The 57,671-nt window shown below is 44.5% G+C and carries 54 protein-coding genes; 24 read left to right on the forward strand and 30 right to left on the reverse strand.

What is annotated here, in order from left to right:
• Positions 1-2,605 (reverse strand): hypothetical protein (locus tag F9K33_10070; GenBank protein KAB2879164.1); only part of this gene is annotated, 2,605 nt, incomplete at its 3' end.
• Between the two features lie 146 nt (positions 2,606-2,751).
• Here F9K33_10070 and F9K33_10075 point away from each other — a divergent pair.
• From F9K33_10075 to F9K33_10110, 8 genes are all read left to right on the forward strand, one after another.
• The gene (locus F9K33_10075) at positions 2,752-3,177 is read left to right on the forward strand and encodes a nucleoside-diphosphate kinase (GenBank protein KAB2879165.1); all 426 of its coding nucleotides are present in this window, start codon (positions 2,752-2,754) and stop codon (positions 3,175-3,177) included.
• 50 nt (positions 3,178-3,227) lie between these two features.
• On the forward strand, positions 3,228-4,511 hold the full coding sequence (locus F9K33_10080; GenBank protein KAB2879166.1) for a competence/damage-inducible protein A: 1,284 nt from the start codon (positions 3,228-3,230) through the stop codon (positions 4,509-4,511).
• 208 nt (positions 4,512-4,719) lie between these two features.
• A complete protein-coding gene (locus tag F9K33_10085; protein KAB2879167.1) occupies positions 4,720-4,995 on the forward strand; it encodes a hypothetical protein in 276 nt (91 codons plus the stop codon).
• Between the two features lie 37 nt (positions 4,996-5,032).
• Positions 5,033-6,316: a UDP-N-acetylglucosamine 1-carboxyvinyltransferase gene (gene murA, locus F9K33_10090; GenBank protein ID KAB2879168.1), complete on the forward strand. Its 1,284-nt coding sequence runs from the start codon at positions 5,033-5,035 to the stop codon at positions 6,314-6,316.
• A 242-nt stretch (positions 6,317-6,558) separates the two neighbouring features.
• Positions 6,559-7,395, forward strand: a complete 837-nt coding sequence (locus F9K33_10095; GenBank protein ID KAB2879169.1) for a hypothetical protein — start codon at positions 6,559-6,561, stop codon at positions 7,393-7,395.
• Entirely contained in the window at positions 7,392-8,576 is a 1,185-nt protein-coding gene (locus F9K33_10100; GenBank protein KAB2879170.1) for a DUF4129 domain-containing protein, read from the forward strand. Before F9K33_10095 ends, F9K33_10100 begins: the two co-directional genes overlap by 4 nt.
• Positions 8,573-9,817 carry a DUF4350 domain-containing protein gene (locus tag F9K33_10105; protein KAB2879171.1) on the forward strand — a complete coding sequence of 415 codons (1,245 nt, stop codon included), beginning with the start codon at positions 8,573-8,575 and terminating at the stop codon, positions 9,815-9,817. Before F9K33_10100 ends, F9K33_10105 begins: the two co-directional genes overlap by 4 nt.
• Positions 9,818-9,901: 84 nt before the next feature.
• Positions 9,902-10,852, forward strand: coding sequence for a MoxR family ATPase (locus F9K33_10110; GenBank protein ID KAB2879172.1), 951 nt, complete (start codon positions 9,902-9,904; stop codon positions 10,850-10,852).
• Between the two features lie 20 nt (positions 10,853-10,872).
• Here the strand turns inward: F9K33_10110 and F9K33_10115 are convergent, their stop codons facing one another.
• The 7 genes from F9K33_10115 to F9K33_10145 all read right to left on the reverse strand — a co-directional run bounded on the left by F9K33_10115 (position 10,873) and on the right by F9K33_10145 (position 19,495).
• The gene (locus F9K33_10115) at positions 10,873-11,304 is read right to left on the reverse strand and encodes a DUF3052 family protein (GenBank protein ID KAB2879173.1); all 432 of its coding nucleotides are present in this window, start codon (positions 11,302-11,304) and stop codon (positions 10,873-10,875) included.
• Positions 11,301-11,702: a DUF1801 domain-containing protein gene (locus F9K33_10120; GenBank protein ID KAB2879174.1), complete on the reverse strand. Its 402-nt coding sequence runs from the start codon at positions 11,700-11,702 to the stop codon at positions 11,301-11,303. Before F9K33_10120 ends, F9K33_10115 begins: the two co-directional genes overlap by 4 nt.
• 661 nt (positions 11,703-12,363) lie before the next feature.
• Positions 12,364-13,041 carry a DUF4386 domain-containing protein gene (locus F9K33_10125; GenBank protein KAB2879175.1) on the reverse strand — a complete coding sequence of 226 codons (678 nt, stop codon included), beginning with the start codon at positions 13,039-13,041 and terminating at the stop codon, positions 12,364-12,366.
• A gap of 259 nt (positions 13,042-13,300) precedes the next feature.
• Positions 13,301-13,855 carry a hypothetical protein gene (locus F9K33_10130; GenBank protein ID KAB2879176.1) on the reverse strand — a complete coding sequence of 185 codons (555 nt, stop codon included), beginning with the start codon at positions 13,853-13,855 and terminating at the stop codon, positions 13,301-13,303.
• A 509-nt stretch (positions 13,856-14,364) separates the two neighbouring features.
• Positions 14,365-16,491 carry a thioredoxin domain-containing protein gene (locus F9K33_10135; GenBank protein KAB2879177.1) on the reverse strand — a complete coding sequence of 709 codons (2,127 nt, stop codon included), beginning with the start codon at positions 16,489-16,491 and terminating at the stop codon, positions 14,365-14,367.
• Positions 16,492-16,768: 277 nt separating this feature from the next.
• Entirely contained in the window at positions 16,769-17,056 is a 288-nt protein-coding gene (locus tag F9K33_10140) for a GIY-YIG nuclease family protein (GenBank protein ID KAB2879178.1), read from the reverse strand.
• 393 nt (positions 17,057-17,449) lie between these two features.
• Positions 17,450-19,495, reverse strand: a complete 2,046-nt coding sequence (locus tag F9K33_10145) for a S9 family peptidase (protein ID KAB2879179.1) — start codon at positions 19,493-19,495, stop codon at positions 17,450-17,452.
• A 156-nt stretch (positions 19,496-19,651) separates the two neighbouring features.
• Between F9K33_10145 and F9K33_10150 the strand changes: the two genes are divergently transcribed.
• The 4 genes from F9K33_10150 to F9K33_10165 all read left to right on the forward strand — a co-directional run bounded on the left by F9K33_10150 (position 19,652) and on the right by F9K33_10165 (position 23,027).
• Positions 19,652-20,920: an insulinase family protein gene (locus F9K33_10150; GenBank protein ID KAB2879180.1), complete on the forward strand. Its 1,269-nt coding sequence runs from the start codon at positions 19,652-19,654 to the stop codon at positions 20,918-20,920.
• 128 nt (positions 20,921-21,048) lie between these two features.
• Positions 21,049-21,690, forward strand: coding sequence for a hemolysin III family protein (locus tag F9K33_10155; GenBank protein KAB2879181.1), 642 nt, complete (start codon positions 21,049-21,051; stop codon positions 21,688-21,690).
• Complete coding sequence (locus F9K33_10160) at positions 21,572-22,234, forward strand: DinB family protein (protein KAB2879182.1); 663 nt, start codon at positions 21,572-21,574, stop codon at positions 22,232-22,234. Before F9K33_10155 ends, F9K33_10160 begins: the two co-directional genes overlap by 119 nt.
• 13 nt (positions 22,235-22,247) lie before the next feature.
• Complete coding sequence (locus tag F9K33_10165; protein ID KAB2879183.1) at positions 22,248-23,027, forward strand: NRDE family protein; 780 nt, start codon at positions 22,248-22,250, stop codon at positions 23,025-23,027.
• On the opposite strand, the gene F9K33_10170 is transcribed toward F9K33_10165, so the two are convergent.
• From F9K33_10170 to mutS, 9 genes are all read right to left on the reverse strand, one after another.
• Positions 23,014-24,540, reverse strand: coding sequence for a tetratricopeptide repeat protein (locus tag F9K33_10170; GenBank protein ID KAB2879184.1), 1,527 nt, complete (start codon positions 24,538-24,540; stop codon positions 23,014-23,016). The genes F9K33_10165 and F9K33_10170 overlap by 14 nt on opposite strands.
• Before the next feature lie 12 nt (positions 24,541-24,552).
• The gene (locus tag F9K33_10175; GenBank protein ID KAB2879185.1) at positions 24,553-26,403 is read right to left on the reverse strand and encodes a BamA/TamA family outer membrane protein; all 1,851 of its coding nucleotides are present in this window, start codon (positions 26,401-26,403) and stop codon (positions 24,553-24,555) included.
• Between the two features lie 121 nt (positions 26,404-26,524).
• Complete coding sequence (locus tag F9K33_10180) at positions 26,525-27,139, reverse strand: YigZ family protein (protein ID KAB2879186.1); 615 nt, start codon at positions 27,137-27,139, stop codon at positions 26,525-26,527.
• A gap of 73 nt (positions 27,140-27,212) precedes the next feature.
• The gene (locus F9K33_10185) at positions 27,213-28,511 is read right to left on the reverse strand and encodes a dihydroorotase (GenBank protein KAB2879187.1); all 1,299 of its coding nucleotides are present in this window, start codon (positions 28,509-28,511) and stop codon (positions 27,213-27,215) included.
• Between the two features lie 27 nt (positions 28,512-28,538).
• Entirely contained in the window at positions 28,539-28,919 is a 381-nt protein-coding gene (locus tag F9K33_10190; protein KAB2879188.1) for a hypothetical protein, read from the reverse strand.
• Between the two features lie 56 nt (positions 28,920-28,975).
• The gene (locus tag F9K33_10195; protein KAB2879189.1) at positions 28,976-29,374 is read right to left on the reverse strand and encodes a group II truncated hemoglobin; all 399 of its coding nucleotides are present in this window, start codon (positions 29,372-29,374) and stop codon (positions 28,976-28,978) included.
• 5 nt (positions 29,375-29,379) lie between these two features.
• Positions 29,380-30,978 carry a hypothetical protein gene (locus tag F9K33_10200; protein KAB2879190.1) on the reverse strand — a complete coding sequence of 533 codons (1,599 nt, stop codon included), beginning with the start codon at positions 30,976-30,978 and terminating at the stop codon, positions 29,380-29,382.
• Positions 30,979-31,197: 219 nt separating this feature from the next.
• Positions 31,198-32,400 (reverse strand): class I SAM-dependent rRNA methyltransferase, encoded by a 1,203-nt coding sequence (locus F9K33_10205; GenBank protein KAB2879191.1) that lies wholly within the window; start codon positions 32,398-32,400, stop codon positions 31,198-31,200.
• Between the two features lie 5 nt (positions 32,401-32,405).
• Entirely contained in the window at positions 32,406-35,006 is a 2,601-nt protein-coding gene (gene mutS, locus F9K33_10210) for a DNA mismatch repair protein MutS (GenBank protein ID KAB2879221.1), read from the reverse strand.
• Positions 35,007-35,745: 739 nt separating this feature from the next.
• Here mutS and F9K33_10215 point away from each other — a divergent pair.
• The 6 genes from F9K33_10215 to F9K33_10240 all read left to right on the forward strand — a co-directional run bounded on the left by F9K33_10215 (position 35,746) and on the right by F9K33_10240 (position 40,518).
• Positions 35,746-36,696 (forward strand): response regulator, encoded by a 951-nt coding sequence (locus F9K33_10215; protein KAB2879192.1) that lies wholly within the window; start codon positions 35,746-35,748, stop codon positions 36,694-36,696.
• A 137-nt stretch (positions 36,697-36,833) separates the two neighbouring features.
• Positions 36,834-38,177: an acetyl-CoA carboxylase biotin carboxylase subunit gene (gene accC, locus F9K33_10220; protein KAB2879193.1), complete on the forward strand. Its 1,344-nt coding sequence runs from the start codon at positions 36,834-36,836 to the stop codon at positions 38,175-38,177.
• Positions 38,178-38,191: 14 nt separating this feature from the next.
• Positions 38,192-38,596: a hypothetical protein gene (locus tag F9K33_10225; GenBank protein KAB2879194.1), complete on the forward strand. Its 405-nt coding sequence runs from the start codon at positions 38,192-38,194 to the stop codon at positions 38,594-38,596.
• Between the two features lie 78 nt (positions 38,597-38,674).
• Positions 38,675-39,379 (forward strand): pyridoxine 5'-phosphate synthase, encoded by a 705-nt coding sequence (locus F9K33_10230; protein ID KAB2879195.1) that lies wholly within the window; start codon positions 38,675-38,677, stop codon positions 39,377-39,379.
• A 99-nt stretch (positions 39,380-39,478) separates the two neighbouring features.
• On the forward strand, positions 39,479-40,135 hold the full coding sequence (locus tag F9K33_10235; GenBank protein KAB2879222.1) for an ATP-dependent Clp protease proteolytic subunit: 657 nt from the start codon (positions 39,479-39,481) through the stop codon (positions 40,133-40,135).
• 23 nt (positions 40,136-40,158) lie between these two features.
• Positions 40,159-40,518, forward strand: coding sequence for a (2Fe-2S) ferredoxin domain-containing protein (locus tag F9K33_10240; GenBank protein KAB2879196.1), 360 nt, complete (start codon positions 40,159-40,161; stop codon positions 40,516-40,518).
• Here F9K33_10240 and F9K33_10245 read toward each other — a convergent pair.
• From F9K33_10245 to F9K33_10255, 3 genes are all read right to left on the reverse strand, one after another.
• A complete protein-coding gene (locus F9K33_10245; GenBank protein ID KAB2879197.1) occupies positions 40,502-41,797 on the reverse strand; it encodes a bifunctional folylpolyglutamate synthase/dihydrofolate synthase in 1,296 nt (431 codons plus the stop codon). The genes F9K33_10240 and F9K33_10245 overlap by 17 nt on opposite strands.
• A gap of 69 nt (positions 41,798-41,866) precedes the next feature.
• Entirely contained in the window at positions 41,867-42,442 is a 576-nt protein-coding gene (locus F9K33_10250) for an NADH-quinone oxidoreductase subunit B (GenBank protein ID KAB2879198.1), read from the reverse strand.
• A gap of 99 nt (positions 42,443-42,541) precedes the next feature.
• The gene (locus F9K33_10255) at positions 42,542-43,153 is read right to left on the reverse strand and encodes a superoxide dismutase (protein ID KAB2879199.1); all 612 of its coding nucleotides are present in this window, start codon (positions 43,151-43,153) and stop codon (positions 42,542-42,544) included.
• Positions 43,154-43,493: 340 nt separating this feature from the next.
• Between F9K33_10255 and F9K33_10260 the strand changes: the two genes are divergently transcribed.
• The 6 genes from F9K33_10260 (at position 43,494) to F9K33_10285 (ending at position 49,761) form a co-directional block, all read left to right on the forward strand.
• Positions 43,494-45,683: an ATP-binding cassette domain-containing protein gene (locus tag F9K33_10260; GenBank protein ID KAB2879200.1), complete on the forward strand. Its 2,190-nt coding sequence runs from the start codon at positions 43,494-43,496 to the stop codon at positions 45,681-45,683.
• A gap of 2 nt (positions 45,684-45,685) precedes the next feature.
• Entirely contained in the window at positions 45,686-46,348 is a 663-nt protein-coding gene (locus F9K33_10265; protein KAB2879201.1) for a hypothetical protein, read from the forward strand.
• Entirely contained in the window at positions 46,285-46,740 is a 456-nt protein-coding gene (locus tag F9K33_10270; protein ID KAB2879202.1) for a hypothetical protein, read from the forward strand. The genes F9K33_10265 and F9K33_10270 overlap by 64 nt, the downstream gene beginning before the upstream one ends.
• A 109-nt stretch (positions 46,741-46,849) precedes the next feature.
• Positions 46,850-47,236, forward strand: coding sequence for a hypothetical protein (locus tag F9K33_10275; GenBank protein KAB2879203.1), 387 nt, complete (start codon positions 46,850-46,852; stop codon positions 47,234-47,236).
• Between the two features lie 88 nt (positions 47,237-47,324).
• Complete coding sequence (locus F9K33_10280; GenBank protein KAB2879204.1) at positions 47,325-47,555, forward strand: bacteriocin; 231 nt, start codon at positions 47,325-47,327, stop codon at positions 47,553-47,555.
• A gap of 1,423 nt (positions 47,556-48,978) precedes the next feature.
• On the forward strand, positions 48,979-49,761 hold the full coding sequence (locus F9K33_10285; GenBank protein ID KAB2879205.1) for an ABC transporter ATP-binding protein: 783 nt from the start codon (positions 48,979-48,981) through the stop codon (positions 49,759-49,761).
• A 94-nt stretch (positions 49,762-49,855) separates the two neighbouring features.
• Here F9K33_10285 and F9K33_10290 read toward each other — a convergent pair whose 3' ends face one another.
• From F9K33_10290 to dnaJ, 10 genes are all read right to left on the reverse strand, one after another.
• A complete protein-coding gene (locus F9K33_10290; GenBank protein KAB2879206.1) occupies positions 49,856-50,290 on the reverse strand; it encodes a YjbQ family protein in 435 nt (144 codons plus the stop codon).
• Positions 50,291-50,319: 29 nt separating this feature from the next.
• On the reverse strand, positions 50,320-51,054 hold the full coding sequence (lepB, locus tag F9K33_10295) for a signal peptidase I (GenBank protein KAB2879223.1): 735 nt from the start codon (positions 51,052-51,054) through the stop codon (positions 50,320-50,322).
• A 47-nt stretch (positions 51,055-51,101) separates the two neighbouring features.
• The gene (gene lepB, locus F9K33_10300) at positions 51,102-52,061 is read right to left on the reverse strand and encodes a signal peptidase I (protein ID KAB2879207.1); all 960 of its coding nucleotides are present in this window, start codon (positions 52,059-52,061) and stop codon (positions 51,102-51,104) included.
• A gap of 70 nt (positions 52,062-52,131) precedes the next feature.
• On the reverse strand, positions 52,132-52,614 hold the full coding sequence (coaD, locus tag F9K33_10305; protein KAB2879208.1) for a pantetheine-phosphate adenylyltransferase: 483 nt from the start codon (positions 52,612-52,614) through the stop codon (positions 52,132-52,134).
• Between the two features lie 7 nt (positions 52,615-52,621).
• Positions 52,622-53,176, reverse strand: coding sequence for a 16S rRNA (guanine(966)-N(2))-methyltransferase RsmD (gene rsmD / locus F9K33_10310; GenBank protein KAB2879209.1), 555 nt, complete (start codon positions 53,174-53,176; stop codon positions 52,622-52,624).
• Between the two features lie 24 nt (positions 53,177-53,200).
• A complete protein-coding gene (locus tag F9K33_10315; protein KAB2879210.1) occupies positions 53,201-54,175 on the reverse strand; it encodes a hypothetical protein in 975 nt (324 codons plus the stop codon).
• Positions 54,176-54,179: 4 nt separating this feature from the next.
• Positions 54,180-55,253, reverse strand: coding sequence for a hypothetical protein (locus F9K33_10320; protein ID KAB2879211.1), 1,074 nt, complete (start codon positions 55,251-55,253; stop codon positions 54,180-54,182).
• A gap of 24 nt (positions 55,254-55,277) precedes the next feature.
• The gene (locus tag F9K33_10325; GenBank protein KAB2879212.1) at positions 55,278-55,850 is read right to left on the reverse strand and encodes a hypothetical protein; all 573 of its coding nucleotides are present in this window, start codon (positions 55,848-55,850) and stop codon (positions 55,278-55,280) included.
• A gap of 21 nt (positions 55,851-55,871) precedes the next feature.
• Positions 55,872-56,456 (reverse strand): helix-hairpin-helix domain-containing protein, encoded by a 585-nt coding sequence (locus tag F9K33_10330; protein KAB2879213.1) that lies wholly within the window; start codon positions 56,454-56,456, stop codon positions 55,872-55,874.
• A gap of 11 nt (positions 56,457-56,467) precedes the next feature.
• Entirely contained in the window at positions 56,468-57,598 is a 1,131-nt protein-coding gene (gene dnaJ, locus F9K33_10335) for a molecular chaperone DnaJ (GenBank protein KAB2879214.1), read from the reverse strand.
• Positions 57,599-57,671: the final 73 nt, after the last annotated feature.

The following is a 57,671-nucleotide window of genomic DNA, read 5'->3' on the forward strand; positions in this document are numbered from 1 at the left end:
CTATTACGAACTGGGTCACGTCCACTTCAAACCGATTGAACTTATTGAATGGGCGCGACGCGGACACCGTAACGCCGTAATTGCGGTAACGGATAAAACTGTCGGCAAGGCCGTCCCCGATACCCGGTATGGTCTGGGTTCCGTCCTCATACGCATAGTCCGTCGCAAATGAATAAGCGGTATGAAAAGCCGTAATGCCGTAATCGGTTCTGCGAGACAAATAATAATAGGCGCCGTAAAAGCTGCTGTTTTTCAGATCGAAGAGTAAACTCGTGCCGAATAACAACCGGTGATTTCCCAATATATCGCTGAATGCCATCTGCGTCGCGCCGACGAAACCGGTAAAGGTATTAAATCCGGCCGTTCCGTAAAACAGATCGGGCGTGAAGCGAACACGGTAATTACGAATCCGGTACTCTCCTTTATCGTTCTTGTAAACTTTTTCAGGGAGGGATACAATCTCAGGCAGTTCTTCTTCCTCCTCCTCTTCTTTCTTCTTTTCCTTGTCTTTCTTTTTATCATCCATTCCGGAAAAAATAAAATTACGATACGATATGTCTTTGGTCTGTTTTATAGTAGTATCCTGAACTGCCGCCGAATCCCCTGAGGAATACATCACGTCGATCACCGTGTCTTTAGAGACTTCCTGGGTCAGGCTGCGTTTATCTATGAATCCCAACTCGTCAGACAAAGTCTGAGGCAGGTCTTTGTCTTTGCGAAATTTCTTCATTGATATAGTTATCGGCAGTTCGATCGGTTTAATATCGAACGGGTTTTTTAAAGTGAAGATATCAAACCCGCTTTTGTTAAAACCGGAATAGGCGACCACTTTTCCGTCTTTGCTCAAGGAAGGCTGAAAAATTCCGCTTAGGTTATTGGTAATAGCATAAGTTTTTTTCGTGGTCAGATCGGCAACGTATAAATTGGTCACGCCGTTGCGGTTCGACGTATACAGCATTTTAGAATTATCCGGTCCCCATTCCGGCCACGTATCGTTCATCTCGTCCGTCGTGACGCGTTCCATTTCTGATCCGTCGGCATTCATGATATAGATGTCGGTTTGTTTGTAATCATAATTGACCATCTTGAAGTTCTTGTCCGGCGGACCGAGCTGATCTCTGCGATCGGAAACAAATGCAATTTTCTTGCCGTCGCGGCTGTATACGGCGCGCGTGTCGCTGAAAATATCGTTGGTCAATTTTTGTTTTTGTTTCTTATCCAGGTCAAAAACATAGATATCGCTTTGCCCGTGATATATGCCGGAAAAGATGATCTTGCGTCCGTCGGGGCTCCACGATCCGCCGAATACGCCTTCAAGGTCTTTCCATGAGTATTGCTCGATCTCTCCCGTCAAAACGTCGATGATCAGCAGCGCGTCGTTATCGCTTGCCTTGGCGGAGAAAACCAATTTTTTTGAATCCGGGCTCCAGCTCATGCCCGGGCTTAACCAATGCAGTTCCTCAAGATTAGGCGTTTTTTCGCCGGAGACAATTTTCTTGATGACCGTTCCGTCAATGGCCGAGATCAGCACAATGTCGGCATAACCGGACTTATCGGTTAGAAAGGCAATTTTGTCGCCGCTTGGAGCAAGCGCGGGCGTAATGTTATAAAAATTTCCATCGCGGTCATGAAACGTCAATTGTTTTCCGATTTCCTTCACCGACTGCATGTTCGTGATGTCGGGAAAGTAGATCTTGCGTTGATACGTGGCCCATTTTTCAGAGAATTCCTCTTCTTTCATTCCGAATGTGGATTCAAATGTGGAATTGGTCGTTCCTGCCACGCGCAGTTTCGTCATAAATTCGGCGACCTTTTCTTTGCCGTATTTTTCTTCCATATAACGAAAGATAGTCGGCCCTGCGGTGTATACTGCATAACCCGACATTTGCATCAGGTTGGGCAAATACGCTTCCATCACGGCGTCTCGAACAAACATATCCGATTGGGTGTTAAATTCTTTGTACCTGGAATCGTATTCCGCAAGGCCCTCCGAGACCCACAGGGGAATTTGAACCCGTATGCGCCCGCTGATCAGTCCCTGGATCGAACCTCCGTACATGTAATCGTTCATCACGCCGTGCACGAGTTCGTGATGCAAAACGTGGCGAAATTGTTCATACGATCCCTCGTACGGGATGACAATACGATTCTTAAATAACTCCGTGACGCCGCCGATGCCTTCCGACAAATACTCATCCAATACGTTAGTCTGCTGGAACTGATTATGCGAATTGTAGATGACGAAAGAGATACGGCTTTGAATTTCATAATTTTTGAAACTCTGTATGATGGAAACGTAAGAGCTTTCGGCTATGTCGGCTGCGAATTTCGCCAGTTCATCCCCGCCTTCATAAAAATAGAAGTCAAAATGCTGGGACTGTACAAAGCGCCAGTGATAATCTTTGTATTGAACCTTATTCTGGCCGAAATATTTTTGTTCCTCCTGGCTATGGAGATACGATACAGCGTGTATCAAGAAAACGAGAAACAATACAATGCGTGAAAGACGCATAAGAACTCCTCCTTTACCGCGTAAAAACATATATGAACTCACCATAAATTCCGATAGTCTGCCATGGGTATAACCAACAAATTTGCCGCTCATTCCTTTTTAAAAGACAATGTATTCAAAAAAGTGATTGATAGGAATAGCCATTTCAACTATATTAGCCCGCGTTCAACGTAGAAAAAAACAAACGTATATTCAAGCATAATTCATGATACATTCAACCTTCAAAAGGAGTCATTCACATGGGTAACGTCACTTTAGGTATTCTGAAACCGGACTGTGTAAAAAAAAATATACAAGGAAAAGTCATAACAAAAATTCAGGAGGCAGGTTTCAAAATATTAGCCATGAAACAAATCCGCATGACGAAACAACAGGCCGAAGGTTTTTATGCCGTTCATAAAGGGCGCCCGTTCTATGATGAGTTGACAAAATTTATGAGTTCAGGCCCTTGCGTCCCGATGGTTTTGCAGAAAGACGATGCGGTGGCTGCATTCAGAAAGACGATCGGCGCGACCGATCCTAAAGACGCCGATCCGGGAACCGTTCGCAAAGAATTTGCCGACAGCAAAGGCGAAAACATAATTCACGGTTCGGATTCGGATGAAAATGCCAAAGTCGAAATTGCCTATTTCTTTACCAATAGTTCACTCATCGCCAATCAGTAGGTTTATTACGGGCATGATTTGTGATAGTTCCAAATTATCCGGAGAAATGTATGACCGCAGAGATCGTGGTGATCGGCGATGAAATTCTCTCGGGGCTTATCGTCGACACCAACTCGGCTTTCCTAAGCCGCCGGTTGGCCGGATTTGGAATTACGGTAAACCGGGTAACCAAAGTTGGCGATAACGTTGAATCGATTGCGCAGGCCTTTGATAAGGCGGCAAGGGACGCAGAGTTGGTGATAAGCTGCGGCGGGCTTGGGCCGACCCACGATGACAAGACCAGGGATGCCGCCGCGAAGTTTCTTGGAACGGAACTCAAGCTTAATGAATCGGCGTTACAGGAAATCCGATCCATGTATCAAAAAGCCGGGCGGGTTATGAGCGAAACTAACCGCGTGCAGGCCATGATCCCTGAAGGAGCGACATATTTGTCCAATAGCCGTGGAACCGCCCCGGGGTTGAACTTCAAAAAAGGACACGCGACATTTTTTTGCCTGCAAGGCGTTCCGAGTGAAATGCAGTGGATGGCCGATATGCATTTGCTTCCGTTCGCGCAGAAAGTAAAACAGGATACAGTTCTCAAGTTCCGCACTATACGAACGGTGGGAATTCCGGAATCTACTTTGTATGAAAAAACGAAGGAAATTGTTCAGCAGTATCATGATAAGTTGGACATTGCTTACTTGCCGCACATGGCCCGCGGCGTCGATATACGTTTGACCTGTTCGAAACAATCCGCGGAAAAAGCGGCTGAACTGATCGCCGCTGCTGAAGGGCGATTCGTATCATGTATTGATCAATTCTTTAACAATGCGGTGTATGGTTATGACGATGAAACGCTGGAACAAAGCCTCGCCCATTTGTTTTTTGATACGCGTCAGACCATTGCTACCGCCGAGTCCTGCACGGGCGGGCTTGTCGCGCACCGGCTGACCAACGTATCAGGGAGTTCGTCTTATTTTTTGCAGGGTGTGACGACCTACAGTAACGATTCCAAAATGAAGTTGCTGAACGTGCCGGAGAAAGTATTGACAGTCCACGGCGCCGTCAGCGAAGAAGTTGCCAAATCCATGGCGGAAAATATTCGAAAAATTGCCGGCACGAACTTAGGGCTTTCTACCACAGGTATTGCCGGACCTACTGGGGCAACGGAGCATAAACCCGTCGGACTGGCCTACATCGGTTTTTCGACCGATGAAAAAACGATGGCAATAAAACTGACTCCCTTGCCGTACTCGGTTGAGCGGCTTGTTTTTAAGGAACGGTTATCGCAAATGGCGTTGGATGTGGTTCGCAAACATCTGATAAATCTGAAAGGGTTAGTGAAAAAATAAATTTTTTTATCGGTTGGCTCACAATCAGCCCGTCGAAGCATGAACGCGAGTAAATCCGATAAGCAATTAAGTAAATGAACTTGTTCTTATTTCCCACGAAACACACGGAAAAACACGAAAAAAACCTGAGCCTTGTATAGGTTTGATTTTCGTGTTCGTTTCGTGTATTCCGTGGGCATAGATTCTTTTAATATGAAATGAACACTTTATGATGATCTGCAAAGTGACGGGATCGATCGTCTCAACGCATAAGAATGAAAACTTGAACGGGCATAAGATCATGATCGTTCAGCCGGTTGATCTTAATCAAAAACCCACGGGCTCCGATCTGCTGGCCATTGATGAAGTCAGCGCCGGCGTGGGCGATCTCGTTTTGGTTATGAAAGAAGGCGTCGGCGCACGCATTATTCTTAAAAATAAAAAAATTCCCGTTCAGGCAGTTATCGTCGGCGTCATCGATGACTTTCACATTGCAACACCCTAACATCAGAGAGCTGTAAGTTCTCATCACCGAGGTTCACATGGAAAAATTTATTGTTGAAGGCGGCCACCCTTTAAAAGGGACATTTAATCCGGCGGGTAACAAAAACGAAGCGCTGCCCGTCATTGCGGCCTGTATGCTCACGGACGAACCGGTTATGCTCAGGAACATGCCGGACGTTATTGACGCGCGGAAAATGCTTGAGATTGCCGCCGCGATCGGAGCGGACGTTACTCAAATGGACGCGAAAACGTGGAAGGTTCAGGCCAAAAATATAAAGACGTTCGAGCCGGATCATAACCTGGCGTCGGAGATCCGCGGATCTTTTCTTTTTGCAGGCTCTATGATCGGACGGCATGGCAAAGTTAGTTTGCCGTCGCCGGGAGGCGATAAAATAGGGCGGCGGCGTTTAGATACGCATATTCTTGCGCTGGAAAAACTCGGCGCAAAGACGGAACTGGGTCACAAATTTTATAAAATGGAAGCCGCGAAACTGATCGGGCAGGATATATTTCTCGATGAAGCCAGCGTGATGGCAACAGAAAACGCTATTATGGCGGCCGTGCTTGCCGAAGGAACGACCATTCTCAATAACGCCGCATCAGAACCGCATGTACAGGGGCTTTGCAGAATGCTGGTCAGCATGGGCGCCCGTATATCCGGCATCGGAAGCAACCTCCTCACGATCGAAGGCGTCAAAAAATTACGTGGATGTGAGCATACTATTTCCAATGATCATATCGAGATCGGCAGTATCATCGGGCTGGCCGCGGCGACAAAAAGTGAAATTCTGATCAAAGACACGAATCCAAAAGATATGCGGATGATACTGCTCGTTTTTGAGCGGCTTGGTATCGAAGTTGAGATCAGGGGACGGGATTTATTCGTTCCGAAAGAGCAGTCGCTGGAAATTCATTCCGATATGGACGGCGCCATTCCGAAAATTGACGATGCGCCATGGCCGGGTTTTCCCGCCGATCTGACGAGCATCATCGTGATTGCGGCAACGCAGTGCAAAGGGATGGTGCTGATCTTTGAAAAAATGTTTGAAAGCAGGCTGTTTTTTACGGATAAACTGATCACAATGGGCGCGCGGATCATTTTGTGCGACCCGCACCGCGCGGTGATCCAGGGTCCGACCCCGCTGCACGGCGAGTTGATCACCAGCCCGGATATTCGTGCGGGTATGGCGCTCCTGATCGCGGCTTTGTGCGCGCAGGGGACGTCGACCATGCAGAACGTCAAACAACTGGACCGCGGGTACGAACATATCGACGAACGTCTCAGGGCTCTTGGCGCGCAGATTCGGCGCGTGAATGAATGAATTTTCGAAAAGGAACACGGATAACGCGGATTTAGCTGATTTGCTCGGATTTAAAAGGGAACTAATTCATCAAGATATTTCAGATAAAATCATTAAGGCTTTCTATAAGGTATATAACGAACTTGGTTTTGGTTTCTTATTTACCAATGACAAAAAGTGAATCAATTCTGTCTAGATCCGTCCGATCCGCGTCATCTGTGTCCTATTAATCAGCAGTTACAAATCTTAATCCTCGTACATTGATGAATCCCACACATCATCACCCTGACTTCATCGTGGCGCGAAGGCCGATGATCGATATGATCGATGCCGGCGTTGTTTTTTATCGCGCATCGTATCAAACGGTTACTCAGATCGTTTTGACGTTCTACCTGCCGTTGTTTCTTATCAAATATTTATTTTTCCGATTTGACCTGATCCCGATTGAACGGGTGTTTAATTCGTTCGGCTTTTTTCAAACGGGTTCCTATACTTTGGAAAACGTGGCGCTCATGGTGCTGGACGGAAGCGTAAATTCGGTCACGGGCGGAGCCACCTGCTTTTTTCTATTTGAAAAAGCGAAAGGCCATGAGATGGGTGCGTCTTTGCTGATAAAAAAAATGGCTGGAAAAACAGGGCCGCTTTTATGGATAACGGCCATCACAACAATGATCACGCTAATCGGACTTGGATTCTGTTTTATTCCCGGCTTGTGGATTGGGATCATTTTTTTATTTTCGACGCAACTGGTGGTTATTGAAAACGTATCGTCTTTCGATGCAATTTGGAAACGCTCCCGTTATCTCGTGTTGAGCGAATGGTGGAGAGTACTGGTTTATTTTGCTCTGACCACGCTGCTGCTGTTTGTTCTCGGCTTGTCGCTCACGTTTTTGATTTCAGGCGTGTATCAGATTTTACTAGAACAGTTGAGTTGGCTCACGGGTTTGATTCCGGATCTGAAGATGATTGAAATAGCCGGAGGAGCCGTTGCATCGCTTCTCTTGATTCCAATGCAGGTGATATTTATTACCATTTTATATTTTGACGTGCGTTCGCGAAAAGAAGGATTTGATCTGGAAATGATGCTGCAATCGATATGAATTCGCTTTTTAAAAAAATAAGCGAGACTTTCGTTGTCTTTATCGTTGGAGTGAACTCCCTCGTATTCGCCGCAGAGCCGGATGCCGTCACGCCTTCGCTTTTCGATTCAAGCCTCATCAAAAACACGGCGATCACACCGGCCGATTACGAAGGGTTGCTCAGGTTTGTACTGGAACAAACAGCCGAACTCCGGCTGAATAATGACGGCGAAGTCCGAGCGGGAATACAATCGAATTTTCAATCGCTTCGGCGGCAGATACCCGATTCATACGCATTCACCGTGTGGATCTCTTATGGCGATCCGGACAGCGTACGGGCTTTTGATACGACGGCGGTAACAAACAATAGTTGGCTCTTGAACGATCTGGATAAATTGAGCGGCGCACATTTGCAGGACAAGGGCGCTGAACAAATTCAGCATAACTTGGAATTAGCGTTGCGCTCGATTTCAACATTAAAAAGCTATATTCTGATTCGCGATACCGCAGACTATAAGAAACAATTGATGTCCATTCTCGAAAGGCCGGAATACAGGGAGAAAAAAAATAAAAATCTTTTGCTGGACGGGTTTAACTGGCTGATGGACCAACTCGCTTCCATCTTTAGCGGACTTTTTAAAAACAGCAGTTCACGTGAAACGCCGCAGGTCCCGGAGCCGCGCGATTATACCATGATCGGTCAAATGCTGGTTTATGCGGGTTACGTTATCGGCGCGATGACCTTATTGTGGCTGGCTGTGCATGTAATCCGGCATTTTCGGCAACGCAAAGAGAATTCTGCCGCTAAGAAAAAAAATTTCGAAAACCTGATCGAAGCGGGGGAATCGATGGAGCCGGACGACCATCTCCGGCATGCGCATCGCTGCGCGTTTACAGGCGAATACCGGAAAGCGATTCGTCACCTGTTCTTATCGATAATCCTGCATCTCGATGCACAAGATCATTTTCGTTATCAAAAATTTCAAACCAACGGCGAGTATCTGACGGCCTTATTGAATGAGAGTCAGTTGTTCTGCAGGATCGAACTGCACGGACATCTGAAAAAGATCAGCGATATGTTTGAAAAAACATGGTACGGCATTGAGAACGCAACGGAAGAAGATTTCACCGCCTGCAATTCCTACTACCATCTTTGTTTACATGCGCTGCAGCAAAAACAAACCGTGACCAGTGGAGTATGACGGGCGATACAAAAAAAATAGTTTGGGCCGGTGTTGCGTTCAGCGCGGTACTGATCCTCATTGTTTTTTCATCACAGGCCGGAGAAGCGCGGCGCGCAGAAAGCCTGGCTTCCACCTATAATGCAAAGCCCAACGGACTTAAGGCTTTTTATACGTTATTATCCGAAAGCGGATACGACGTTCTCCGATGGAGAAAAAGTATATTGTCGTTGGATTTTGAAGATCCTTTGGTTTTAATAGTTGCTTCGCCGCGAGAGCCGTTTTCGGAATCGGAGATGGATTCTGTGAAAGAACGGGTTAGAATGGGTTCCACGCTTTTAGTATTTGCTAACCGGCACACGGATAGATTATTAGAAAAATTCGGTATTCAGGCAGCGCGCGCGTCTTTTGAATCTTTGTCATACTTGCAGCAGCCCACAGCGCAAAATGTTCTGTTCGATACTTTGTACAGGCCGGACGAATCAGTAAGTGACATCCTATATTCAGAATGGACGAACTCATTACAACCGGATTCATCCGGATATATTTTACATTACGGGAAAACGAATTCAAATTCCGTCGTTGAAATGCCGTTTGGAAGCGGCAGTGTGATAGCGTTTAATTCAGCGGGTTATGTTGCCAATCAGAACGCAGGGCGATACGATAATCTGCAGGCGGTGATGGGCCTTCTGCGGTATAAAACCGACGGTGAAAAAAGATATTTCAGCCGGATAATGTTCGATGAATATCATCATGGTTTTAAAGAATACGAATCGGTTATTTTTCTGTTGGATCAAATGCCGGTGAAAGCCGGTCTGATGCTTGTTATTACAGCGGTGTTGCTTTGGGTTTATTCCAAGGCAAAAAGGTTTGGCAGGCCGGTGCCGGTCCGCAGGTCATCGCGGCGGTCATCCGACGAATATGTCAAATCGGTATCGGCGGTGTACCTGAATGCAAAAGCCCATACGCTCGCTTTGCGTCTGTGGCACCGCTGGGTCATGGCCTCTCTGTCGGCAAGGTTTCGTACCAACATGGAAAATAAACTTGCAGAAATAATGGAAACACGGTATGATATTAAAAAAGAAGAAACCCGGCGCACATTGTCCGTAGTTCGTCAAAAACTCAAAGATGCGGAAAGTTCGCAACTGAGCGGCGTAATAAACAAAAGAAGTATTCCAATCGATGAAGATGAACTGGTTGCTTTATCAAAAAAATTGGATACGTTGTATCGCGCTTCTAAGCGCAGAGGCCGTACAGATTAATTTAATTCGTTATTCATCGCTCAATTTCTAATAAGAAATTTATTAATTCAAAACACATACATCAGAAACAAGAACAAATCAGCTATGACACAGACCAAAGACATTGTTGACAAGATCAAAGCGGAACTGGACAAAGTAATCGTCGGCCAGCCGTTTGTAAAAGACCATCTGATCATCGCCCTTTTATCCGGCGGGCACGTTTTGCTGGAAGGCGTTCCGGGCACGGCAAAAACGCTGATGGTAAAAACGCTGGCGCTTATCATGTCCAGCCGGTTCCGCCGCATACAATTCACTTCCGACCTGATGCCGTCGGACGTGATCGGCACCAATGTATTCGACGCCAAGACCTCGTCGTTTATTCTCAAGAAAGGCCCGATATTCACCAATCTGGTACTAATTGATGAGGTCAACCGCGCGCCGGCAAAGACGCAGGCGGCTTTACTGGAAGTGATGGAAGAAAGACAGGTAACGATCGACGGCACGAGGTATGTGCTGGACGAACCTTTCATTGTGTTTGCTACGCAGAATCCGATCGAATACGAAGGAACGTACGCGCTGCCCGAAGCGCAGCTGGATCGATTCATGTTTAAGATCGTTATCGATTATCCGCAGGCAGAAGACGAAAATCAGATCCTGAGAAATTATCACAACGGGTTTGACATGCATCACCTGGAATCGGCGCATATTCAGAGCGCGGTGACTCCGGATGAAATTTTGTCGTGCCGCGCGGAGATAAAAGACATTAAAGTTGAGGAGGGCGTGATCAACTATATTACGCAGATCGTTCGCAGAACGCGCGATCACGGCCATATTCTTGTCGGCGCCAGTCCGCGCGCCAGCGTCGCGCTTTTGCTCGCGTCCAAAACCCGCGCCGCGATGAACGGTTCCGCCTACGTCACGCCGGACGATATCAAAGCCGTCGCCAAGCCGATCATGCGGCATCGGATCATACTTCAGCCTGAAACGGAGCTGGAAGGAATTCGCGCGGATGAGTTGATTGATGAAGTATTATATTCGGTTGTCGTGCCGAGGTAGGTTATTTATTTCCAAACAAGTTAAGAAAGGTGATTCTTCCTATCTTTGAGCGGGATCACTAACTTAAGCCCAGACCACTGTTCATCAATCGCGCAAACCTTCACATCCACCAAACCGATCTTCAGCGCCGCGCCGCGAATGATATCCTCAGTGATATCGGTCGGCATCTTCGCCGATTTTTTATACCAGGAAACCCAGATCATACCGTTTGGCGCCAATTCTTTCTTCAGAGCCGGTAACTCCGTCTTCAATCTTGCGGCCTCGGTAACAAAATAATGGATCAGGTCTTTTTTGTTTTTTGTTTCCTTCACAAATTCCACCGTCGGCGGGAAATCGGAAAAAAGATCACGATAATGTGCCGGCGCATCGATGAGCCGGATTTTAAAATGGTCTTTGATGCCCAGCTTTTTTGCCAGGGGCGTGCCGGAATAGCCGGAAGGATTATTACTCAACCCAACCCTTTCAAAGGCAATAATACGCCTTTTCGTTTGACGATATTCTTATAGTCCCACTGAATCGCTTGGGCTTTTTGGAGCCATCGCTTTAAATTTTTTTTATTTATTTCTTTGGACGAGGTATAAAATGCGGAAGCGTCTTTAAATTTGCCCGTACCGGGTTTTAATAATTCCTCATCAAAACTTGCTCCGCTCCAGAACATCAGGCGAATGCCGCTTTTCTGTTTACTATATCCGACAATGGGATTGCCGTCGATGAACCAAACCGGATGCGCATGCCAGACCTTGTTTTCCGCTTTAGGTAAATGTTTACCGATCTCTTCGTACAGCAAATCGCAGATCGACTTGTCTTCATGCGTTTGCCGCTTGTGGTAAGCTCCAATTTCTTTATTCATGTTACTCCTCTGCCGAAAGTTATTTTAAAACAAGCGTTGGTGAAATCCACTCGCGGTAATCACCAAAACACCAATCATGTCATTCTGGAAGAATCTTTTTGAACCATAGAACGCGCTTCTAAAGAAAGAAGATTCTTACAGAAAAACAACGGTGTTTTCTCAGCCGGAGGCTGATCCGCCTTTGGCGTGATTTGCCACTTTCTTTTCAAAAAGAAAGCGGATTCAAAGCAATTAGAGTTTGTAATAAACTATATGTAAGATTAACACACTCAGAAAACCATTCTTCTTTCTTTTGCTGGCACAAAAGAAAGAAGGAAAGAAAAGTGCCTGGGCTGTTGAAAAAACGCCTAAAATCTTCGCTTCAGCCCTAAACAAAACAAACTCGTGGCGCCTGATGCGCCACTCAGACAATGTTTTGTTTTTACGGGCTTCCGCTCCGATTTCTTAACGGCATTTTTTCAAAGGCCCGAAAATTCGCTTTATTTTTCCTATCGAAGACAATCACCAAAACACCAATCAGGTCATTCTGCAAGAATCTTTTTGAACCATAGAACGCGCTTCTAAAGAAAATAGATTCTTACAGAAAAACAACGGTGTTTTTAAATTTTGATCTCTTTATGGATTTCCGGCCGGGAATACCCATACACATTAGTATAAAACTTTACTTAGATACCGCTATCTCGCTCTTCCCCGCGACTCCCTTCACGATCAGCCAGACCGCAAGAACGAGCTCAAATACCAGCATCGGCATCCAGACGAACCAGTTCGCCGAAACGACTCTCGCCAACTGCATCGGAAGAAAACCTACCAACAGAACGGATGCCAGAATGCCAAGCCAGGCAAGCACTTGAGGAATCATCCGTCCGCGCAAAAACAGATACGAAAAAACCGTGCTTCCCACGGCGAAAAAGACCGCGCTGACGGTGGAACTGCCCACCGGCATCAGCAGATACGAACCGATCGCACTCACGCTCGCGGCGTCCGGGATTTTATCTCCGGCGGTCGCGAGCCAAAAAAGCGCCAGCGTTTTCGGCAGATTGGCCGCTCCGATCACGCCTTCACCCACACGGCAGGCCAAACCGAATATCGCCAGATCGTGTTCCTCGTCCCGCGTGATCGCGTACAACGACACGGCGAGTATCAGGGCGAAAAAACAGCAAAGCAGATCGAGGATGATCGCCCCGCCGAACTCAGACGTGTGCGCGGCAATATTCGCCAGCTTTGCGGCGGTTCCTTCGCCGGCGGTGGCCTGGCCATGGAGCATCATCTGGGAAATACCGGCCGCGATGTAGAATATAAACGTGAAGCCGGCGATCCTTGCGTAGGTCTTGCGGGTCATATTCTTTTCCTTCTGATTTGTTTAATGATCCTAACTAAACGGCGGCGGTGGGGTTTTGTTTCATGGCTTGCTCTAACACTCCAGTCTCCAAAACCCGCGTGGCGATAAAAACATTACCGCCAAAACTCAAGCATTCAAGGAGCGCCATGTACGAACGCACTAGCGATCGCGTGTAAACTGACTATCTAAGTACTCACGCTTCCGCTGGCGCGGAAGCGGATGTGAAAGCCTCATGTTAGCCGCGGTTCTATAGTTATGGTTACGGCGATTCTCCACCAATTCCGCCAATATTGACACCCGCCCAAATGAACTTTACCCATACAATAACTAGGCCGATAGATATCGCAGTTCCAAGTAGGATAGTCTTTCCAGCATCATGCTGACGTATTTCAGCCGATCGTATCTCGGTCATTGGAATTATTATGCTTGTTCCTTCACTAGTTAGTCCGCTGACGACTGATGAGTTATGGAGATTCTTTCCGCCAGCGGAGTCAAATACAATTTTTTTCTCATCGCGAGTTGTAATTTCTAATATCTCGTTCGGGTTAAGCGAGTTTTGTTCAACATGCAGTATTAAGATTGCAGGTATTGCCACTAGTTTTTGTTCTTTGTCATATCCGACCACAATGTCATCCAGTATCATTGATTGTCCACCCAAGTTATTGAATATGACTTTCTCCCCCGATAGTAGTGTAACAGCAGTAAATGAACCTGGAATTGTCGGCTGAAACTCATTTAGCTTATCACCAGTAAACGTCCTTCCTGTGTAGCATCCGATAACAGTTATGAGCAGCATAAAATATATTTGTTTCATCGCTATTCCTCCTTCTGTCGGATAGTGTCGTTGAAGAACTGAGAAGATAGACTTTAGCTTTAAATAGAGATCGCTCGTACGACTGTTTTACGCAATTGCGGTATTGACGGGATTCTGTATTTATTTCCGATATTGCACATATCAGATTTCAGTGCTGTTGAAAGTTTCTACGATAAGAAAGAACTACGATAAGCCGGGTTAAATGTACTCTGTGAAAAGGCGTTTGTCAATAACTTTGACCAAGTTTTTTTGTTCATGTGACACTGAAGTATTAAATTTGGTTGTCGAACCGAGGCAGGTTGAGATAAAAAAATATTAAAAAAATGATCGACTTTTATTGACAAACTCAGAGAGATTCATTAATTTAAAGTCCCCACAAAAGAAGTTACCCCCTAACTTCTTGGCTACGATAGAGCTCCGGAGTGTTTACACTCCGGAGTTTTTTATTTTAGGTAACAATTATTTAAAGGGATAGCGAACGGGGAATTTCGGGCAGCCTCAGCGGAAAGTCACTTCAGCAGATCCATCATTTCTGAAACATCATGGGTCGGAGCGCTGCAGGTAAAATTCCGACACACGTAAGCGGTGGCTTTGCCGTTTTTCATAGCCTGCGTTTTTGTAAACGGGGCGATCCCATCAAGGCCGGAAGACGATTTGGATGATCGAAATAAAATGACTTTGTTGGGTATGAAGCGCGACCGTAAGGCCGCAAGCATTTCCTTTGACAGCGCGTCATGCTCTTCGCCCGCGATGACGATCTCATACGAAGGGCCTGTTTGAAAATCATAGGCCATTAGAAATTGCGCGTACACCATCGGAACTTTGGATATGTTTTCCGAAAAACAGTTACCGATCGCTTCAGCCATTTCTGCAAACTCTTCCTTTCCCGTAATGCGGCTTAGCCGGATCAGGTTCAGCGCGGCGATGGAATTGCCGGACGGAATCGCTCCGTCGTAAATTTCTTTCGGGCGCGTAATGAGTTTTTCGGCGTCCGATCCGGTAAAGTAAAAGCCGCCGTTTTCTTTGTCCCAATAAAATTCCGTCATCGTTTTGTTCAGTTCCAGCGCGGACTCGAGATACTTCACATCGAAGGCCGTTTCGTACAGATCGAGTAAACCCCACACCATAAACGCATAATCATCGAGATGCGCGGGCAAACCGGCCGCTCCCTGGCGGTACCTTTTTAATAACCGTCCATTCGGATCGCGTAAAGTTGACAAGATGAAATCGGCCGCGCGCCGGGCGGCATCGGCGTATTCGGGTTTATCGAATACCTGCGCGCCTTTTGCAAGCGCCGCGATCATCAGCCCGTTCCAGTCGGTCAGAATTTTGTCGTCCTTCAGTGGGTGAATGCGTTTTTCTCGAACGTCAAAAAGTTTTTTCCGGATGGATTCTATTTTAGCTTTGAATTCATCTTCGCTAAAATTTGCTTCATGCGCCAATACATCGGTATCTTTGTTGAGGAAAGGGATATTGGTTCCTTTAAATTCACGCGTCGCTTCTTCGTAGTAATTGCCTTCCGCAGTCACATTAAATGTTTTGCAGAACAATTCCGCATCCGATGAGCCCAGGATAGTTTCCAGTTCCGCTTTTGTCCAGAGATAGAATTTTCCTTCTTCCCCTTCGCTGTCGGCATCTTCGGCGGAATAAAATCCTCCCGCGGGATCGGTCATATCGCGCAGAACATATTCAAATATTTCTTCGACGGTTTTCTTATACAAAGGATTTTGCGTTACCTGATATGCGTCGGTATAAGCCATGGCGATCAGGGCCTGATCGTAAAGCATTTTTTCGAAATGAGGAAGAAACCATTTGGCATCGGTTGAGTAGCGGTGAAATCCAAAACCGATCTGATCATACATTCCGCCGTTACGCATCGCCTTTAATGTTCTTTCCGCCATCCTAAGCGCGTCGGCGTTCTCTGTGCGTTTATAATAACGCAGAAGAAAAGAAAGATTATGCGCGGTAGGAAATTTCGGCGAACTGCCAAAGCCCGCGTACTGAGTATCGAATTGACTTCGGAACATTGCAAATGCCGAATCAAAAATAGACGGGCTCAGCGCGACAGGGTTACTGCTTGCGGCTCGATTTTGAATGGCCGCGGTGATGTCGTTGGCGGACTTTAGGACTTCGTCCTTGCGATTTGCCCATGCGTCGGCGATAGCCGGAACGAGTTCCATCATCCCGGGGCGTCCGCCCAGGCTATGTTTGGGAAAGTAGGTTCCTGTAAAAAACGGTTTTTTATCCCAGGTCATGATCACGGTCATAGGCCAGCCGCCGTGTCCGGTCATCGCCTGCGTTACCGCCATATAAATGTTGTCGATATCCGGGCGTTCCTCGCGGTCCACTTTGATGCAGACAAAAGTTTCGTTCATCATCGCGGCTACCGTCGAATCTTCGAAAGATTCATGTTCCATCACATGGCACCAATGGCAAGTGGCATAGCCGATGGATAAAAAAATAGGTTTATTTTCCGACCGTGCTTTTTCAAATGCTTCTTCGCCCCAAGGATACCAATCTACCGGATTCCGCGCATGCTGGAGCAGATACGGGCTTTTCTCGAAGACCAGGCGGTTGAATTCCGGCCCGCCGTCGGGCGGCAGTTGTTTTATTAATTCCGCAGAAGGAAAATTCATTGGCTGATCCTTATTTTGTTTGCATGCAGGCAGATTGAAAAACAAGATGAAGGCTGCTGTATAAAGAAAGAAGAAAAAGCGTATTCTACGTTTATTTGAGTTGGTAACATTCCGGAAAGTCATTCTGTAAGAATCCTTTTAATTACGAAGACTCTACTTTCTTCAAAAAAGATTCCTACAGAATGACAGCTCACCAACGTTTCACATTGTTTTATTTTTCGTGATATCCTGGCATATCATTCTGTAAGAATCCTTTCTAATTACGAAGATCTAACCTTCATACAGCGAGAAAATTCCATTTAGGGTTTTTCGCAGATATCAACGCCTCTTTCTTCGCTCTGGTCATATTCTTGATCTCCTTTTCCCAGGCTATGGCTTGCTTAATATCTGAAAAATGTTCATAGTAGACCAGTTTGTAACAATAGTATCTTCCTGCAAATGTTTTCTTTTTTCCTCGGTTTTCATAATGCTGCTGTAATCGAACTTTGAGATCGTTGGTTACGCCGACATAGAGAACGGTTTTTCCCGGATTGGTCGTAATGTATACGTAGTAATTTCCTTTCACGTCGTAGCCTTTACTTAATTCAAAAAAAGATTCCTACAGAATGGTAATGCACCAACGTTTATATTTTTTTTCTTGAGCATGGTCCCGGTGTGTCATTCCGCAAGAATCTTTTTGATTACGAAGGCTTTACTTTCTTCAAAAAAGATTCCTACAGAATGACAATTCACCAAGGGATTCACGATCGAGCCTGTCTCGGCATGTCATTCTGAAAGAATCTTTTTGATTATGAAGGCTTTACTTTCCTCAAACAAGATTCCTACAGAATGACATCGCTCCAGTGTCTCACATTCTGGTTTTTTCGACATTAGTCCCAGGAATGTCATTCTAAAAGAATCTTTTTAATTACGAAGACTTTACTTTCTTTAAAAAAGATTCCTACAGAATGACATGCTGCTATTTTAAATACCGCGCAAACCAGTTGTGAACTTCTTTGTACCAATAAATCGAGTTCTGCGGCTGGAGTATCCAGTGGTTCTCATTAGGGAAATAAACTAAACGGGATTCAACGCCTTTTCCCTTAAGCACGCCGTATAATTCCAGTCCCTGCGTCACGACCACACGGTAATCTTTTTCGCCATGCAGGATAAGCATCGGCGTATTAAAATGATTTGAGAAAAATGCGGGGCTGTATTTATTGATCTGTTCATAACGCCCTTCCCACGGCGCCCCGTCGTAATTTTTCACGCGTTCATACGTCATGTCGGACGCAAACTGGCCCATTAAATTATATACCCCTGCGTGGCTGATCAAACATTTGAAACGATCCGTGTGGCCTGCGATCCAGTTAACAAGATATCCTCCGTAAGAACCTCCGGCGGCGGCCATGCGCGCGCTGTCAATAAAGGAATAGTTGGCAAGAAGATAATCCGTTGCTTTCATGATGTCGGTGAAGGGTTTATCGCCATGCGCGCCGACGATCGATTTTCCAAAAGCATTTCCAAAACTTGTCGAACCGTGAAAATTAACCATCGCAACCACGTAACCCGGCGCGGCGAACATCTGCCCATTCCATCGGTAATGAAAATCATCATTAAACGTACCTGCAGGGCCGCCGTGAATCATATGTACCAAAGGATATTTTTTATTGGGATCAAAATTGGGCGGATAGAGGAGATACATCTGAACGGGGTCGCCATCGGCGCCGGTGAACGTCAGATTCTCGACTTTTCCGAAAGCAATAGAATCGGTGATCGGCTTATTGAAAAAACTGAGCTGGGATATTTTCTTGGTTTTTAGGTCAAAATCGAAAATTTCCGCAGGCTGCGACATATTCGTTTTGATGAACACAAGCCGGTTGCCGGAAACATTTAGCGCATTAACAACACTTTCGGTAAATAGCCTTTGAGTTTTATTTGACGCCAAATCGAGCATAAATGCCGACGTGCGCGCTTGGTCGCTCGCGAGCATAAACATGGTCTTGCCCGGATTCGATTCGTTGTAGTTATAATAGGAAAGGGACGTGTCGGTCAGAACTTTTTGTTCCTTAGTCGCGAGGTCGTATCGCACCAGGCGTTCGTTTTCTGCGGAATAATCCGGATCGGTTTGCCGCGTGTAATAGATATATTTTCCGTCTTTAGAGAAGAAGGGATCGTTATCACCTTCTTCATTATCTTTGGTCAGATTAACCCACTCGTCATTGGAGGAAAGCGGCGCGAGGTACACATCCTGATTCATTTTGGTATAAGGAGGAAGGGTTGTGTTGGCCGTCAGAACCATCCACTTGCCGTCGGGAGATAAATCATAATTTGCGTCAAGCCCGCCGAGGCTGATTGCGAGAATACGTTTCGATCCTTTGGTCAAATCGACGCGTTCTTTAGTGTCCATAGTATAAGCGTAAATATGAATCACATAGCCGTCGGTCAGCCAATTATCCCAGTAACGGTAAAATCGGTTTTCCGTGACCTTCGCAGTCATCTTATTGTCTTTTTTTTCCTTGAGCGCTTTTTTCATTCCCTCAAAGTCATTCTCATACTCCGGTATAATTGAAGACGAAAACGCGATGCGCTTTCCGTCAGCGAAGTACTTCGGATTCGAAATGCCCATAGGCATTTCCGTAATCAATGCGGCCTCGCCGCCGTCAATGTCGATTTGATACAACTGCGCATAGTCGCCTTCACGTTTTGAAATAAATGCGATCGTGCGGCTGTTGGGATGCCAGGCCGGGGAATTATCGGAACCGACATTTGTGGTCAATCGTTTTAGTTTGTTACTGCTCAGATCGATCAGCCAGAGATCGGAATTCCCTTTGTTATCCTTAACGCTATATTCCGAGACAACAAAACAGCCGAATTTACCGTCGGGGGAAACGGTGAGCGATGACACGCGTTTCATATTCCACAGGTCTTCAGCGGTGAGCGTGCGTTTGTTTTGCGCCGTCAGATTGCCGGCGGTTGTCAAGGCCAAGAAAACAATAAATAAATGTTTTAGGTGTGTGAACATGTCAGGTCTCCGTGTTTTAGATTTGATTTTATATTACAACGACAAAAACAACATATCCAATCTCATGTATATAATCAACAATTGATATTGAATCTCCTTGCCGAAATAGGTAACTTGGCGCAGTAAAAAAATATTACTCAGAAAAAACGAAAACGAATGAAGCTACCAAAAATAGAAATCTACAGAAAAATTTTAGATAACGGGTTAACGCTGCTTCTCAATGAAAATCATAAATTGCCTATTTGCACGGTTATGATCTGGCTGCGCGTGGGCGGCAGGAACGAAAGCCCGGGTATTACGGGCATGTCACACTATCTTGAGCATTGTTATTCCATGGGAACGCAACGGTTCGGGCCGCGTGAAAACAGTTGGCTTATTCAGCGCATTGGCGGAACTAAAAACGCATTTACGTCGCATGATTTTACTGCCTATTATTCCAATATTCCTTCCGCACATTTTGAAACGGTAATGGATATGGAGGCGGACCGCTTCACGCATCTTGCGCTTCCGGAAGAGCATGTTCTGTCTGAAAAAGAAGTTATCAAAGAAGAAAAACGTCTGCGGTATGAAGACTCTCCGTTTGGCAAGATGTACGAAACGATGTGCGGACTTGCTTACGAACGCCACCCGTATAAGAACACCGTGATCGGCAGTTGGGACGATCTGAATGTGATGACACGCCAGGATATGATGGCGTATTATAAGAAATGGTACGTTCCTGAAAATACCGTGATCGTACTATCCGGCGACGTTGCGCGTGATCGCGCGGTGCAAGCGGCGGAATCGTATTTCGGCGCAATTCCCAAAGGAAGTCTGGACGATTTAAAAACGGCTGATGAACCGGCGCAGCAATCGGAACGCAGAAAAAGAATACAAATGGAAGCAGAACATGCTTCGCTTCTGATTGCCTATCAGGCCGTCGCGATGGATGACGACGATTATATTCCTCTGGTTTTTTTGAGCCATATATTGTCCGCAGGGCATAGTTCAAGGCTTTATCAGGCGCTGGTGTATGAACAGCAGATCGCCACGTTTGCGTCGGCAGCATGCGAAGGTTCAAAAGACCCCGGGCTTTTTCAGATCATGGCGCAAGTTCAATCCGATCACACGATCGAGGAAGTGGAAGCGGCTTTGATGCAGGAAATTGAAAATGTTCAAAAAGAACCTGTTTCAGACCGTGAATACGAACGAATTAAAAACATGGTGGAATCGGGGTTTATCCATGCGCTGGAGACCAACGATAACCGGGCGGAAATGATCGGCCGGTATGAAATCGTTTCAAGAAAATACGGTTCGGAATACGTGAATATTTCGTTAGATCTGATTGAAAAAACAACGAAAGAGGATATTCAGCGGGTTGCAAAAAAGTATCTTATACCTGCGCATAAGAACATCGTCATACTGGATCCGATTAAAAGAAATTGATTTTACTATAGTTTGTCATGGTTCGACAAGCTTGTCCTGAGCCCCGCCGAAGGGCTCACCATGACGTATGTGAGTAAAGCGGATAAGCACTATATTTAATCCATTCATAGAAAGAGAGTTATAGGAAGATGGAACATCAGCAATATACCATAGGGGAAGAAATTGCAAACAGCATAACTCACGGAATCGGAGCGGCTTTGAGTATAGCCGGATTGGTTATTCTCGTGGTCATGGCGGCGCTGCACGGCGATGCGTGGCATATTGTCAGTTGTTCGATTTACGGCGCTTCCATGATCATGCTGTATACGGCATCCACGTTGTACCATACTTTTCAAAGCCCGAAAGTCAAACATGCCATGCGAATTCTGGATCATTCGTCGATCTATTTATTAATTGCCGGTACCTACACGCCATTTACGCTGATCAGTTTACGCGGGCCGTGGGGATGGTCGTTATTCGGCGTGATCTGGGGCCTTGCATTAACCGGCATTATATTTAAACTGTACTTTACCGGGCGATTTAATAAAGCGTCTACCATCATTTACGTTTTAATGGGATGGATTGCCGTCATTGCAATTAAACCAATGATAGACATAATTCCAATCGGAGGACTGGCGTTACTCTTCGGCGGCGGATTGTCCTATACGCTCGGTGTCATTTTTTACGTTTGGAAAAAATTACCCTACCATCATGCGGTATGGCATCTTTTTGTATTGGGAGGAACGATTTTGCATTTTTTCGCGATTCTCTTTTTCGTATTACCAAGTTGACAAAGGGCGCCGAATGATAAGTGAATTACAAAGCCGATTCGAAATGTTTGAATCGAAACGGATGTTTTTTTTGGATCGGATGAACAAGATGACTGCGGAACAACTTTCATTCAAGCCTCATGCAGACCACTGGAACATGCTGGATATAGTTCAGCATTTAATGTTATCCGAGCGCGCTTTTTTGCTGCAGGTAACTGAAAAAACGTTTAAACCGCGCAAACCAAGGTTTCATCCGCTTATCGGTTCGTTTATACTATGGTTGATTTTCAAAGTCGGCATTCACGTCAAAGTTCCTGTCAAATCGGCTCTTCCGAAAGATTCGATGAGTTTGCATGATTCCACGGCGCTGTGGCAGGAAAAACGGACAGGGTTGAAAGAATTTTTTGAAACCTTAGATCGAACTTCGGCTCGCCAAAAATTATTTTTTCATCCGATTAGGGGAGGAATAAGTTCCATTACGCTGGTCGAATTTCTCACCGTTCACTTTGATCATCACATGAAACAGGTGAAACGTATTCAGCGTTCACCGCATTATCCGAAGTAAAAACCACACACTTATGTGCCTCATCCTTCTAGCATACCGTGCTCATCCGGAATACCCGGTGATCATTGCCGCCAATCGCGATGAATTTTATGAACGACGAACAGCGCATGCGGCATATTGGGATGACAATCCTGAAATATTGGCCGGTAAAGATCTGCAGGGCGGGGGCACCTGGCTTGGCGTTTCAAAAAGTGGGCGGATCGCGATGATAACGAACTACCGTGAACCCGGCTCATTCAATCAAGACGCGCCTACGCGCGGAAAGCTGGTCAGCGATTTTTTATCCGGCAAAAAAAATGCGATGAATTACCTTCAACAAGTAAAACACGGCGCGCGATCGTACAATGGATTCAACCTGATCTTGGGAGATGATTCCGGATTTTATTATTTTTCCAATCGATCGGACAAAATAAATCAATTACCGTGCGGAGTATTTGGACTAAGCAATCATCTTTTGGACACGCCGTGGCCAAAAGTAGAAAAAAGTAAAAATAAATTAATGAAATCGCTCGAACAAACGCAGGTTAATGAAAACGAATTGTTTGCTATTTTATCTGACGTTACCCCGGCGAATGATGCGCAGCTTCCGGATACGGGCGTAGGAGTTGAATTGGAGAAAATGTTATCGCCGGTATTTATCAAAAGCCCGAAGTACGGCACGAGGTGTTCGACGATTATCCTGATTGACAAAAAGTTAAAAGTGAGTTTTGTTGAACGAACGTACGCGCCCGAGGACGGCCGGTGGACAGAACTTAGATATGAGCTGAATTGGCGTGCAACTATAGTTTCTTAAGCAGCTCGCGCGAAAGAAATTTGAATCTTGGCGCTTCAAGATATTGATCGTTGTCCACAACCTTATTCAACTCGTTCTTAGCCAACTCGTTCTTTCCAAGATGCGCATAACAAAACGCTAAATAATAGCGAGCCTGCGGTTCCCGCCACTTTTGATCGCCGTCATCCGTCTGGGTTCGAAGCGCTTCAAGGAAATAATCTTTTGCGCTCGGATAGTTAGAATGCGCCATTTCTGCGCGGCCAAGATAAAAATTGATTTGCGATAAAAATTTGACGTTTCCGTTGCGCGCTTCCGGTTTTAACTTCAACATCATGCCTCGGCCTTCCTCGGTTTTTCCGAACAAAATCAAATGCCGTGCACGAATCACTTCTATTTCGAATTCAGACAATCCGTATTGCAGGCGATTCTTGCTGGCCTGGGCGGTCGATTTACCTGAGTACTCATGATTCTTAGCAAGGTCATAAAGGCCCATGGCGGAGGCGCGGTTACCGGAGAGCTCCATCACTTCCCCGGATTGATAATATGCGGCGCCGACAATCCAGGCGTCAATGCTTTTGAATAATTTTCTATTTTTGCCGATCTCAGATGCTTCCGTCAAATACGGCAATGCCGTTTTATAATCATTTTTTAATTTGTTAATACGTCCCAGAAAATAGTCCGCGAACATTTTTGACGACATAAAAGATGCGTTCACCGCCTCTCTGGCTTTATAAAATGAAAGTTCCGCTTTTCCAAAATCTTCCATGGAATAATAGATGAGGCCTAACTGATTATACAAAAACGGGTTTCGGTTAAATCGTAAGGATAATTCCTGATGAAACCGAAGCGACTTTTCATAATTTCCTTCTTCGTAATAGACGTTCGCCAGGAAAAACTTAGCTTCCAGTTTGGCCAGCTTTCCTTTTTCAAAAGCCGTCTCAAGCTGGCGAATTCCCTGAGCCCTGTCACCCCCCAATCCGAATAATCCGGCTACGGCATCGATCCATCGCGGCATGGCGGCCGCATAATAATTATAAACGCCCGTGGTAAGATACGCATCGAAAATGTCCGGATTCCGGCGGATAATATCCTCATGCAGGCTTTTTGATTTTTTCGCATAATAGAATGCCTTGAAAAAATTACCAACCATTGCGTGATACCGTGCGATATTTCCATAGGAGGTGCCTCTGTAGAATTGTCCATCAACCTGATCAGTTCTTTCATACTCCTCGGCAACGGCGATGGCGTGGTCGTTCAGCTCCATAAATTGTTCTTCACTTGCGGTAGAGTCGTATCCTGAAATGATTTGATAAAAATGAGAGGACGATTTGAAATAATATCCTTGGGGGTGCTTCGGATTCATTTGTATGACCGAGTCAAAAAGCGCGTCGGCATGCGCAAAATCAAGGTTGTAAACCTTTTCCATACCCTGAAGCAATAAAGACGCGGCCGAATCCTGATTTTGCGATTGTGCAATAACGCGCGAATTCAGCATCAATAAAACAAAGTATATAAGACTGATTAAGTATTTCATGTATTAATTAAATTAAAACTGTCCGGCGATACCAAAGTGAATTTTACCGTTTCCAAAAGAATCTTTTTTTCCTAAACCGAAATCCAAAGCGAAAAGCCCTAATTGCGTTTCAAATCGAATACCAAACCCGTATCCGATCGGCCATCCGTCTTCCTTGATGATCCTATTTTGATCAACAGGGGATGAAGCGTTGCGATAATAATATCCGAGATCAACAAAAGTAAATATACGTGATCTCGGCGACGTCAGCCAGCGCAGTTCAAAATTATTCCACCCGACACGGGTGCCGTTGAAAAAATCTTCCGTGTAGCCCCGAAGGGTTTTGAGTCCGCCGAAGCGTAACTGCTCACTGTATGGCACGAGCGTTTGCGGCGATTTATATACTGCGCCGTGCAGAGCATTATAAAACACCAACTGTCTCGTGACGGAAATGATCGTTTCAAAATCTAAAGTAACTTTCTGGGTAGAGAGCGTGCGGCTGTTTTTTTCAACGATCACGGGAAGTCCGTTAACTATCAGTGTATCGGAAGCGCTATTGTTTGCAGTCAGTCGGTCTTCATTTTTTCTTCCGTATTCGATCTGCGCTTTGTAGAATGTGCCTTTCCTTGGGTTGTAAGGAGTATCACGGGTATCATAAGATAATCCGATATAGGCCGATGCAAATTGCGCCGTGGGAATATTATACAAAAAAGAAGTTACGGGATCGGCTGCGTCCACATATTTTAATTTAAGCCCGAACAGGCCGGCGCCGAACGTACCCAGCCAGACACTCCCGTCCAGAGTCATTTGTTGTTCCACATACGTTGTATCTTGAACCAACTGCTGAAATGATCCGCTTAGGTTTAAGGGAAAGTTAAATATCCACGGCTCGGTATATGCAATCAGGAATTCCTGGGAATACCTGTTCTTTTTCTGCCAACGCACGTCGAGACGCCTCGCGGTTCCATAAAGATTTAGAAAAGACAAATTGGCAATGCCGGTAAAATATCCTTTGGATGCGGTGGTTTTCGGAACATACCCAGCAACGCCGTCAATAATATTTGACGGGCCCTCGTTTATACTAATTTGCTGACGGTAACTGCTGTCGCTGTTTGCCGCAAGTTCACCGGCCCGCGCTTCGGTAATAAAAGGGAATCGGCGTATTCGCGCAAGGCCGGCTTCAATGTCGGTTCTGCGAAATAAGCGGGGTAGAGTGAGCCTCATTTCTCTTAGCAAAACATTACTTCTTGTTTGTTGCTGACCGCTCATTTCTAATTGAGTCAACATTGTTTTTTGATTTTCCGACACATGGAGACTAATGGCAAGTTTGGGCTGACCTTTTTCTTCATACAATTTTAGTTCAGCAACCGTGACCTTCGCAAACGGATATCCGGAGTCTTCATACAAACGAAGGATTTCCTCGATATCCATCTCAAGAGTTTTTGGATCGAAAGATTTATTCACATTCGAGTTCATCACGTTGAGCAGATCGGAAACGGTTAAAGAGGGGTTTCCTTTAAATTCGATATTTCCAATGGAAATTACTTTATTTTCTGTAACCAAGATTTGGATGCTAACTTCTGAAGAATCATCGGAAAAAATATAATGAACGGAATCAATTTGGATCAAATACAAATTTTTCAGGCTATACAGGCGGAGGATCTGTCGTAAGTCGCGGTCAAGCGCAGCTCGATCAAAAAAATTGTTTTTACGTGATCGGAGGTTTTCGAGAATATAACTCTCTGAAACCTGCGCGGCGCCCTCAACGCTGATCCTCTTGATTGTTGCCGGGGATTCAATTGAGTTTGACTCTGTTTGGCTGAATGCCGGCGTTGAAAAGATAAGAAAGGCGACGCAGGTAATTATAAATAATGCGGGTTTCATATCATGTTATCTTGTTGATATTCCGATATAATGCATCATACCGCAGCGGTACAGAGAACAAGTTTATGGAATTCCACACAAGCACTTATTCTATGATTCTCTGTGTCTCCGTGGTGAACGATTAATCCTGTCTAAGAATAACAATCTTGCCGCGCGTTAAGTCTACTAATTGGGAGCAAAACCGTTCAGTTTCGCCGGCTCGAATGGAGATCATCATTTCAGTTTGTATATCGTACTTGGTCTCAGTTATTTTCGCTTCGAACAAGTCAATCTGGCGCATGACCACGCTCGTTTCGTCATATGGAAACTGAACGCGGACGTTTTTATAAATTATTCGTTTGATAATATCGCAGTAAGTAATTACGTCAACGGCGCAGTCGGAATACGCGCGGGCAAGGCCGCCGGTGCCTAATTTTGTTCCTCCGTAATAACGTGTCGCCACAATAATGAGATTAGTCAACTTCCGGCCTGTGATGACTTGATAGATCGGCTTTCCGGCGGTGCCGGATGGTTCCCCGTCGTCGTGGTAACGAAAGGATAAATTAGATTCAATTCCGGCCCGATAGGCATAACAATGGTGAGTTGCATCAAAATATTTTTTTTGAATAGAGGCAAGAAATTGTTCCGCATGTTCACGGGATTCGATCGGGCAGGCGCTTCCGATAAAAGTGGAGCCTTTTACTTTGATTTCAGATTTTTTTTCATCTTTGATCGTATAAAATTCATCCGTAATCATGGGTATGGTTTTTGTGGAAAGAAAATCAAACGGCGTTCAAAGATACGGTATATTGCCTTCTTGGACTGGGAAATTATTCCATAAATATTTTGTTTTTATGAATGACGCCGATCGCTTTGCCGCGCATTTCGTAATTATGGTATGGCGTATTGACGGATTTGGAACAGGTTTGCGAGACGTCGTATTTCCATACTTTTTCTAAATCGAGAATGGTGAATGTTGCGGAAGCGCCTGCCGTAAATTCCGGTAGCGGCAGGTTAAGTAATTTCCTCGGCGCAATAGCAAGTTTATCTATCGCAGAATCGAGAGAAATAACTTTTTTGTGTACCAGATCGGAGAGCGTGATACCCACGCACGTTTCTAATCCGGTAATGCCAAAAGCCGCATGGTCAAATTCGCATTCTTTATCCTCAACGGTATGCGGTGCGTGATCCGTTGCAATAATATCGATCGTTCCGTCCTGCAAACCCTTTTTGATCTCGTCCACATCTTTTTGCTCACGCAGCGGCGGATTCATTTTTGCAAACGTATTATAGTTTTCCACGGCCAGATCGGTGAGCGTGAAATGGTGCGGACAGACTTCACACGTGACTTTGATCCCGCGTTTTTTTGCTTCGCGCACGAGCCGAACCGTTCCGCCGGATGAAATGTGCGCGATATGAACGCGGGAGTCCGTATATTCGGCTAACAAAATATCCCTCGCAACAATAGTTTCTTCCGCTATACTCGGGATGCCGCGTATGCCCAGTCGCGTGGATGTAAAGCCTTCGTGCATGGATCCGCGATTGGATAATTGTTTATCCTCTGCATGTTCAATTACCGGAATGTCGAACATTTTTACATATTCGAGAGCGCGGCGCATGATTTCTGCGTTGTAGACCGGATCGCCGTCGTCAGAAATACCCACCGCGCCCGCCTCGACAAGATTACCTATTTCCGCCAATTCCTTTCCCTCGCGATTTTTACTGACACAGCCCACGGGATATACGTCCACGAGGTGTTTTTCAGCGCGCGATTTTACAAAAAGCACGGTATCGGGAGAATCTATCGGAGGCGTAGTGTTCGGCATACAAGCGATTGCGGTAAAACCGCCCGCCATTGCGGCATTACATCCGGTCCAAACCGTTTCTTTATCCTCGCGGCCGGGTTCGCGCAGGTGCACGTGCATATCGATAAAACCGTGCGTAACTATTTTACCTGAAAGATCTATAGTGTCGGCGCCGGACTGACTGATTTTACCGATCTTTTCTATTTTCCCGTTCTTAATAAGAATGTCCGTAACTTCATCGCGGCGATTCAAAACGTCGATCAACCGCACATTTTTCAACAGAAGCTGCTGGGGTAGGGGTTTTGCTGATACTTCTCGTGCCATCAATGTCCTGCTCGGATTAAAGTGAAATTAGTGAGTAACTACAAAAGTTGTTATGATACCGGCTATGGTCGCGAACATGAGCGCCATCATGACTTTCTTCATCCGGTCTTGCGGCTTAAGCGCGATACCGCGAACGTCGCTTAATTCCGTATCTCGAAATGCATCGCCCATACGCAGTGAAACAATCCCATCTATATTGGAATAAAATGTTCCGTCATACGTCTCGCCGTTATACAAGACAAGCGTAACCGCGTCGCCCGGCTTGATGGTCTGGATAATCTGTTCCAATTCCGCATACCGGTTTTTTCTTTCGGATTCATCCAGTTCCTTTTTTTCGCTTAAATAATAATTACTGGCGCAGCCCGCGGTTAGCATTAAAAGAAAAGCAAGAAGAAGATATTTATACATGGCAAACCTATCGCATGAATTTTTGTAAATCTAATGTTTCAGAAAACCAATTTCAATCACTCAGTTTTATTTCTCATCGAATCGGCGACCATTACAAAAAAATCTTTCATAACCGGGATCAGTTCCTTGTCGCCTATGCAATCGTCCATTGCCCTCTGCATGCACGACAGCCACTGATCTCGTTCGGCCGTTCCGATCGAAAACGGCGCGTGTTTGGCGCGCAACATAGGATGCCCGTATTTTTCTACGTACAAGGGCGGCCCGCCGAATCGTCCGATTAAGAACTTAAACAGCTTTTCGCGCGACGCGTCAAGGTTTTTATGCATGGCGCGTATACCTGCCGCATTCGGGTCAGAATCCATTATATCATAAAACCGGTTTACCAGATTTTGAATGGCGTCTTCACCGAGTTTATGATAGAGCGCGCCGATTTGGTTTAATGCTATTTCGTTCATGCGCCTTATTTCATCGGATGACCAAGAAGAGAAACGTTAGTTATACTGAAAGGGATCTCGAGCTTTTGTACATCTTCATACATTTCGATCTTAACGGAACCTTTCGGAGGAAACTGGCCGTCGATATATAAACCAATCGTGCAGCCGTCACCGAAATCGGAACTGGAATATTTTTGGGTGTTGAGTACTTTGCCTGTGGCATCGAGAATTTGAATATCTTTGATCATAGTATAGGAAACGGCAAATTTCAGGCTGATTTCCTGAGACGATTCATTTTGCGTGATAGTTTCGATCGTGACATCAAACGAAGTGCCTCGCGAGCCTTCTTTCAATTCTTTTATTCCCGTGTCAACCCATTTGGCGCCCGATGCCGAACTGGCATAAACAAATCCTGACAGTTCTTTAATTCCTTTGACCGTTTGATCCGGAACCAACAGCGTCACGTCCCATAATATATGAGAAGCGCTTTGGGATACTTGCAAATACGTTGTTTCTCGGCTCCATTCGTCCGTTGGTAGAAGGTCGTCTCCGTTATCAGCTATGGCTCTGGTAACAACTGCCCTTTCTGCCGCTAATAAAGCGCCCGGTAATTCTCCCAAAAGAGACAAACGGTAACTTTGATCGTTCCCGAATAAATTATAATCCGGATCGGATAAATTGGATAAGGTGGTACGGACGATTTTCACGTTATTGAAATTCCCGCCTTGGTAGTTTTCAACTTTTTTTGCGGGTTGTGCCGATTCATCCACAAGACCCAGCGTCGTGATCATCGCATCGTATGCAGCCTGCGCTGCGGCCATCTCTGTGGCATAGTCAAAAAAGGCTTTAAATTTGCCCTTAGAAGAAGCGCGCACAGGTCCTTTTTCACCGAAAAGTTGTTCGTTCATTTCAAATCCCGACGGCGGGCCTTTCTGGAGATCCGATCCTGCAAGGGCTTGCGCGCGCCACCATTCCTCATTCGCCATAAGCTTATCAAGGGCATCCAGAAGTTTCTGTCCGTTAAACGAAACCCGCAACAGGCCGCTTTTATCCATTTTGAAATTATTTACTTTTTCTATTTTTCCCGGCAATTGAAAACTAATATCCGTCGTCATGGTTCCCAAGAAAGCGCCCATCATCGGCTTCATCTGAGCAAACTGTGATTTTTGTTCCGTAACAAATTTGTCTACCTCCTCGCTCGAGAGGTTCGTTTTTGTTGATGCCTTTTTTTCCGATTTGCTTTCACTATTCATCTCAAGTATCAGGTTATTTTGCGCGTCCTTGTAGAAATTAATAGAATCCAACATGCTGATATTTTTGAAACGAACTTTTGTAATATCAGTGAAATAGGCCGTTCCTTTAAAGAAATTTTTTCCGTCGTCAGTTTTTTTGTATTCAATATCTTTCCAAGTATCAATACCCGCGGAATTTTTCAGCACATCCTTTGCCAGCGAGGCGCCGGCGTTACCTTGATTCGTTTCCATCATAGGCGTAGCCTTGACCTCAACAAGCACTTTTCCCGATCCGTCGGGATTTACAGTATAATCCAATTTGGTTTCGTAACAGCCGAGATACCATAAGCTCATAACGGCGACGATCAAAGCGGCAATCCAATTTGTTTTCATAAGGTCTCCTCGATTAGGTGTTTCATTTTAACAAAGGTTAATTATTGATCATTTTGAGTCAGAGCAGAATATGCTATTCCGTAAGAAACTTTTTTGTTCTAAGAAAAACTTTCATACTGCGAGGAAATCCCATTTCGTATCATTAGTAGTTCCCTTTCAGGGCTGAGTTTCCTCTTTAATTCAAAAAATATTCTTACAGAATATCATTAAAAAATTACTTTAGAGCATTTGAAAGAAAATCGTTTTCAGATACAGCGTTTCCGGAATTTGCAGAATGTGCGGATGATCCGGTGGTTGGTACGAAGTATGAACCACACGCAGACGTACTCCCAAATCCGCTGAAGCATAACGGCCCGCTTCCCGCATCAGGTCCGTGGACATGTGATAGGCGCAGGACGATAAGACGATATGCCCGCCGGTATTGAGTAATTTAAGAGAATTAAGCAATAATTTCCAATAGGCCCACTTAAGTTTTTCCATTCCTTCTTTGCGCTTAGCGATGGCCGGCGGATCGATAACGATCAGATCGTATTTTTGTACTTTGCCCGCCTCTGTTTTTTGTAATTCGGTTTGCTCGTCTAAAAATTCGAAAACGTCGCACGTAAGGAATTCACATTTTTTTTCAACGCCGTTTAATTGTACGTTTTCTTTGGCAAAACCCACAACATCGGGATCAAGATCAATTGCCGTCACAATAGCGCCTGCTTTGGCAAGCGCGACCGTAAAAGCGCCGGTATATGAAAACAGATCGAGAGCCTTTTGATTGGGCTTTATCAACGAGCGTACGAAATCGCGATTATCACGCTGATCAAGATAAAAACCGGTTTTGTGCCCTTTGATCGCATCCACAAGAAATTTCATGTCATTTTCAAAAATCTCGATAGATGCCGGAACTTCGCCGTACACTGTACCCGCACATTTGTCTAACCCTTCTTCCGCGCGCGATTCCATATCGCTGCGCTCGTAAATTCCTTTAGGCTTTACGAGTTCAACCAGTATTTCAACGATCTCCTTTTTAAATTTTTCCATCCCGAGCGAGCGTATCTGCATCACGAGATAATCGCCAAATTGATCCACCATTAAACCGGGCAGCATATCGGCTTCGGCGTGAATGAGCCGCCTTGCATCCGAGTTGATTTTTTGGTTGTCCCGAAATTGAACGGCTTTCTTAATGCGATGTAAAAAAAAGCTTTTATCTACGGCAATGTTTTGTTTAGATAGAATTCGAACCAGAATATGCGATTGGGAATTGTACGTGCCGATAGCAAGAAATTTATTCTCCGAATCGTAAACTTCCACGATGGACCCGTTCTCGATAGTATCCCGATCCTTGAACTGTGTGGACACATCGTCACGAAAAATCCAGAGGTAATTGTTACGGATCTTTTTATCTTTTTTTTCTTTGAGCCTAACCTTGTTCAATCAGCCTAACTCTCTTTCTCCAGTTTATTTTTTAATTCACTCAGCGCATTCAGCGCTTCGAGCGGCGTCAGCGCATCCACGTCAATTTGCGCCAATGCTTCTTTGATTTTTTGCCCTAGCGTATCTTCAAATAAGGTGATTTGCATGGGCGAATCGGCGCCTTTTGTAAGTTCGTTTTTATCTTTATGTGCGGAAATATTGTGTGACTCCAGATTTTTCATGACTTCTTTGGCGCGCTGGATCACGTCCTTTGGCAGTCCGGCTAATTGCGCGACTTCGATGCCGAAACTGTGATCGCATCCGCCCGGAGCGATTTTGCGAATGAAGATAATTTTGTCGCCGTATTTTTTGACCTGCATATTATAATTTTTAACGCGGGGAAGCAGTTCCTCAAGTTCCACGAGCTCGTGGTAATGTGTGGCAAACAAAGTTTTCGGTTTTTGATCCGTGTGATTGTGTAAATATTCCGTTACCGCCCAGGCGATGGAAAGCCCATCGAACGTACTCGTGCCGCGGCCGATCTCGTCCAACAAGATCAGGCTTCGTGACGTCGCATTATTGAGAATGTTTGCCGTCTCATTCATTTCAATAAGAAATGTGCTTTCGCCGGCCGCGAGATTATCCGATGCGCCTACGCGGGTAAAAATTTTATCCACCAATCCGATCTCCGCAGAAGCGGCCGGAACAAAACTTCCCACTTGAGCCAAGAGGACGATGAGTCCGACCTGACGAAGATAACAGCTTTTTCCCGCCATATTCGGCCCGGTAATAAGATGGATCTGGCTATCAGCGTTCATCGTAAGATCGTTCGGAATAAACGGCTCATCCGGCGGCAGTATTTTTTCAACAACCGGATGTCGCCCTTCACGGATCAGCAGCGAATCGGAATCGGTCACAGCCGGCTTGACGTATTTGTTTAGCGTCGCGGTTTCAGCAAATGAGAAATAACAATCCATTTCCGCGATTAGCGATGCGTTTTTTTGGATATCGGCAGTATAATCCGTAATCGTTTTTCGCAATTGATCAAAGAGCTCCATTTCCAGGCGGTTGATCTTCTCTTCCGCTGTCAGCACTCTTTCCTCATACTCCTTGAGTTCCGGCGTGATAAATCGTTCCGCATTGACCATGGTCTGCTTACGGATATAGTCGGCCGGTACTTTGTCTTTGTGCGTGTGCGTAATTTCGATATAATATCCGAACACGTTATTGAATTGGACTTTGAGCGAACCGATGCCCGTTCGTTCACGCTCACGGCTCTGAATATTCGCGATATAATTTTTTCCGTCAAACGCCGTGCTGCGCAGCGTATCGAGTTCTTCGTTGAAGCCCGCCCGAATTACATTGCCGTCTTTGATCTGCAGGGACGGTTCATCCACGAGCGCGCGATTAATCTCCTGCGTCAGCGTTTCCAGGCTAACAAGGGAATCCCTGATTAGCGCCAAGGCGGGGCTTTTTGCTAATTCCATTTCTGTTTTGATCGAGGGGATGATCTCCAGCGATGAACAGAGCGCGCGAATTTCACGCGGATTAATACGATTGGCGCAAGCTTTGGATATCAGCCTTTCCAGATCGCCGATATCTTTGAGCAGGGTCATGAGCTGATCGCGCAGTTTTCCGGAGTGCACCAGTTCGCCCACGGCATCCAGGCGGGATTGAATTTTTTCTATATTCTTTAGCGGCCGTGTGATCCATTGTTTAAGCATGCGTCCGCCCATGGCTGTAACCGTCTGATCCAAAATAGAGATCAAACTTCCATGAGCATAACCGTCGTGGGTCGAACTCATGATCTCCAGGTTTCGCAGGGTAACGGTATCGAGCATCATAAAATCAGTTTGATCGAGTTTACCCATCCGATTGATGTGCGCCACGTCGGTTCGCTGGGTTTCTTTTAAATAATGCAGGCCGGCGCCCGCCGCGCATAATCCCGGATGGAGATCCTGCACGCCGTAGCCTTTAAGAGAATGGGTTTTGAAATGCGCGATGAGAATGTCGTAGGCGTACTGGTAAGAAAAAAGCCAATCTTCCTGCCGCGTGACAACATGCGGCCATTTGGCCGATTGGAACATGTTCTTAAGCGCCTCATGGAGGGAAACGGGAACAACAATCTCCGACGGCATGAATACGTTCATCTGATCCAAAAAATCTTTTTCCGAAAATTCGCCGACGAGAAATTCTCCCGTGGACGCGTCCATGATGGATAATCCAAAAACCGTTTCAGGCCCGGTTTTGTCCGTGATAACGCAGGCAAGGAAATTATTCGATTTTTGATTGAGAATTTTGTCCGAGAGCGTCGTGCCCGGCGTGACAATTTCGATCACATCCCGTTTGACAATGCCCTTGGCCATTTTGGGGTCTTCGAGCTGCTCACACACCGCAACGCGGAACCCGGCTCGGATCAGTTTTGGGAGATAATTGTCCAGCGCATGATGCGGGAAACCGGCAAGAGCAACTTCCGCCGCTTTGCCGTTGGCGCGTTTGGTCAGTGTGATACCGAGGATCTTGTGAACCGTTCGCGCATCGTCGTCAAACGTTTCATAAAAATCGCCCATGCGGTAGAGTAAAACCGTATCCGTGTATTTTGATTTGATCTCAAAATACTGGCGCATCAATGGCGTGGAATCTTTTAATTCTATTTTAGGAGTGATCGACATAATTTATATTTGTCCAGTTCCCCTCCTTCGAGGCCGTTGCAGAATGAGTTATTTTTGCGCCATTGTGTCAATAGTAATGAGAAAGGTAATATGATCGTTACAGCCCAAGGCACTTTTCTCAGCCGGAGGCTGATGCGCCTCTGGAGCATTTCCTTCTTTCTTTTGTGCCAGCAAAAGAAAGAAGAATGGTTTTTCCAAACGGTGTTCATCTTACATATAGTTTATTGCAAACTCTAATGACTTTGAATCCGCTTTCTTTTTAAAAAGAAAGCGGCAAAGAAAACTTCGGCTGTGATAAAAATGCCTAAACCCTCGTTCGCAGAGTGGGTTGCGAAAAACGATTCTCAATCTTCACGATACGTTAAATTAGAACGTTAGTGATAGCCGTTTTTCGCAGAAGTTATACTGCGAACTCGGGTTTCACCGGCATTTTTATCAAGGCCGGGAATACCAAAGCATGACTCAAGTAAAATATTTGAAGACAACATGTCATATTGCAACAACCTCTAAGGAGGTGAAAATGCGATGCGATTTCTTCGTTTGTGAGATAATGGATTTGATTATAGGCATAATAGCCTACTTTTTCAAAGGCTTTTTGTCACTGAATCCACGATTGACTTTTGGGAATAGTTTTGATATTTTTTTGACGACTTTAATAAAACGCCATTGATGTCAATGGCGGCAGGAAAGGCGCATGTCCCGGGAAAAAATACTGATGATCGACGACGAGCCGGATAAAATTTTCATTTTCTCGACGATTTTGCAGAATAAAGGTTTTGAAGTCCTAACGGCGGCAAGCGGCAATGAGGGAATTGAGTTAATTCAAACTGCGCATCCCGATCTCATCCTGCTCGATATTAATATGCCGGACATTAGCGGTCATGTTGTGCGTGAAAAACTAAAGGAACGTCCGTTCACGCGCAACGTGCCGGTCGTCATGTTCAGTTCCAGCGATCAGGTGACCGACAAGATCCGGTCGTTAAAAACAGGTGCGGACGATTATATTACTAAAGATGTAGACCATGAGGAATTGGTTGCGCGGCTGGAAGCGCTGATCCGGCGCTACAAGGACAGCCTTGGCGCGAATCCGCTTACCAAGTTACCGGGGAACTATGCGATCGAGGACGATATCAATTTCCGCATCAAAGCGGGATTTGAATTTGCGGTATGCTATGCCGATCTGGATAATTTTAAAGCGTACAACGATAAATACGGTTTTAAATCAGGCGATGAAGTTATTAAAAAAACTGCGGAGGTTATTACGCAGGCGGTCAGCGAACTCGGAACGAAAGACGATTTTATCGGGCATGTCGGCGGAGACGATTTCGCCTTTGTTATATCGCAGAGAGACAAGATCGATTCTATTTGCAAAAATATTATCGATACATTGAATGAAATTTACCCTGAATTATACAACGAGGAAGACCGTAAAAAGGGATTTATTATTACAAAAAACCGAAAAGATGAGACCGATCAATTTCCGCTGATGTCGATTTCGATTGCCGTGGTGAGTAACGAGAACAACAAGTTGACCAACGTCGGCCAAATCGCGCAGATCGCCAGCGAAGTTAAGAAAATGCTAAAGTCAAAGCCTGGAAGCAATTACTGGATTGACCGGAGAAGTGCCGTTGCGGGTGTAAATTAAAAATGGAACACGGATAACGCGGATTTGACTGATTTCCACTGATTAATAGATTAAAAACAAATCCGTTTGAATCCGTATTATCAGTGTCATCCGTGTTCTATAGACATATGAAATCTGACGAAAAATGAAAGGAACCTATGTTCAAAAAGGTCATGATCGCCAACCGCGGTGAAATAGCGCTTCGCGTAATACGCGCTTGCAGGGAGCTCGGCATTAAAACCGTAGCGGTATATTCCGAAGCGGATGCTAATTCACTCCATGTCCGTTTTGCCGACGAGGCTATATGTATCGGACCGCCGCCCAGCGCGCAGAGTTATCTGAATATTCCCCAGATCATGAGCGCGGCGGAAATTTCCGGCGCGGACGGAATTCACCCGGGATACGGTTTTCTTTCAGAAAATATCAAGTTCGCGGAAATTTGTGAATCGGTAGGAATTAAATTCATCGGCCCGAGATCCGACATGATCCAGAAAATGGGAGATAAAGCGTTTGCCAAGGATACCATGAAAAAAGCCGGTGTGCCGGTTGTGCCGGGCAGTGATGGAATTGTAAGGGACATGGCTCATGCCAGAGAGATTATAGAGCAGGCCGGGTTACCGGTAATAGTCAAAGCAACTGCCGGCGGCGGCGGGCGCGGCATGCGTATCGTGAGAGAAGAATCGGAATTTGAAAATGCGTTTAACACGGCACGGAGTGAAGCCCAGACGGCATTTGGAAATCCGGAAGTGTACATAGAAAAATTCATCGAACGTCCCCGCCACGTGGAAATTCAGTTGATCGGCGATCAGCACGGCAATGTATTTCATCTCGGCGAACGCGACTGTTCCATGCAGCGGCGCCATCAGAAGTTAATCGAAGAATCGCCGTCTCCGGCCGTGGACGAAGCTTTACGGGAACGTATGGGCGAAGCCGCCGTTCGCGGCGCCAAAAGCGTCGAGTATGAAGGCGTCGGTACGATTGAATTTCTGCTTGATAAGGATAAGAATTTTTATTTCATGGAAATGAATACCCGCATCCAGGTGGAGCATTGCGTCACGGAAATGGTGTACAGCATCGATCTTATTAAATGGCAGATTCGCGTCGCGGCGGGTGACAAACTTCCTTTCATTCAGTCTGAGCTGAAACCCAAGGGTCATGCGATCGAATGCCGGATAAACGCCGAAGATCCTGAACATAATTTTCGTCCTTCCGCAGGTAAGATACACGCGTTTCATATCCCAAACGGATACGGCATCCGCGTGGATTCCCATGCCTATGCCGAATACCAGATTCCTTCGAACTACGATTCCATGATCGGAAAGCTGATTGTGCTCGGTGAGGACAGGGCGGAAGCTATCGAAAAAATGTACGGGGCTTTGGATGAATTTATTATCGAGGGCGTCAAAACGACTATTCCGTTTCATAAACAGATGATGCGTAATGAGAATTTTGTCAGCGGCGATGTGGATACAAAATTCGTTGAACGCCTGCTGGGAATATAACGAAATATAAAATTATGGTAATAGATAACGAGATCATACAGGCACTCGACGAAATCATTTTGGGGCGAATCGTAAAACGCAGCAAGCATGAACTGACTTGGGACGAGCAGAATATTAGGGAAGAATTTATTCAGCGGCTCCTGCACAATCATTTCGAGTTCAAGACTATAAAAAATGTAGACGTACCGATCGGATTTCGTTGTCCGGCATTTTTGCTGCGTGAACAATGGGCTTATTTCGGATGGGTGAAATGGATGAAATACGATGAGGGTATTTACTGGAAATATTTCGCATCCGAAGTGCGCCGCCCGTCGGGAAGCCCGGTGATCATTATTACATCGGACGATATAAAGGAAATTTACGTGAATGATCTGTCACACGAAGAGCACGACCCCGATTTGCCGCCGCTGTATGAATAAAGGTTTTCAGTTGAATTTCATGGATTATTTAGCGAATATAGAAACAACAAAAAAACGAAACACAAACGGAGTACGACCTTGAAACGACTTGGAATTATCGTGGACGCGATCACGGCGCTGCGTACCCTGGGCGGACAAAATTTACCTGATCCGGTGCATGCGATTGCTATGATCGAGATGGCAGGAGCGGACAGTATTGTGTATACCTTACAGGGAATTGCTTCGTCCAAAGAACCGCGCGACGTAAAAATATTGAAAGACTGCATTCATACCCATTTTAATCTCCGTATCACGCCGAACCATGAGATGGTCCAATTGGCAATCAATGCCAGGGCAGAAATGGTGACGTTGATCCGCATGGAAGTAAACGAAATCAAAAGTATTGCGGTGCAACAGAATGAAAATCAATTAATGTCCTTAATCAGCGTCCTTCGCGCCGGTGGAATCGTGGTTAGTGCCCTGATTGAGCCCGATGCAAACGAAATCAAGTCAGCGGTTAAAATCGGATGCGACTATATTGAACTGAATACTGAAAAGTATGTTAAATCGGACACTTTGACGCTTATGGAACAGGAACTTGAAAACATCAAAGCCATGGCGATGGCGGCCGCAAAACTTAATTTAGGCGTGACGGCGTCCGGTCATTTGAATTATACCAATGTGCGCGACCTAATCAAAATCGACGAGATCGAAGAAATTAATGTCGGCCATTCCGTGGTATCGCGGGCCTTGTTCGTAGGATTGGATCAGGCAGTCAGAGATTTTGTTACTATTGTCAAATGACGTGTTTGCGTCAGGAGTCCAAACGCTGTATAAAGCACCAAACTGAAATCTGAAAAAAATAATATTCAAATAATAAAACAGGAGTTTTCAATGTCTGACATGACCAATGATACTGAACTTTGGGCTAAGGATAAGCATCTTATTGCACGGCTGGATGAAGAAGAGGAGCAAGAAGAAGAAACAAAAAAAGATGACGAAAAAGAGGATCCGCTTGGAAAGAAAATGATGGAATTCTTTCTCAAGTCGCGCACCGTGCTGCTTTTTGAACAAATCGAACCGAAAGTGACGCGCCGTCTGATCTCCCAACTGCTGTTCTTGAACGAACAGGATTCGAAAAAAGAAATTAAACTGTTTATCAATTCTCCCGGAGGCGTCGCAGATGACGGACTTGCCATTTATGATCTGATTAAACTAATTGATGCGCCTGTAAAAACCATTGTCTGCGGATTAGCGGCCAGCGCGGCGGCAATCGTTTTAGCGGCCGCGAAAAAAGAAAACCGATTGGCTCTCCCGCATTCACGTATCATGATACATCAGCCTCTTGGCGGCGTTCGTGGAAGCACCAAAGACATTCAGATCAGCGCGCAGCAGATCGTCCGCCTGCGTGAACAATTAAATGAGATCTTAGCATTCGAAACGGGTCAACCGATAACAAAAGTGGCCGAAGATACTAATCGTGATTACTGGTTCACTACCGAAGAAGCCATTGCTTACGGCATGATTTCACGCAGCGTTGAAAAGATCAGCGCTATTTAAATTGAATCATAACATAAGTTCATATGGCAAAATTTGAACACCATATCTTCATCTGTCAGAACACAAGAGAAACCGGACACCCGCGCGGGTCGTGTAATTCAGACGGGAAAAGCGAATTACTGAAACTGTTCAAAGAATCAGTAAAAAAATACGGATTGGATGGGAAAGTCAGATCAAATAAGGCAGGCTGTCTGGATCACTGTGAGCACGGGCCAACGGTTGTTATCTATCCGGAGGCCGTATGGTACGGCGGAGTAAAAGCGGAAGACGCGGATGAAATTATAAAATCACTTGTTGAAAGCAAAACCGTCGAAAGACTGAAACTTAAAGAATCCTGCATTAATACATCCGCCTGCGAACATAAACCTAAGAAGTCATCCTGATATTCTTAAGTTCGGACAAAAGGAAGTGTGATCCTGTAATCACCAACAGGTCATTAGAATTCATCTTAGATTGAATATCCAGAAAAGCATTTCCAAAAGACTCTGCCGCTTTGACTTGAGAATAAAATTGCCGGATGTTCTCTGCCAAAACCTCTGCCTTTAATGCACGTTCATTTCGAGGCGTTACAGCATATATTTCCTTAAAATGAGGTGCGATAATTCTTACAGCCTCCGCATAATCTTTATCTGCCAGCATCCCGATGATCAGAAATAATTTATTGAAATGCGGCTTGTAGATGGACTCTACGGCTTCGGCTAAAACCTTCATACCTGCAGGATTGTGCGCAGCATCCACAATAATCCACGGATCCTTTCGAATTACTTCCAAACGCGCAGGCCACATGACGTTTTCTAAACCCAGCCGAATCGCATCTTCTGAAACTGAAAATTGTTTTTGGATAACAACCGAACTGACCGCCAGTGCGGCGTTAGTCAGCTGATGCTTTCCCGCAAGGTTCACATTCATGTTTTTAAAAAAATAATTTTCGTCATGTATGTTTACATTAAGGTCTATCTGTGACCGGTCAATTTCTAACCGAACATTCGAAAATGTTGTTGCATTACCGAGATAGAAGGCAGTGGAATTTACTAAACGCGCCTTTTCGGCAAAAACGTGTTTCACCTTATCGTCAACAAAACCGATCAGGCATGGCCTGTAGGGTTTAATAATTCCTGCCTTTTCAACTGCAATGGATTCCATCGTTTTGCCGAGGTGTCCCGTGTGTTCCAGATCAATATTCGTAATAACTGAAATCAGCGGATCGACAACATTTGTCGCATCGAGGCGCCCGCCAAGGCCGGTTTCAATAATGCCGATCTCTATCTCATTTTCTTTGAAGTAATCAAACGCCATCGCCGTTGTTGCTTCAAAAAAAGTACATTTTAGTTCATCGATCTTAATTCTCATTTTGTTGGTCAGCCGAACGATGTCCGCCTCTGAAATGCACGCACCGTTAATTCGGAGTCGTTCACTAAAATGGAAGAGATGAGGCGAACTGTACAATCCTGTTTTATATCCGGCCGCGCGAAAGATGGAATCAAGCATGGCACAGGTCGATCCTTTACCGTTGGTCCCGGCCACGTGAATGACAGGAAACGAACGCTGCGGGTTTTCTAAGTATTCTAGTAAACTCCGGGTATTATCCAAACCCAATTTCATTCCAAAAAATTGGAGGTCGTAGAGATATTTGAGCGTTGCTTCGAATGGACTAGTCATCATGCTGTGCGGTTAAAAAAAAAGCTGTATTTAAAAATACAGCTTTTAAGAATACAAAAATAAAAATAGATGTCATTCATAAATTCCGGTGATGACTTCGGGTACGAAATCGCCTTTTCGTCCTTCAATACCAACATGCTCATCTCCGTACATCCCCTCGTCTTTAATGTCGCGGGCGTAGACCGATTCTTTTTTAGTGATCAGGCGCTGAATTTTCATAACCGCTTCAATAAGTCCCTCGGGGCGCGGCGGACAGCCCGGTATATAAACGTCCACCGGAATAAACTGATCGACGCCTTGAATGAGCGTGTACGTATTGAAAAAACCGCCGGTCGAAGCGCATGCGCCCATGGAGATACACCATTTCGGATCGGGCATTTGATCCCATATCCGTTTAAGCACCGGCATCATCTTGATCGAGACGCGCCCGGAAACGATCATCAGGTCGGCCTGGCGCGGCGAAAAGCGGATAGCTTCTGCCCCGAATCGCGCCATATCATAACGCGGGCCTAGCGCCGCCATCATCTCGATCGCACAGCACGCAGTGCCGAACGGCATCGGCCAAAGAGAGTTCTTGCGTCCCCAATTCCATATAGCTTCCACCGACGTGGTTAATACGCTGTCTTTGATTTCTTTAGTTAGATCCATCTTGATTCTCTATTAGCTGAACGTCATGGTGAGCTTGTCGAACCATGACCCATTAAAATTGCCATCCTTTGACAAGCTCAGGATGACAAAGCAGATATATTATTTAGCCTTTTTGTAATAATCAGCGACTTTATCCCAATTCACCACGCTCCAGAAAGCCGTCACATAATCCGGCCGGCGATTCTGGTACTTCAAGTAATAAGCGTGTTCCCAAACGTCCAAACCAAGTATGGGCTTTAATTTATCCGAAAGGGGGCTGTCCTGGTTAGCTGTGCTTGTCACGACCAAGTTGCCTTTGCCGTCCACGCATAACCAAGCCCATCCGCTTCCGAAACGCGTCGCGGCAGCTTTTGCAAATTCCGCTTTAAAATTATCAAAACTGCTGAACTTCATATTGATCGCATCTGCCAAATCGCCTTTGGGCGTTCCGCCTGCGTTGGGGCCCATAACCGTCCAGAAAAAACTATGATTCGCATGTCCGCCCGCATTATTGCGGATGGCGGTGCGAATGTCTTCCGGAACGGCATTCAGATCTGCAACAAGTTCTTCAGCGGTTTTAGACTGTAAGTTGGCATATTTTTCCAGCGCCGCATTGGCGTTATTTATGTAGGCCTGATGATGCTTGCCGTGATGGATTTCCATAGTTTGTTTATCAATATGTGGTTCTAACGCATCGTGCGGATAAGGCAATGGGGGCAAGGTGAAAGCCATAATGAACTCCTTCTATTTAGAAAATCAGAATTGTCATACAATAAACCAAACCACATTAACAAAAAAAAATGTTCTACGCAACGATTTTTTGACCCAAAATCAATATTCTGAATTTTTCAACTCTTACTTTATACAATAGCGTCAGTAAGTCGAGATGGGCAGTTACTAATCTGCTATATTCCAATTCGGATAAAAGCCATGGTATTTTCCATAGATAAATAGGAAGAATAAAATTTTTACTTGACAATAAGAAAAGGAAATAATATTATTAAACCACGTAGCGGTTTCTTTTTAGCCATAATATCTCAAATACTTTTTGCCTATTGTTTAGAATTGAGAAATGAAAAAACTTTTTCGACAAAAGTATCCCGTCGTCAGACAATATGATCAAACTGATTGTGGGCCGGCTGCTCTTTTGAGTGTTCTAAGGTTCTATCGAGGTGACTCTAGTCTTGTTCGTTTAAGAAGACTGTGCAAGACAACGTCCGTAGGTACGTCAATGGCTAACATAGTGGAAGCCGCAAACGTGTTGGGTTTTGATGCCCGTGCTGTCCGAGGGGAGTTTGAAGAACTTTGTGATGAAATCATGCCGTGCATTGCTCATATTGTTACTTCAGAAGGGCTGTCACATTTTGCTGTAGTTTATACTGCAACCCCAGATATAGTTTTAGTGGGTGATCCAGGACGGGGACTGCTAAGACTATCTTCCGAAGAATTTATGAATTTATGGAAATCAAAAACGGCCGTTTTGTTTAAACCGGGTTCTAAATTGCATTATGATAAGCCCCCCAGCTGGCTTTACTGGATTAGTCAATATGCGAAAAAATATGAAACGTGGATATACCAATCGACTTTTCTCGGAGTTCTTTATACCGTTTTGGGTCTTGCCAATGCCATTTTCATTCAGTTGATTGTGGACAAAATTATTCCTACTGGTCAAACCGAAAAAATAGTATTGCTTACCCTTGCCTTATTTTTAGTATTAGTTCTGCGTTCTGGTTTTGGCTATTTCAGGCAGCGCTTTTTGGTTGTCGCCAACAAGAGGCTGAGCAATGATATTTGTGCCGATTTTTTACGCCATCTATTCAGATTGCCAAAATCTTTTTTTGATTCGAGAAAAACAGGCGATATTCTCACAAGATTCGCCGATACCCATCGGGTTCGGCAACTTATTCTCACACTGTCAACTGTGACAACTATAGACATCCTCATTGTATGCGGCTCATTGTCTTTCTTATTTTTTATTACCCCTGGAATTGCATTGTCAATAGCTCTTTTGCTTCTCATATATTCATACTTATTGTTTACCAGAGCTAAGAGCTTGACGGATCAACAAAGATCAGTTATGAAGAATAATGCGGAGGTTGAGTCCTCCTATATTGACAGTATTGAGGGTATTGATCATCTGATAAGTTTTAATTCTCAAGAAGTTTTCTCAGAGTTAAACATTGTCTTATTTAGGCGGCATCAGGATGGTATAGAGAGATTCGGTATGACCCAAGCGAGGTTGTCACTTTTTGCTGAATTTTTTCTTGGATTGGTTATGTTGTCAACGCTGGGAGTTGGCTCTTCGTGGGTATTAGGTGGCAGTCTATCATTAGGTCAATTGATAGCCGCCTATAGTCTTCTTGCGCTACTCATCCCAAGTGTCAATCGATTAGTTGATGTTAAGGTTGCCACGGCAGGTGCTTCAGTTGCATTCCATCGTATGATGGACATATTACTGATCGAACCCGAAAAACTTGACGTAGGAGGATGTACGTGTATAGACAAATCAGTTTCCATTGACAAAGGGTCTTTTGGTTGGTCTGGCCAAGGGTTGCTTTTTAAAAACATAAGCCTTACAATTTGCAAGGGCAAGTTATCTTCATTGTGGGGGCCAAGTGGTTCCGGTAAAAGCACTATAGTCAATATCTTGCAGCGAGTGTTGGACTTGTCCTCTGGTACACTCTTAGTCGATAACGTCCATGCGAATTTATTGTCTATTCGAGAATACAGAAAGAAAATATGCACCGTTCCTCAATCGATCAAAATCTTCAACGCTTCACTCCTTGACAACATTCTTCTTGGACGACCATTTTCTGGAATTGAAAAAGTTACGGAGTGGATAAACGAAATTGGTTTCAGTTTTTTCCCTTCCAGATTTGAAAATGGTTTACTTACACTAATTGGAAAAGATGGTCAGCAGCTATCGGGAGGAGAGAAACAGCTTCTTGGTTTTTTGCGCGCTCTTTGGAACAGACCTGAGGTTTTGGTTATCGATGAAGCCCTAACCGGAATTGATATGTTTATTGAAAACGAATTATGGAAGTTTTTGAAAAGGTATTCAGAAACAAATGCGGTATTAATTGTTTCGCATGACTTACGAACAATATTAAAAACCGATTACGCTTTTATACTCAATTCCGGCACCATTGTCAAAAGCGGACCACCAGTAGGACTTTTTGATGCAGATCAGTTGAGAACAACGTATGGAGTAACTATGAATTTTGACGTCATGAATAATAATCCTCTCGTCGTGAAGGCATAGCAGTGGTACAGAGTGTTTCAATAGACAATGCGCCTGTTTTTAAAACTTGGCACATCTATATTGCCTTGGTTGTCGTGAATATGTTGTTAATTTACGCAGACAGCCAGTTGGTTATGACGAGAGACGTATACTACAACATACTTTCAGACCAAATGGAATATTCTCGGATCGACCAAGTCTACGAGGCAGTAAAAGGTTATTCCATATGGGGATATTTGTTCGTCCCGCTGATATTGTGGCTCAGAATTGCCTTTGTGGTTTTGATGACACAGTTTCCATTCATTCTTCGAGATATCGATATCCCATTTAAGCAAGTATTTAGAGCAGGATGCTTTGGATTGCTTTTCCTCGCAGTTGGATCGATGTTGAGGATCATCTATCTTTCTTCTTTGCCTAGCGATCAAGTAGATAAAACGATATTGACTTTTGTTCCATTTTCCATTGCACAGTTTCTGGATGCAGAAGCTTATGGAACGACAGCATTTGCGGTCTTAAGTAGCTTCAACATTTTTGAGTTATTGTGGATTTTAATGATTTCAAAAGGTGTAGCTTCGAGTGGAAAGGTGAACAAAGGCGATGCTATATTGGTAACGAGTTTCATTTGGGTAATAATATTGGTATTTCAATGGGGATTAGGAATTTCTTTAGAAAAGATCAATGGATAGCAAGGCTCACCATCTCCTTTGTTTTCATGGCCTCTGCCATAATGAAGTTGGCAGATTTTGAGGATTCCATTGATTTGATTCAGGAGATGTTTGATTTGCAACATCATAATGCACGCTTGTTGTTGGCCATTAGTATTTTATTTGAAATCATGATGGCTATGCTTGTTGTAGTAAGACATTTCCAGAGTTCAGAAACTTACTTGATTCTAATCTTGGCAATAAGTTTATTTATTGTTATTAATGGATGGCAAATTTATACACAGCAAGAAAACTGCGGTTGCTTTGGCACGATGGTTCAAATGAGTCCAGTCGTGACGTTAGCAAAAAATTGTTTTCTCCTTTTCCTAGCAGTAAGCATCAGAAAAAAAATGTCCGGGAGGAATAGTGCTTAAGAATTTATTAACATTATCCGTTGGTTGTGTTTTCGCCATCTTGTTGATATGGCTGATAGTCAGATTGCTAACTTCCGAAGTGATGGCTGTCGGGTCGGAGCTTCCGAACATGAAGTACGTGAACGAAATGGGCCAGTTGGATTCACTGAAAAAGGATGAAAAGGTCAATACTATTGTGTGCCTTTTTAGGAGCGATTGTGAGCATTGCGAATATCAGCTCGACGTTTTTAACAAGTGTATTGATTCACTAAAGAACACTCGCATGATTCTCATGACTGGTGAATCGGATGAGGTTCTTGCCCGAATTAGAGCTAAATACGGAAATTTATCACAGGTAAACAAGGTGAGTTGGGGTAGTGTTCGTTTAGAAGAATTTATAAAACTTTTTGGACGAAAAAACACGCCAGCCATTTTTGTATTTAACTTAAAGTCAAAATTAGTTGCTAAGTTTCTAGGAGAAGTGAAAATCGTAACATTGATCAAATATTGTCAATAAAAATTTGTGTTCCGGAACACAAGGCGCAGTTTAATTAAAGCTCTTACTGCGGGGGCGTATTTTTAGTACTTTAGTTGGAGGATGAAAAATGAAAGAGTTATCGATTGAAGAAATGGAGCAAATTTCAGGCGGCGAAACCAATATCAATTGGGATGGAGTAGCGTGTGTTGGATTTGGTGTTGGTTTGAGCGCTGCGGCAGGTGCAGTTGCTGGACCTTGGGGTGCAGCCCTTATGGGCTTTGCATATGGCTCCCTAGCTTATTGCCCTCCAGTTACTTATGACAATACCAGATGTGCTACAATCGGCGGTTATTGTTAAGATACATTCAATTCCATGTGACTAGGGAAGGCAAAATTGGCTTGCCCTAGCCATTATATATGATCTATGAATTTTTTTATATATTTGATATCTAGAAAAATTGTGGCTTCGAATAGGTCCATAAGTAGGATAATAATAAACGTTTTCCTATTTGTGATATTTTTTGTTGTAGCTACATTTCTATACAAATTCTTTGCTCAACTTAATGACATTCAGTTGCAACTTACAAATGCGAAAGATTTCTTTTTTTTATTGTCATTGTTATCTTATTTTCCATTTTTCAAATTTGGACTTGATGATCATAGGGTACTTTTTTTATTTCCCATCAATAGGACATGGATTGCTATATTGTCCATTATTTCGGAGTTTTTCAAACTTAGAATTTTAATCCAATCAATCTTTTCGCTATTTTTACTGTTAACCTATTCTGAAGCTATTCATACACAACCACAGTCTTTTCTTTTGTTTTCGATATTTCTCTTCGTCCTGACTACATTTTTTATTGTTACCAAGCTGTCCATGTCTCGAGGTCAGATGAAGTGGTCTGGAATTTTCAATATCGTTTTGATTTGCGGTGTCGTGTTCCTGAATTATGTGATTCTGTCATATTCTGTTATTGTTTTATACATCATATTAAGCCTTTGGATCCTTATTAATGTGTTTATTTTGAGAAAACAAATTAGAGACCAACGCATCATTCGTGATCAGTCAGCAAACATTTTGCTGATAAGCAGTTTGTTTTGGAGGATTTTTAAAAAGAACATGTTAGTTAGCAAGGAACTGCTCCTTCTTTTAAGAAGTGTTCGTGGATTTGAACTAGTTGTTCATAGTACGATTCTTTTCATGTTGATTTTTGCAATTTCTTTTTATTTTCCGAAGCTCACACCCGTACATTGGTTTTTTGGATTTTTGTCTACAGGAATAATCATGGCGGAATATTTTCAATATTGCTTTTCATGGGATTACGACGCGCTGGGAAAAGTTCGTCTATTACCAATCTCAAACATGGTTATTGTGTATTCAAAATTAGTTACGGCACGTCTCATATACGTCTATATTAATTGCATGGCAATCCCTTTTAGTATCGGACACTACAACTTAATAGCAACTATTACGGTTGTGATTTTTAATATCACAATTCTGCCTCATGTTAACTTGTTATTTTCTTACGTTTCATATCAAAAGGTGTGGGTCAATAAGAGTACCTACAACCTTAAATACTATAAAAGACCGATTAAACTTCTTATTGTTTTATTTTTTCTTCTTTTTACAGAGTTTCTGTTTCTTATTTTTTCAACTATATCTTCAGAATTTCAATTGTGGGGCTGCTTGTTTGTTGGTGGAATTGCGATTCTAGTCTTGATTGGGGACAACATCCTTGTGAGATGGCACTCTAGTTATTATCAATTGTGGCTTAAGAACAATGAAAGGTGGAGCAATGCCGAAATTAGATTCTGATGTTTTAGTGATAAATGACCTTGTTGTTGACAGAGGTGCCGTATTTGAGTTACAAATTGCGAGTCTAAAACTAAAAGGCGGTGAAATTCTCGGTGTTGTGGGCAACAATGGTGCTGGCAAAACCACACTTCTCTTGTCCATTCTCGAATTTCTTGACCGGGAGAAAGGTGAATTGAGGTTGTTTGACAAAACTTGGAATGAAGATGAGATTTTCATTAAAAGGAATCTCGGCGCTTACTTGGATACATCATTTCTCATTGATTATATGCAAGTGGAAGAATACTATAGTTTTATCGCATCGGTTTATGGATTGGATATGATTGCTACAAAAACCCGAATTTCTGAATTTCTAGATTCACTACCTATCGAGTTTCTGTCAAAGCAACTCATCCGCGAATTATCGGCAGGAAATTTTACTAAGGTGGGTTTGATTGGTTCGCTCATTCACAAACCGAAGCTTATATTATGGGACGAGCCATTTGCAAATCTGGATCCTTATTCGAAAAATCGATTGATGGAACTGGTACTGGAGGTCAAAGCTGAAGAGAATACTTCTTTTATCATTAGTTCTCATAACATCGAAGAAATCTACAGCATTGCCGATAGATTTCTCGTTCTTGATAAGGGCAGAACTTTGGCAGCAGAAGCAAAAGACGTTCTTTCAAGAGATGATATTAACAATCTTCTGGGGCTCAAGAGGAAGGAATATTTATCTACTACATCATTGAACCTAACTAAGAAGTTATGAACTGCGCCATTGTAGATTCTGACTCACTTACACGAGTTTCGTGTCCACTATTTGAGATGCTTCAAATTTGTCCAGAAATCACCACGGTTCAAGTCTATGCCAAATCAGCTCTATCACTCTCACCCATGACTTTAATAACGACCCGTTTTTTTCGCTGTCCGTCGAATTCGGCATAATAAATCTGCTGCCAAGGGCCGAAGTCCAGCTGGCCTTTGGTGATCGGAACGATCACTTCATGATGGATGATCAAGCTTTTTAGATGAGCGTCGCCGTTATCTTCGCCCGTGCGGTGATGCAGATAGTTCGGATTAAACGGGGCAAGTTTTTCAAGCCAGGCATCGATATCCTGTATCAAACCCGATTCAGCGTCATTGACATATACGCCCGCGGTTATGTGCATCGCGGAAACGAGCGCCATACCTTCTTCAATTCCCGATTTATGTACGGCCGCTTCGACGTCTTGCGTGATGTTGATATAGTCGCGCCTGTTCTTGGTATTAAACCATAGGTATTCTGTAAACGACTTCATAGCAATCTTTCCTTACGCAGCCGATGGCGCTACTCGATCATCATTCCGATGCGTGACCACCGTATGTCGAAGTTATCGTCAGAAGCGGTGGACCAGTACACCATGAGCGCTTTTCCTATGACATACTCGCGCGGAACAAATCCCCATTGACGGCTGTCGTAGCTGCGATCGCGGTTGTCGCCCATTGCGAAGAGTGTACCTTCAGGAACCTTTACCGGGCCGTAGTTATCACGGCTGCCTGCGTTTTTTGGAAATACGGTTTCATACCCTTTGTCGCGCGGAATGATGTCGGGGTCTTCATATTTTAATCCCGGCGGATCAACGATGTCGCTGAGCGGCGCGCCGTCAACATAGACAATTTTGTTTTTGATCTCAACCGTCTGCCCTGCAACGGCGACGCACCGTTTGATGTAATCGACCAGAGGATCGGGCGGAAATTTGAAAACGATTACATCGCCGGAACGCGGTTCACGTAATGCGGGCAATTGATACTGCGGAATTTTTATTTCCGTAAACGGGATTTTGTCGGGTGTTTTCGCTCCGTACACAAATTTATTAACCAACAGGAGGTCGCCAACTAGCAGCGTGTTTTCCATGGATCCGGTTGGAATTTTAAATGCCTGGAGAAAAAAAATCCGTATGATATATGCAAAAAGAAGGGCGTACAAGGCAATCTGAAAGAGCTCAAGCGTTTTGCTTTTTTCTTTTTTTGAAGCCTCTGCGATGGAAGGTTTGTCCGGCGGGGAAGTTTCTTCCGAATTCATAGGCAAAACCAGGCTGCTATCAGGCAGTTCGTTAATAGACATAAAATTTATCTGATGATTGTTCCAATACGTTTCCAGTTCACTTTGGAAAGATTAAGCGTACTGAATAATTTAAGAATATAGTTGGTCTGTTTGGCGGCTTCTACATTGGACCAGTAAATGAATAGTCCCTCGCCGGCGACATGATCGCGCGGAACCGGGCCCCAAAAACGGCTGTCCAAACTATTGTCGCGATTATCGCCCATCATAAAATAATAATCCTGGCCGACTTCATACGAGTCCGCTTTGATTCCGTCCACATAGTATCCGTCGGCGCGCCGTTCAAATTGTTTATGGTCGCGCAGCGCGAGGTATTTAATAAAGTCGTCGTTATTTGGAGAGATCGTGATCAAATCTCCCTTCGCTGGAATACGCAGAGGCCCGAAGTTCTCGCCCGTTCCCATTGTTTTTGGAAATACGTCGCTCGTGGCGCCGGAATTTGGATCGTAAGGGTAATAATGGATTCCAGGAAAATCAAAACTTTCAGAAAACAATTTCCCGTCCACATATAATTCTTTATTTTTTATTTCCAGTGTTTGTCCTGCCGCCGCGACGCATCGTTTTATATAATCTAACCCCAGCTGGCCTTCCATATTGGCCAGTTCCGGATGAGGAAACCGAAACACAACCACGTCTCCTTGTTCAGGTTCCTTGAACGATGGAAACCGGTAACGCGGCAGCTGAATGCCCGTGAAAGGAATGTTTTCCGGCGTCTGAGCGCCGTAGACGCACTTATTTACAAATATAAAATCGCCTACCAGCAGAGTGCTGACCATGGAACTCGTTGGAATAGTGAATGCCTGCAGAAAGAATGTTTGCACAAAATAGAAAACACCCAACGCCCACGCAAACGATTTTACGGATTCCGTCGTTTTTTCTTTGAAGGTTTGTTCTTTTTTTATTTCCTGCTGTTGAGCACGGAGCGCTGCGGTTTTAGAGTTCTTGTCTTTTAACTGGTCTTTTATCATAAAATATTACCCTTTTAAATACAATGGAAAACGCGGCTTAGTTACATAAATTCAGATGAAGAAACAAGTTTTATTTCTGCCTTAGTTTGTTTTTGATCTTGTCGGCGATAAACGGGGGAACAAATGATTGTATGTCGCCTCCGAACGACGCTACTTCCTTAACAATACTTGAATTCAAATAAGTATATTTTTCTCCCGGCATCATTAAGATGGTGACGACTTCCTGCGCCAAACGGCGATTGACATGCGCCATTTGAAGTTCGTATTCGAAATCGGATATGACGCGAAGTCCGCGAATCAGCGCTTTTGCCTGACGATCCTTGGCGAACTGTACCAGTAAACCGTCAAAACTTTCGCAGGTCACATTCGGCCAAGATTTAACGGCTTCGCGGATCATATCCTCTCGTTCCTCCGCGGTAAATAACGGCGTCTTTTTCGGGTTTTTTGCTACAGTTACAATGACACGGTCAAAGAGCGCCGCTGCGCGTTCGATAATGTCAATGTGACCGAACGTCAAAGGATCAAAAGTTCCGGGGTACAATGCTGTTTTCATATAAACCTTATACGTTTTTCAATAAAATTGTTACAAGCGATTCGCCCCATTTTCTCTGCTTATATAATGAAAAATCCTTGAAAGTTTCGAATGGAACAAACGGTTCGCCCGGCGCCGTCTCTATGACCAGTACGCCGTGAGGATTCATGCAATCAAACTTTATGATCTTTTCAATAAGAACGTTGCCGATTCTCTGTTCATAAGGCGGGTCAGCTAAAATGATATCGAATTTTTTACCCTTCTCCAAGAAACTGAGTGCGTCAGCCTGTACCACCTGAACGGTATTTCCCAGATTGGTTATCGCAATGTTCTTATTAATGATCGTGATCGCGCGCGGCGCTAGTTCAACAAACGTCACATCGGAACTGCCCCGGCTAAGCGCTTCAATACCCAAGCTGCCGGTTCCTGAAAACAAATCGCAAACGGAACATTGTGAAATATCTTTTAAATTAGCGAGGCAATTGTAAATGAATTCTTTGACGATGTCTTTGGTAGGACGAACAAATTCGACGTTTAAATCGGATAAAATCAAACCGCGGCGTTGTCCTGCGATGATGCGCATAATTAGCTCAGCCTTCGCCGAGAATTATTTACCATCCGTTGCAGCGGTGTCTGAAACGGTCGTAGGAATCAAGACATTGTAATCGAAGAGAATCACATCCGGCTTCATCTTCTTTATATCTTTTTGCCTGGGGTCTCTAAGAGCGAAAGTTATTTCATATCTGGTCATTTCAATATTCAGGCTCAGCTTCGACAGGGTCGTTGCGAATTTCAAAAAATTTTCCATTTGGCCCGTTAATTTACATTGGACGCTATGTTTCCCCATGATAACGCCTTTTGACTCTTTTGATTTCCCCGTATCGTCGGCTTGTAAAGCATCGGATAAAGCAAGCAGCTTGATTTTCTTTTTCGCTTTTTCCAAAGGAATATAAACGGTGTTAATGGTGTCGGTTTCGGCCCCGGTGGTTAAACGCAAAGTTCCCGAAAGGGAACGTTTGAATCTGAATCCGGCTATTCTCGAATCGCGCTCAATTTTTTCAGGACGGGTTTCATCAATCGTTTTAGAGTTCAGATAGGCATTCGTAAATTCGATGACTTCCTTTTCGGTCTTTCCATAAAAATCGATTGCATAATCGTTGCCGTCGAGGGTAAATTCAGAAACAAATATTGCGGGTTTACTCAGTCTCAGAGCGTTCAGATGGGTCAGAAATTGAATGTCCCTGGTTTGCTGCCGGATGGTATTTGCCATATACAACTGCCGAATTTTTTCCCGGCGCTGTTCTTCTACCATTTCCGGAGACGGCGCTTCTTCCACTGGCGGCAGTAAATTCAACGGGCCGGTATATTGTTCTACCCAATTTACCACCGTGTAACGCTCCATAATCAAGAATATACCGCCTGCGATAATGGCGATAAAAAGGATAGTCAATTTCATAACCCGCGCGCCGCCCTTTTTTGCTGCGGAACGAAAGGTCTGGCCTGTCGGGTCATCTTTTTTGGGGGCAGATTCACGAGCAACAGGGGTTGATAATTGGTTATGCAAGAGATTGATCTTTATCATGTTCTTATGCTGTTAAGATTTTAATAGCGGCACCGACGCATTCGGCGAAAGGAGAATAATCCGGCGGCGGCACTTCTTCTTTCGGCTCAACTTCCGAATCGTCTTCATTCTTATTCGCCGTTGACTCTTCATTGGCAAACGGTTTAGGTATTTGTATTTTTGCAAAAGGATTAATAGCCGATGGATTAAATCGGGCATCAACAAAAGGAAGAGCGGATGCGGCAAATTCATTGCATAGGATCACGCGGCCCAGCGCAAGGTTTTTTTGCGAGCTTTGGTTATATACTTCCATCGCATTATCCAGATGCCTGTTAAGCAAGGACGCGATCTTTTGAGGAGAACTTTTTGAAGTCGTGGTGAATTGATAAACGTGTTCAACCTCGTAATCGTCACAAAGCAGGATGGTGGTGGCGCCGGGCTTGAGTTCAACCAGCGCAGTCATTCCTCCCGGATAACGGTCATAATTCATTTCATACACCGCGTGAGAACATAGTATATCCACATCGATACCGGCCAAATTAATCTTAACCTTTTCCAGAACTTGACTCAGTGTCTCAACAAAACGACGCCGGATCCCAACGATTAAAACGGGATCGAGTTTGGATTCATCGGAGATAGAGCGGAGGTTGGCCGTGTTGACGATGAATTGATCGACCTCATCGAGGATTTGTTTTCCGATTTCCCACTTGACAAAACTCTCGAATTCATCTTCCGTACAATTCGCCTCCACATACGTTTTGTGAATGGTCGTCAGCTGGGTGTTGATGCTGAGGTTAAAACGTTTGGCTTGTATGGCATTATCTTCAATGCCGCCGTTGATATAGGAATAAAGATCGGAAACGTTCTTTTCAACACCTTCGATCCCGGATCCGAATTTCATAGTGGTCGGTATCATACCGAATTTACTTGCGTAAAATTCGGAATCGCCTTTTTCCACTTCTGCGAAATAAATGTGCTGGCCTCTTAAGCTGATGCCAAGCGCGGTATTCTCGTAAAGCGCCTTTTTTTCTGAAAATTCGCGGTCAATCTCGTCATGATCGAGAATGCCCCGATCGCTTTGTACATTTAGAGTGCTCATTCATTCACCGTGTTAGATGGTAAGTTACAGCGCAAGCTCTGCTTTTTCATCCCAGCTGATCTCTCCTTCGATGACCGCGCCAATCTTTTCAATGTCTTTTTCATCTTTGGACGGTTTGATATTGAATGTCTTTCGCCCGGATTTGGTTGTGAGTTCAAGAATGAATTTCTCGCCGGTATACGGATTGTAGCTCAAAGAATCTAAGTATATTTTCTTGAATTCTCCCAAGGATTTTCCGCCGAGCGTCTCGTGATTTTCTTCAAACCGCATATAGGCGTTGTACAAAGGCTGGAACAGAGAGTCCGGAAGTATCTCCGGTTTGGCCTGTTTTGCAAAATCAATCAGCTTATCAATATCGGATGTAAACGACGTGTCCGTATATAAAGTCAAATACTCAAGCTGGAACAGCATTTTGATCTTTGCTTTGGTTAGTTTGTGATAGTTTTTCTGGATCTGTTTTTCTTTGGCCGGCCCTAAAATTGACCAAATCAAAACCAAGGTCATCAGTACAATACCGATTTTTAGAAAAATGTTTCCTTGAGCTTTGGGTCTTAAATTGCTGTCTGATTTCTTCTCAACTTGCTTTTCCTCTGACATAAATCCTCCGTAAACTGATGTTTATTGAATTTCAACAAATGGTTTTATTTTTGCAAACATTTTTTTGCCGATGCCCTTAACATTCTTCAAATCGTCCACACTTCGAAAATGGCCTTTTTTGTTCCTATACTCTACTATTCGTTCCGCTATTTTTTCTCCAACGCCCGGAAGCCCGCTTAATTCGGCCGCCGTGGCCTCATTGATATTGATTTGTTTGACGGGCGCATCCTGTACCTGCAAAAAAAACGAATCTATAGATTCCCGTCCAGCGCCCAATGCCAGTAATTTTTTCAGCGAATCCGCCTGCCGGCTCCATCGGTTAAACGAAACTGAGTCTCCGTTAAAAAGGGCAATCAATGAATCTTTTTCATTCCGGCTTAAAGCAGAATCATTAAAAATCCGTTCTGATAAATTCTTAAAGGAATCTGGCGTACTCTCGTTTTGAGCCTTCACTTCATGGGCGGAGACATACGTGCGAACGTAAGGGATCGCCGCACCGATAACGGAAAGAACGGCAAGCAAGAGTACTACATAAGTTTCCTGCCTCGTTAGTCCAAACAACAAAAAAAAACGGTACAGCGGCTCTGAAATTTTTTTAAAGAACATGGTTTTACGTTTTATCCGGCAAACGCTTCTTTCACTTTTTTGAAAAATCCTTTATCCGTATTTGAAGAAGGCGAGAGGTTTTCGCAATCCGTCAGTTCACGTATAATCTTTTTCTCACGTTCGGTCAAATGGGTCGGCGTATATACCATCACGCGAACCAACTGATCCCCGGAACCGGATCCATTTAAATGCGGAATACCTTTGCTGCGCATACGTAAAATCTTACCTGATTGAATGCCGGACGGGATCGTCAGTTTCGCCTTTCCCGACAGGGTCGGTATTTCGATTTCATCGCCGAGCACGGCCTGCGGAAAACTAATGGGAAGATCGAGTAGAACGTCATCGCCATGGCGTTCGAAAAGTTCATCTTCAAGTTCTTCCATAATGACAATCACATCTCCGGCTTGCCCGCCGCGAGGGGCGGCATGGCCTTGTCCGCGCAACGGAATATAATTGCCCGTGGTCACGCCCGGCGGAACTTTGACGTTGATAACGGTTTCCCCGATCATTACGCCGTCCCCATGACAGGCCGTACACGGTTTCTCAACGACCGTTCCTTGGCCTTCGCAGTTTTTGCAAACCGTTACGTTGACAAATTGCCCGAATATCGAGCGCGAGACTTGTTTGACCTGACCGGAGCCGTGACAAAGAGAGCATGTTTTTCGTTTACTCCCGGGCGCTGCGCCGTTGCCGCCGCAGGTGGAACATTCTTTGTTTTTGCGTAATTTTATCTTTTTAGTAACGCCTTCGGCAATTTCCTGAATTGTCAACTTCAGTTTGACTTCCAGATCGGCTCCGCGCTTCGGACGGGAAGAGTGTCCGCCGCCGAATGAGTCGCCGAATCCAAAACCCTGAAATATATCGCTGAAATGCGAGAAAATGTCATTGATGTCGTCAAATCCCTGCTGACCCATACCGCGAAGTCCTTCATGGCCGTAACGGTCATAGTTCGCGCGCTTTTGATCATCGCTCAATACAGAATAGGCTTCTGCTATTTCCTTAAATTTTTCCTCGGAAACTTTATCGCCCGGATTTTTATCGGGATGATACTGCATGGCCAATTTTCGGTACGATTTTTTGATATCGTCCAAAGATGCGGTTTTACTCACTCCGAGAATTTCGTAATAATCGCGTTTGGTCATAAATGAATTAATCTCTCCCAAAAAAATCGTATTGGTTCAAAGGCTGGTGAATATATGAATTGAGTCAATATTA

The organism is bacterium (assembly GCA_008933615.1).
GTDB lineage: Bacteria > CLD3 > CLD3 > SB21 > SB21 > SB21.

Bases quoted from the DNA above. Each gene is read 5' to 3' on its own strand.
- coaD (KAB2879208.1), bottom strand. From the start codon at position 52,614: ATGAAAACAGCATTGTACCCCGGAACTTTTGATCCTTTGACGTTCGGT.
- F9K33_10325 (KAB2879212.1), bottom strand. From the start codon at position 55,850: ATGTCAGAGGAAAAGCAAGTTGAGAAGAAATCAGACAGCAATTTAAGA.
- lepB (KAB2879207.1), bottom strand. From the start codon at position 52,061: ATGATAAAAGACCAGTTAAAAGACAAGAACTCTAAAACCGCAGCGCTC.
- F9K33_10320 (KAB2879211.1), bottom strand. From the start codon at position 55,253: ATGAGCACTCTAAATGTACAAAGCGATCGGGGCATTCTCGATCATGAC.
- F9K33_10330 (KAB2879213.1), bottom strand. From the start codon at position 56,456: ATGTTCTTTAAAAAAATTTCAGAGCCGCTGTACCGTTTTTTTTTGTTG.
- murA (KAB2879168.1), top strand. From the start codon at position 5,033: ATGGAAAAATTTATTGTTGAAGGCGGCCACCCTTTAAAAGGGACATTT.
- F9K33_10215 (KAB2879192.1), top strand. From the start codon at position 35,746: ATGTCCCGGGAAAAAATACTGATGATCGACGACGAGCCGGATAAAATT.
- F9K33_10075 (KAB2879165.1), top strand. From the start codon at position 2,752: ATGGGTAACGTCACTTTAGGTATTCTGAAACCGGACTGTGTAAAAAAA.
- F9K33_10170 (KAB2879184.1), bottom strand. From the start codon at position 24,540: ATGAAATACTTAATCAGTCTTATATACTTTGTTTTATTGATGCTGAAT.
- F9K33_10095 (KAB2879169.1), top strand. From the start codon at position 6,559: ATGAATCCCACACATCATCACCCTGACTTCATCGTGGCGCGAAGGCCG.
- F9K33_10260 (KAB2879200.1), top strand. From the start codon at position 43,494: ATGAAAAAACTTTTTCGACAAAAGTATCCCGTCGTCAGACAATATGAT.
- F9K33_10165 (KAB2879183.1), top strand. From the start codon at position 22,248: ATGTGCCTCATCCTTCTAGCATACCGTGCTCATCCGGAATACCCGGTG.
- F9K33_10240 (KAB2879196.1), top strand. From the start codon at position 40,159: ATGGCAAAATTTGAACACCATATCTTCATCTGTCAGAACACAAGAGAA.
- F9K33_10250 (KAB2879198.1), bottom strand. From the start codon at position 42,442: ATGGATCTAACTAAAGAAATCAAAGACAGCGTATTAACCACGTCGGTG.
- F9K33_10285 (KAB2879205.1), top strand. From the start codon at position 48,979: ATGAAAGGTGGAGCAATGCCGAAATTAGATTCTGATGTTTTAGTGATA.
- F9K33_10180 (KAB2879186.1), bottom strand. From the start codon at position 27,139: ATGATTACGGATGAATTTTATACGATCAAAGATGAAAAAAAATCTGAA.
- F9K33_10275 (KAB2879203.1), top strand. From the start codon at position 46,850: ATGAAGTACGTGAACGAAATGGGCCAGTTGGATTCACTGAAAAAGGAT.
- F9K33_10125 (KAB2879175.1), bottom strand. From the start codon at position 13,041: ATGACCCGCAAGACCTACGCAAGGATCGCCGGCTTCACGTTTATATTC.
- F9K33_10100 (KAB2879170.1), top strand. From the start codon at position 7,392: ATGAATTCGCTTTTTAAAAAAATAAGCGAGACTTTCGTTGTCTTTATC.
- F9K33_10245 (KAB2879197.1), bottom strand. From the start codon at position 41,797: ATGATGACTAGTCCATTCGAAGCAACGCTCAAATATCTCTACGACCTC.
- F9K33_10315 (KAB2879210.1), bottom strand. From the start codon at position 54,175: ATGATAAAGATCAATCTCTTGCATAACCAATTATCAACCCCTGTTGCT.
- F9K33_10105 (KAB2879171.1), top strand. From the start codon at position 8,573: ATGACGGGCGATACAAAAAAAATAGTTTGGGCCGGTGTTGCGTTCAGC.
- F9K33_10195 (KAB2879189.1), bottom strand. From the start codon at position 29,374: ATGAACGAAATAGCATTAAACCAAATCGGCGCGCTCTATCATAAACTC.
- F9K33_10200 (KAB2879190.1), bottom strand. From the start codon at position 30,978: ATGAAAACAAATTGGATTGCCGCTTTGATCGTCGCCGTTATGAGCTTA.
- F9K33_10290 (KAB2879206.1), bottom strand. From the start codon at position 50,290: ATGAAGTCGTTTACAGAATACCTATGGTTTAATACCAAGAACAGGCGC.
- F9K33_10225 (KAB2879194.1), top strand. From the start codon at position 38,192: ATGGTAATAGATAACGAGATCATACAGGCACTCGACGAAATCATTTTG.
- mutS (KAB2879221.1), bottom strand. From the start codon at position 35,006: ATGCGCCAGTATTTTGAGATCAAATCAAAATACACGGATACGGTTTTA.
- F9K33_10130 (KAB2879176.1), bottom strand. From the start codon at position 13,855: ATGAAACAAATATATTTTATGCTGCTCATAACTGTTATCGGATGCTAC.
- F9K33_10120 (KAB2879174.1), bottom strand. From the start codon at position 11,702: ATGAATAAAGAAATTGGAGCTTACCACAAGCGGCAAACGCATGAAGAC.
- F9K33_10190 (KAB2879188.1), bottom strand. From the start codon at position 28,919: ATGTATAAATATCTTCTTCTTGCTTTTCTTTTAATGCTAACCGCGGGC.
- F9K33_10175 (KAB2879185.1), bottom strand. From the start codon at position 26,403: ATGAAACCCGCATTATTTATAATTACCTGCGTCGCCTTTCTTATCTTT.
- F9K33_10280 (KAB2879204.1), top strand. From the start codon at position 47,325: ATGAAAGAGTTATCGATTGAAGAAATGGAGCAAATTTCAGGCGGCGAA.
- dnaJ (KAB2879214.1), bottom strand. From the start codon at position 57,598: ATGACCAAACGCGATTATTACGAAATTCTCGGAGTGAGTAAAACCGCA.
- F9K33_10235 (KAB2879222.1), top strand. From the start codon at position 39,479: ATGACCAATGATACTGAACTTTGGGCTAAGGATAAGCATCTTATTGCA.
- F9K33_10255 (KAB2879199.1), bottom strand. From the start codon at position 43,153: ATGGCTTTCACCTTGCCCCCATTGCCTTATCCGCACGATGCGTTAGAA.
- F9K33_10150 (KAB2879180.1), top strand. From the start codon at position 19,652: ATGAAGCTACCAAAAATAGAAATCTACAGAAAAATTTTAGATAACGGG.
- lepB (KAB2879223.1), bottom strand. From the start codon at position 51,054: ATGAATTCGGAAGAAACTTCCCCGCCGGACAAACCTTCCATCGCAGAG.
- F9K33_10085 (KAB2879167.1), top strand. From the start codon at position 4,720: ATGATGATCTGCAAAGTGACGGGATCGATCGTCTCAACGCATAAGAAT.
- F9K33_10080 (KAB2879166.1), top strand. From the start codon at position 3,228: ATGACCGCAGAGATCGTGGTGATCGGCGATGAAATTCTCTCGGGGCTT.
- F9K33_10185 (KAB2879187.1), bottom strand. From the start codon at position 28,511: ATGGCACGAGAAGTATCAGCAAAACCCCTACCCCAGCAGCTTCTGTTG.
- rsmD (KAB2879209.1), bottom strand. From the start codon at position 53,176: ATGCGCATCATCGCAGGACAACGCCGCGGTTTGATTTTATCCGATTTA.
- accC (KAB2879193.1), top strand. From the start codon at position 36,834: ATGTTCAAAAAGGTCATGATCGCCAACCGCGGTGAAATAGCGCTTCGC.
- F9K33_10145 (KAB2879179.1), bottom strand. From the start codon at position 19,495: ATGTTCACACACCTAAAACATTTATTTATTGTTTTCTTGGCCTTGACA.
- F9K33_10155 (KAB2879181.1), top strand. From the start codon at position 21,049: ATGGAACATCAGCAATATACCATAGGGGAAGAAATTGCAAACAGCATA.
- F9K33_10135 (KAB2879177.1), bottom strand. From the start codon at position 16,491: ATGAATTTTCCTTCTGCGGAATTAATAAAACAACTGCCGCCCGACGGC.
- F9K33_10110 (KAB2879172.1), top strand. From the start codon at position 9,902: ATGACACAGACCAAAGACATTGTTGACAAGATCAAAGCGGAACTGGAC.